We start from the raw sequence: 56,238 nt of genomic DNA, 5'->3' as shown, positions 1-56,238 counted from the left end.
TGAGCAGGAAGCTGTAGATCTGCCACCGGTTGCCGGTGACCACCTCGACCGACCGCCCGTGCTCCCGCACCACCTCGCCGACCACCTCGGTCAGCGGCAGCACCAGCAACGTCAACGCGATCGCGACCACCGCGTCGGTGAAGAACACCAACCGCTCCGGAGACTTCCCGTCGGCACCCATCCGCGCCCCCTCCGCACTCGGCGGGAGGTTACCAACGCCGCCCGCCGAGACCACCGCGCCGGGTCAGCGCAGGTCGAGTGAGAGGTCCACGCAGGCCGCGTGGTGCTCGTCGGCGTTGTCGACCCGGATCCGGATCCGGAAGACCTGCTTCGGCAGGCTGCCCGGGAAGTCGAACGGGATCGTGTAGAAGCCCGGCGTCAGGGGGAGCCGCAGCGAGGGGTCGGTCTGCGCCAACTCCTGGCCGAGGTCGTAGGTGCGGCTGATCACGGTGAGGTCGCCGACGTCGATCGAGACGTGGGCGAGCGCGCCGCTCTCGATCGTCCGCACGACGGTGCCGGCGAGCCGGACGGTGAACCCCTGCCCGGCGGCCGGCGGGTCCGGGGTCAGCCCGACGGTGTGCAGGGCGAAGTCGTGGCCGGCGGTGGCGCAGTCCTCGTAGGACCAGCCGGGAAGGGCGTGCGCGGGCGTCGTCGGGGCGAGCGCCGCGACGGCGGCGGTCAGCGCGGCGAGGGTTCGTCTCATGGCTGGTGCTCCGGTCCGTGGTCGATTGCTCCACGGTGGGTGACGCGTCGTCGGCGCGCAGCGCGGTTCCGCGCCCTTTTCGGGTGATTCGCGGCCCGGACTCACAGCCGGCGCACAGGTTCCTCCCCACCTGCTCTCAGCCGGGCGCGCGAGGCTCGTCCGCACTCGACGGGAGGACCGCTGCGGTGAGCTGTGATGGACGGGTCGGAGTGCGGTGCGGGTCTGACGCGCACGAGGGGGTCCGGTGACCGCGGCGGTCGTCGCCGCCGCCCGGTACGCGGGCGAGGCGATGGGCACGTCGATCACCCTCGACCTGCGCGGCAGGCACGCCGACGACGACCGCGCGCACGCCGCGTGGGCCGCCGTGACGGCCGTGCTCCGGCACGTCGACCGGGTGTTCGGCGCCCGGCGGAACTCGTTCGTGTCCCGGCTGGGTCGCGGCGAGATCGGCTTGGCCGACTGCCCGCCCGAGGTCGTGGAGGTGCTGCGGCTCGGTGAGCGGGCCGAGCGCGAGTCCGGCGGCGCGTTCGCCGCGACCCGACCCGGCCCGGACGGCACGGCGGTGTTCGACCCGGGCGGCGTGGTCGGGGGTTGGGCCGCGGAACGGGCCGCGAGCCACCTGAGGGCGTTGCCCGCCACCGACTTCCGGCTGTCCGTCGGCGGCGGCCTGGTGTGCCGGACGCTGCACCCGGGCAGCGAGCCGTGGCGGGTCGGCGTGGCGCACCCGCACCAGCCCAAGCGCGTCGTCGCGGTGGTGCCGGTGTTCACCGGCGCGGTCGCCACGTCGGTCGCGCGGCCCGGTGGCGTGGTGGACGCCCGCACCGGGCGCCCGCCGGCCGACGTCGCCTCGGTCACCGTCGTCGCGGATTCCCTGACGTGGGCGGCCATCGACGCCACCGCCGCGCACGCGCAGGGCGCCGCCGCCGTGGACTGGCTCGGCGCGCGCACCGGCCGCACAGGTCTGGTGGTGTGGCGGGACGGCACGACGACCGTCGTCGGCTAATTCGTCCTTTGTGGACTGTGGGCGGCCGCCTCGGCGACGGTGTGGTGCAGGGACAGCGACCGGTCGAGGCCGGTCAGCTCGATCGGCCTGATCACCAGCCGGTTCGCGTCCACCACCAGGCGCAACCGCCGCCGTCGGGTCTCCGCGTGCCACGCCACCTCGACCAGCGCGGTCAAGCCGGCGGAGTTGAGGAACGTGACGCCGCTCAGGTCCACCACGCACGAGGGCGAGTCGTCCCCGTTCACCGCGACGGTGAGCGCGTGCCGCAGCGCGGGCGCCGACTCGTCGTCCACCTCGCCCGTGACGGCCATGACCGACGTGCCGTCGACGAGGTGTCGGGTGGTGCGCAGCGCGCCGTCCCAGGGGCGCGGGCTCACGCGGTGGGCACGACGGCGAGGTGCGCGGCCTTGCGGTCCAGCGCGATCTCGGCCCACACCGTCTTGTGGAACGCGTGGTGCAGCACGCCCCACTGCGCGGTCAGCCGCTCCACCAGCAGCAGTCCGCGACCACCGGTGTGGTCGGGGGTGCGGGCGCGGGGGTGCGCGGACGTGGAGTCCTCCACCTCCACGCGCAGCCGGCGGCCGGGGTGCAGCAGCAACCTGCACCGCCGGGGTGGCGTGCCGTGCCGGCGCGCGTTGCTCACCAGTTCGTCCACCACCAGCACCGCGTCTTCCGCGACGACACCGTGGTCCGCCAGCAGCAGGCCCACCAACCGCCGGATTTCCCGGTTGGACGTGGTGCCGAGGTCCCGCGAGACGTCCGTGGTCTCCCGGTCGGCTCCGGAGCGGTGCTGGGTGGTCATCGGGCGTTCCCCCTCGTGCGGCGGCCAGGTCGGGTCCGTCCAGGGGTACCCCCGTTCGGCGCAGGAAACCGGGAAGGCGGCGGGAAGTCGGCCGAGTGTGGGCGAATTGCCGGAAACCGCGGGGGATACGGTCACGTCGGACTGCACGGGCCCGGGCACGGGTCCGGTCCCACCCACCGAACCGAAATGGCGGCCATGATCCCGGTGCTGATGTTCTCCGTCGTCGTCCTGCTCGTCGTGAACACGGTGCTGCTGATCAAGTACGGGCGCTCCGACGAGCCCTCGTCCAAGCTGCGCAACTCCACGGCGACCTTCGCGGGCCTGCTGTTCGCCGCCGCGCTGTGGCTGATCCTGATCATCGCCGTGTGAGCCGGTGTCGCGGTGGTCACCCGCCGTCGACGCGCCCACCAGCGGGTGACGTGGTTGGCTGAGGTGGTGAGCACACCGGAGAGCAAGCCGTGGGCCAGGGTGGAGACGGCGGCCGAGGGCCGCGTCGTCCACGTCCTCGTGGGCGGTGACATCGACCAGGACTCCCTCTCCGTCCTGGAGGGGGCGCTGGACGAGGGCCTCGCGAAAACCGACGACACCGCCGCGCTGGTGGCGGTGGACCTGAACGCCGTCGACTTCCTGGGTTCGGTCGGCCTGTCCGCCCTGATCCGCGCGCACGGCGAGGCGGTGGAGCGCGGGCGCTCGCTGGCGGTCGTGCTGGCGCCGGAGCACAAGGTGGCCCGGGTGCTCTGGGCGACCGCGCTGACGCGCATCGTCACCGTGGTGGACTCGGTGGACCAGGCGGTGACCGACGAGCCGGAGAAGGCTTGACGGCCACCGGGTCTCAGCTCGTCAGCGGGACGGTGAACCTCGGCGCGGTGCGACCGGCCGTCGCGACCAGCGTCGTCGCCTCGATCGGGGTGCCGGACGAGCTGTGCGTGATCCGGTTGATCACCACCACCGGCGTGTCGGTGGGGATGCCCATGGTGTCCGACTCCGCCTCCTCCGGCAGCCGCGCGCCGACCTGCACGGTCGCCACGATCGGCTCCAGGCCCGCGTGCCGCAGCAACGGGGTGAGGTCCGGCTCGGGGGTGTTCTCGTGGTCGGCGATGTCGTTGCCCATGCGCTGCTCGACCACCGTGGCCACGTGCCGGGGCAGCCAGTGCTGCTCGATGCCCGTCACGCGCGCGCCCGTGTAGTGGTGGCGCACGCGGTGCACGACCAGACCGCCGACCGCGATGCCGAGCTTGCCGGCGACCTCGGGGCTCGCCGTCGCCCACCCGCTGAGGACGACCTTGGGGTAGGTCGCGCCGTGGGGGAGGATGCGCGGCGCCACCTCGGGCGGCGTGCGGGTGCCGGACACGACGGTGCCGTAGCCCTGCCGGGGGATGGCCAGGCCTTCCGCCACGAGCACGGCGACGGCCGCGCGGGCGGTGCCGCGCGCGACCTCGAACATGTCCATGAGCTGCTGCAACGTCGGGAGTGTGCTCCCGACCGGGTGCTCACCGCGGTCGATGCCCGCGATCAGGTGGTCGGCGATCAGCCGGTACTTCAGGTCTTCCACTGCTGTCTCTCTCGTATCGGGGGCCGCGGTACCTCGATGAGCAGGGGATTTGTTACTAACGAATCGTTCGATACTCTGCTATGGTCTGTACCAATTGTCAAGAGGTCCGTTCTGCTACGGTGCGCGTCACCTGATTGCGAGGGACTGCGTGTCAGCCGGAGCCACCGGGCCGCACGTGCTGCGGAAGATGAACGCCACAGCCGTGCTCAACGCCCTGAGGGACGCGGAAGGCCACCTGGCCACCGTGTCCGACATCGTCCTTGCCACCGGACTCTCCCGACCGGCCGTCAGCCGGGCGCTGGCCGCGTTGACCGACGCCGGGATCGCCGAGGTCACCGGCGCGGCCGAGCACCACATCGGCAGACCCGCCTCACGGGCCCGGTTCCGGGCCGAGCTGGGTCACGTGGCCGGCATCGACATCGGGCCGAACAAGGTGCTGGTGATCGTCGCCGACCTGGCGGGCACCGTGCTGGCCGAGCGCCAGGCGCTCACCCCGCCCAACCCCACCGGCGACCAGGTGGTCGACCTGCTGCGGTCCACGCTGGCCGACACCGCCGCCGAGGCGGGGTTGGAGCTGGCCGGGTTGTGGTCGGCCGCGGTCGGCGCGCCGGGCATCGTGGACCAGGCGAGCGGCGAGGTCGTGCTGGCGCCGAGCATCGCGGGCTGGACCGGGTTGCCGGTGATCGCCGCGCTGCGCGAGTGGCTCGGCTGCCCGGTCTACATCGAGAACGACGTCAACCTGGCGGTCATGGCCGAGCGGTGGCGCGGCGAGGCGACCGACAACCTGCTGTTCGTGCAGTGGGGCGAGCGCATCGGCACCGGCATGGTGATCGACGACAAGCCCTACCGCGGCGCGTCCTCGGCGGCGGGGGAGCTGGGGTTCATCGACCTCGTCACCGACCTCGACGCCCGCCCGCCCGCCGCGTCGCACGGGCTGGGCGCGTTCGAACGGCTGGTCGGCGCGGGCGCGATCCTGAGCCTGGCGCTGGAGCGGTGCGAGGACGGGCTGTGCGACGTGCTCCAGCGGACCCGCGACATCGCGCCGCTGTTCGACGCGGCGCGGGCGGGCGACGAGGCCGCGCTGGCCGTGGTGGACACCATCGCCACCCGGTTCGCCCGCGGTCTGGCGGTGCAGCTGTTGTTGATAGACCCCCAGCGCGTGGTGGTCGGCGGTGGCGTGTCCCGGGCGGGCGACGTGCTGTTCGACCTCGTGCGGGAACGCCTGCGCCCGTTGTTGCTCGCGCCGCTGGACCTGCGGGTGTCGACGCTCGGCGCGGCCGGTGTCGCGCTGGGGGCGGTGCGGAGGGCGCTCGACCACGTGGAGGAGCGCCTCACCGCGCTGCTGTAGTTCCCGACTAGACCACTGCCGCCAGTCGTCGCCACTGGTCGACGGCCGGGGTGGTGAAGTCGGCCGGGAGTGCTTGCAGGCACACGTGATCCGCGCCGGCGTCGAAGTGCGCCCGGACCCGCGCGGCGATCTCCTCCTCGCCGACGGCGACCAGCGCGTGGACCAGCCGGTCGCTCGCGCCGTCGGCCACGTCATCGTCGCCGAAGCCGAGCCGCCGCCAGTTGACCCGGTACGGCTCGATCCGCAGGTACTGCGCGACGTGGTCGCGCGGGCGCTCCGTGCCGGGGTCCACGACCACGGCCTGCTCGACGACCAGCGTGCGGTCGGGTCCGAGGAGTTCCCGGGCCCGGGCCGTGTGCTCGGGCGTGACCAGGTAGGTGATCGCGCCGTCGGCGTGGTCGCGGGCCAGGCGCAGCGCCCGGGGGCCGAGCGCGGCGAGCACCCTCGGCGTGTGCGGCTGGTCGGTGGGCAGTCCGACCAGGTCGAGCAGCGGGTCCGGCGCGTCGAGGTCGGCCAGGTACTCGCGCAGCGCGGCGAGCGGCCGCTCGTACCGCAGGTTCAGCACGTTCTCCACGACCAGCGGGTGCGAGACGCCGAGGCCGAGCGCGAACCGGTCGGGGTGCGCGTCGGCGACGGCGCGGGCCAGACCGCGGGTCCGGCGCGGGTGCCGGCCGTGGATCACCGCGACGCCGATGCCGACGGCGAGTCGACGGGTGGCGCCGAGCAGCAGCGCGGACTGCACGAACGGGTCGCGGACCAGACCCTCGCTCAGCCAGAGCGAGCCGAAGCCCAGTTCCTCGGCCTCGGCGGCCAGTTCGGTGGTCCGGGCGACGGGCAGCAGGTCGAGCGCGGACGCCCACAGGCCGACGCGACCCAGTGGTGGCAAAGGCATCGTTCCCCCAATGAACGGTGTCGGAGCAGTGCTCCGGATAATACGGATCACTGCTCCGGTTCGTCTCGGGGCTCCCGGTTGGCGGGACGGCGGGTTCAGTGGGCGGACGCGGGGTGGCGTTTCCTCTGTTTCGTGCCAGTTCGTCCGGAACCCTACCGATGGGGGTGGTGGTTGCTCGCTGTGACTGGTTGCGTGGATGACGAGAGCACCCTGTCGTCTTCGCTCTCGGCTTCCCTGCTCAACGAGGAGATCACCATGCTCGTGCGAAAGGCCTTGCGCGTCGTCGCCGTCGCGGTGGGAGTGCTGCTGCCGCTGGTCGCGGTCGCCGCGCCCGCCGCGTCCGCGGACACCAAGGCGCTGGTGCGGACCCTGTACTACGACACCAGCCAGGCGCAGGAGTTCGCCGCCGACTGGGACAAGGCCGCGGAGAACTGGAACAAGTCCGTGACCGTCGTCAAGCTGGTGAAGAAGACCGCCGGCACGCCGACCAACATCCGGATCTACGCGGACAACGGCTGGCCGCGGGCGATCCCGACGTCGCTCGGCAACGGCACCGTCTACATGGGACGGGAGGCCGTCCAGCTCGGCCACTACCGGCCGCGCATCACCACCCACGAGATCGGGCACATCCTCGGGTTGCCCGACCGGCGCACCGGGTTGTGCACCGACCTGATGTCGGGCTCCAGCGCGCCGGCGACGTGCCGCAACGACCTGCCCAACGCGGCCGAGAAGGCCGAGGTGCAGCGGAACTTCGGTGGCGCCGCGGCGCTTTCCGACGTGCGCGCGGCGGGCTTCGCCGGCACGGAGTGCTTCGTCTACTGACCGGGGATCCCGTGCGGGGCGGTGCGGACAGCGCCGTCCCGCACGGGCGTTCAGGTCGTACTTCCGGCTGATCCGACCGGGCCGGAACCGCTTGTAACATCGGGCAATGCCGCCGCACCTCCTCCGGGACGAGCCACGACCGCCGGGCGCCCCGCCGCCGGGGTGGCGGGACTGGGTGCTCGTCGGCGTGGTGCTCGCGGCGGTGGTGGTCGAGGGTGTGCTGCGGGACCTGCCGTCGGGTACCGCGTGGACGGTCGTGCTGGCGGTGCTGGCGCCGGGGTTGGCGTGGCGGCGCACCCACCCGCTGGCCGTGTTCCTCGTGACGTTCGGGGTGACGGACCTCGCGCCGCTGGTGCTCGAGCCGGTCGGCGCGTTCTCCGCGGCCTTCGTGCTGGTGGTGCCGTACTCGTTGGTCCGCTGGGGTTCCGCGCGGGAGGTCGAGGTCGGGCTGGTCGCGGTGGTCCTGCACCTGGCGACGCACTGGGGTCACCTGTTCGACGGTGTGGCGGTGCTGGTCGTGTCCGGTGGGGTGGGCGCGGTCGTCCGGTTCCGGGAGCGGGAGCGGCTGCGGTTGCTGGACCAGGTCAAGCTGCGCGAGCGGGAACGGCTCGCGCGCGACCTGCACGACGTGGTGGCGCACCACGTGTCGGCGGTGGTGATCAGGGCGCAGGCGGGTCGTGCGCTCGCGCGGCTGCGGCCGGAGGCGGCGGTCGAGGCGCTGGAGGTGATCGAGGCCGAGGCGTCGCGGGCGCTCGCCGACATGCGCGGGCTGGTCCGGGTGCTGCGGCTCGACCCCGGCCGCGCGCCCAGTCCCGGTCTGTCCGATGTGGAGGGTCTCGCGTCCGGTGACGCCGTTCCGGCGGTGGACGTGGAGGTGGCCGCGGGCGAGGTGCCGGCGGCGGTGGGCGCGGCGCTCTACCGGATGGCCCAGGAGTCGGTGACCAACGCCCGGCGGCACGCGCGCAACGCGACCCTGATCGAGGTGCGGGTGGGGTTCGAGGGCGGGTCCGTGGTGCTGCGCGTGCACGACGACGGCGAGGGCGGCCCGGTCCGGGCGACCGGCTACGGTCTGGCGGGCATGGCCGAACGGGCCGCCCTGCTGGGCGGCACGTGCTCGGCGGGTCCGGACCCGGTGTGCGGGTGGACGGTGACCGCGGTGCTGCCGTTGAGGGGTGACGCAGGGTGACGGTGCGGGTGGTCGTGGCCGACGACCAGGAGATCGTGCGGACCGGGTTGGCGATGATCCTCGACGCGCAGCCGGGCATCGAGGTCGTGGGGCAGGCGGGTGATGGCCAGGAGGCCGTGGCGCTGGCCCGGCGGTTGCGGCCCGACGTGTGCCTGTTCGACGTGCGGATGCCGCGGCTGGACGGGATCGAGGCGACCAGGGCGGTGGCCGGCCCCGGGGTGGCCTCGCCGCTGGCGGTGGTCGTGATCACCACGTTCGACTTGGACGAGTACGTGCACGAAGCGTTGCGGGCGGGTGCGCGGGGGTTCCTGCTCAAGGACGCCGGGCCCGCGTTGCTGACCCAGGCGGTGCACGCGGCGGCGAACGGCGACGCGCTGATCGCGCCGAGCGTGACCGCCCGGTTGCTGGCGACCTTCGCGGGGCGGGCGACGCCCGTGCAGCCGGTCGACCCGTTGACCGAGCGCGAGGAGCAGGTGCTGGGTGCGGTGGCCCGGGGGCGGACGAACGCCGAGGTCGCGGCCGAGCTGTACATCACGTTGAGCACGGTGAAGACGCACGTGGCGAGCCTGATGGCGAAGCTGGGCGCGCGAAACCGGGTGGAGATCGCGATGTGGGCGTACGAGACAGGCCGGGCGGGCTCTCCCTAGCCGGCAGGCGGCCGCCCGAGGCACCGAACAGCAAGCTGGGCAACCGTTCCCACCCAACGCCGACCCGGTTCCGGGTGTGCCTGCGGTACGCCGGTCAGGACGTCCTCAACCCACGCCACGATCTTGGAGCACCGTGAACTACGGGCGAAGCCGGCACACGAATGCACCTCGATTCCCCGCTACTTCGGCCAACGGCTTGCCGCGACCGCGCAGGCGCTGCTGCTCCTCAACCGCCGGCAGAGTGACCGCCGGCAGCATGACGACTGGCAAGGCGACCACCACCAGGGCGATCACCGGCCGGATGGCCATCGGCAGCACGCGCATCAGCAGGGTCGACCATCTGCTGGGCGATCACCGGCTAAGCGATCACCGGCAGGGTGGTTGCAGCAGGGTGGCTACCGGCAGCGCGACCACTGGCGGTGGTCACTGACAGGGTGGTCACGGGCAGGCTGGCCGCGGGAGGCAACGCCCCGGTGGAGCTCGCCGGCCAACGCAGCCGCGACGCGGCCGGCACGCAGGTCACGCCACCAAGTGCTCAGGCTTGGCGTCGATCGGTTTGCGGCGGCGGACCTTACCGCCGGCTCGCTCCAGCCCTGCCCTCCGCCCGCCAAGGCGGCCGGTCGCCCTCGTCGCTGCCCGCTGCCCGCTGCTCGCCGCCCGTTGCCCGTTGCCCGCTGCTCGCCGCTGGCTGCTGGCTGCTGGCTGCTGGCTGCTCGCCGCTGGCTGCTCGCTGCTCGCCGCTGGCTGCTGGCTGTCCGCTGCTGGCTGTCCGCTGCCCGCTGCTCGCTGCCCGCTGCTCCCTGCCCGCTGCTCCCTGCCCGCTGTCCGCTGCTCGCCGACCGCTGCTCGCTGCTCGCTGTCCGCTGTCCGCTGTCCGCTGTCCGCTGCTCGCTGCTCGCCGCCCGTTGCCCGCCGCTGGCCGCTGGCTGCTCGCTGCTCGCCGCTGGCTGCTGGCTGCTGGCCGCTGCTCCCTGCCCGCTGCTCATCCAGGCCACCGGTCGCCTTCATGGGCGGCGTCCCCTCATGACGCCGCCAGCCCACGGCCGCCAGCCTTCATTGCCAGCGGTGCCAGCGGTGCCAGCGGTGCCAGCGGTGCGGGCGGTGCGGGCGGTGCGGGCGGTGCGGGCGTGAGTGTGGGTGGATGGGTGGGTAGGGCGGCGGTGTAGGGCCCATTCCACTACCAGGAGGTTGAGTACCCAGCCTGCGCCCAGCAGCAGTGCTCGGGTGAGCACGCTGGGTGGCCCCACCAGCAGTACCCACGGGAGGGTTGTCAGGACCTGGGTGCCCGCGCCCTGGCCGATCGCGTAGGCGCGGGCCAGCCACGCCCGGTGTCGTGGCACGTCGCGGCGACTGATGGCGAGCACTCCCAGTACCAGGGCCACCAGCATCGCGGTGCCGAACGTCAGGCGCAGGGACCACAGCAGCACTCCGTCGCCCTCCGCGCGCGGGTAGAGCAGGGTCATCCACAGGCCGCTCAGCGCGGCCACCGCGCCGGCGGGCACCAGCACTCGGCCGGCCACCCGGTGCCACCGTCTTCGGCGCAGCGCCGGCACGAACTGGAACGCGCCCAGCAGGCAGAACAGGGTCGCGCCGACGACGTGCAGCACGATCGGCACCGGCGAGGCCAGGAAGCGGGCGTTCTCGGGCGTCACCGCGCCGGCGGCGACCTGGCCCAGCCTGAGCACCCCGCCGGCCATCGGCACGAGGGTCAGCAGCACCAGTCCGAGGGGGAGGAGCCACGGTCTTGTTGTCATACCGGGAATCCTGGCCGGGGGTGGGGCGGGGGTCATCGGTCTCGAGGCCGGGAGGGGCCTGGCCGGAAGCATGGACCTCGACTCGTACTTTCGGCTGGCTCCTACCTCGGCGGCGATCGGTCGTGCCGGTCGGCTCGACACGCCCGCACGCTCACGACCGGACCACTCAGGACCTGGCGGGCAGCCCGGTGCGCGCGAATGCCCCATCCGGGTGGTGGTGTCGTGGCTCGACCACGGCTACCCGGCGTGCCCCGGGCGTCCAGTCGGTGGAACGGGTGGGGCCGGACGGGTGGTGGCGGGGACAATGGCGGGTGCAGAGGCGGTCGGCTGAGGAGGAACTGTGCCCCGGAGTTCGGAACCGTTGCGGAAGCTCGGCTTCCTGACCATCGGGTTGTTCGACGCGGGGGATCCGCGGCCCGGGCACGAGTCGACGTTGGAGGTCATCCGGTTCGGCGAGGAGTTGGGGTTCGACAGTGCGTGGGTCCGGCACCGGCACCTCCAGCACGGGGTGTCCTCGCCGGTCGCGTTGCTGGCCGCCGCGACTCAGCGGACCAGTCGGATCCACCTCGGCACCGCGGTGATCCCGCTCGGGTGGGAGAACCCGTTGCGGTTGGCCGAGGACCTGGCCACGGTGGACGTGCTGTCCGGTGGTCGGCTCAACCCGGGGGTCAGCGTCGGGCCGCCGTTCCACTTCGACCACGTGAAGGGCGCGCTCTACCCGGACACGGCCGACCAGGAGGACTTCGGCTACGGGCGGGTGAAGCGGCTGCTGGACCTGGTGCGGGGTGAGCCCGCGTCGGACTTCAGCGGGACCAGGGGGTTCGAGGTGTTCTCCGACCGCGTGCAGCCGCACTCGCCCGGCCTGGGGCGGCGGCTGTGGTACGGGGGCGGGAGTCTCGCGTCGGCCCGGTGGGCCGGGCAGAACGGGATGAACTTCCTGACCAGCAGCGTGGTGAAGGCGGAGGAGTCCGAGGACTTCGAGCAGGTGCAGCTGTCGCACGTGCGCGAGTTCCGCGCCCACCACCCGGACGGCGACAAGGCCAGGGTGTCCCAGGGCCTGGTGGTGATCCCGACCGACGGCGCGACCGCCGCGCAGCGCGAGAAGTACCTGGCGTACGCGGAAAGCCGCACCCCGCGCACCGCCACCCCGCAGGGCCCGGCCCGGATGATGTTCGCCCGCGACCTGGTCGGCACGTCGGACGAGATCGCCGCCGCACTGCACGCCCACGCGGCGTTCCAGGAGATCGACGAGGTCGCCTTCGCCCTGCCGTTCACCTTCGAGCACGAGGACTACCTGCAAATCCTCACCGACATCGCGACGAGGCTCGGCCCGGCACTCGGCTGGAGCCCCGCGTCCACCGGCTGACCGACGCCGGCACGGGCCCCGCGGGGTCGTGGCCGACTTCACCGCCGGCCGGGCGGCACCACCGGGTCCACAGTGGACTGGTGCCCGCCCGGCCGGAACTGCTTGGTGGATCAGGGTTTCAGCGAGTCGCGGCCAGGTCGTCCAGCACCGCGACGCCCATCGTGGTCGGGTCCTCCTCGGCCCGGTGGACCGCGTCGACCACCGCGCGGACGTGCGGGACGGGGATGTCGTGGCGGTCGGCCAGGTCCAGGACCGGACCGAGGATGTGGTCCACCTCGGTGGGGCGGTGGTGGATCGCCAGGTCTCGCCACACGCCGGTGCGGGTTTGCTGGTGGGACACCCAATAGGTGATCTGGGCCTGCCACGCGGCCTCGACCGCGGCGTCGGTTCCGGCGGCGGTCGCGGGTCCGTTGGCGGTGGTGGAAGTGGTGGTGGCGAAGAGGGTCGGGTCGAAGCCGTCCACCACCTCGCAGTGCACGCCGGCGGCCTCCGCGACGCGTTCCACCTCGCCGACCAGTCGGCCGAACAGCGGGCGGTGTTCGGGGCGGGCCAGCAGGACCGGGACGTCCTCGTCGGCCACCGCGGTGGCGAAGTAGACCGCGGCGATGGCCGTCTTCGACCACAGGTGGCCGAAGATGTTGGCGGTGACCTCCGTCGGGTGGAACTCGCCGAGCACCCGGGCCAGGTCGCGGACCCGGTCGGTGGGGCGGCCGTCGAGTTCGCCGACGCGGAAGGTGCCCGGGCCGCCGTAGGTGATGTGGCCCGGCTCCTGGTAGAAGCCGCCGAAGGTGACCAGGGCACCGACCGTCCGCTGTGGACCGACGGCCGCCGCGATCGGGTACTCCTCCAACCCGTTCTGCAACGACACCACGAACCCGTCGTCGGCCAGCAGCGGCTCGACCACCCGCAGCGCGTCCGCCGTGTGCCGGGACTTCACGCCCAGCAGCACGGTGCGCAGCGGCTCGGCGAGCTGGTCCGGGCGCAGCGCGCGGGGGTGGGCGACGAAGTCCGCCTCGCCCGAGACGCGCAGGCCGTCGGCGGCGATCGCGGCCACGTGGTCGGCGTTGGCGTCGACGAGGACCACGTCGTGCCCGGCCCGGTGCAGGTGGGCGCCGATCAGGCCGCCGATGGCGCCCGCGCCCACGATGTGGATGGTCATGTCAGGTCCCTCGTCAACGGTAGGTGCGGACGGCCGGTGTGCGAGCCCCCGCTGACGTCGATGATCGCCCCGGTGGTCCACGAGGAGCGGTCCGACAGCAGGAACGCGCAGGTTTCGGCGATGTCGGCCGGGTCGCCGGTGCGGCGCAACGGGGTCGCGGCCAGCGTTTGCGCGAAGTAGTCGGGCACGTCCGGGGTGTCCGGTTCGATCACCCGGTCGAGGACCAGACCCGGCGCGACGGCGTTCACCCGGATCCCGTGCGGGCCGCCCTCGATCGCGGCGACGTGGGTGAACATCTCGACGGCGGCCTTGGACGAGCAGTAGTGGCCGCCGCCCGCCCGTCCGGAGCGGGCCGCGCCCGAGGAGATCACCACGATCGAACCCGGCGTGCCGCGGTCGACCCACCGCCGGAACAGCGCGCGGGTGATCAGCATGACCGACCGGACGTTCACCGCGAACACCGCGTCCCACTCGGCCACCGTCATCTCCGCGATCGGGAGGTTCGGGTAGATCCCGTGCGCCAGCACGACGCCGTCCAGCGGTCCCGCCGACTCCGCCTCGGCCACCAGGGCGTCGAGGTCGGCGTCGGCGAGGTCGGCGTGGACGTCCGCACCGGGCTCCCGGTCCTGGGTCACCACCTGCGCGCCGCGCGCGGCCAGCAGGTGCGCGGTGGCCCGGCCGATCCGGCCGGACGCGCCGGTGACCAGGTAGCGGTGTCCGCTCGGCTCGGTCACTCCAGGACCCCTTCCAGGAACGACACGACGTCCCGCAGGTTCACCGTGATGCGGTTGCGCTCCCGCTGCAACCGGGAGTGCAGGAACCGGAACTCGGCGCTCTCGGGGTCGAGACCGGCGAGCCGCGGCGCGTCGGAGAGCCCGGGCAGCCCGCCGACGAACAGCGCCGGGTCGTGCCGGAACCGGTCGCCGCGGGTGTAGTCGAGCGGCACCAGCAGGCGGGACAGGCGGTGCACGACGGAGTTGAACCAGCTCGGGTCGGCGTCGCGCTCGGCCCACAGCACCCCGGTCAGCTCGGCCGCCCGCAGTCCGCGCGCGATCGCGACCGACAGGTCGAGCCGGTCGGCCGAGGCCGCCTGCAACTCGCGCAGCCGGTCCACCAGCGCCTCGCAGGCCCGGGTGAAGTCCAGCGGCAGCGCGGCGTCGGTCAGCAGGCGCCACACCGCGTGCAGGTAGATCCGGGTGTCGCGGGCCAGCAGCTCCGGGTCGATCTTGTCCAGGGTGTCCTCGGGCGTGTGCCACCACCAGCCGGTGCCGTTGCCCTTGCGCGGCCCGCCGCCGAACACGGCCGCCTGCGCGTTGGTCAGCGCCGGGTCGATCGGCTGCTCGCTCAGGTTCGCGAAGATCGCGGGCACCCCGATGCCCCAGAACGACTGGTCGCCCGCGCGGTGCATGCGGCGACCGGCCCAGTCCTGGCCGGCCTGGGTGCGGAGCGCCTCCTGGGCCAGCTCGCCGAGTTCGGCGGCCGACGTGGCGTCGGCGACGACGGTGTTGCCGTTGCCGCCGGTCGAGTCGATGTTGACGTGGACGAGCGCCCTGGCCTCCAGCTCCTCCCAGTGGTGGTCGGCGTACCAGGCCGAACCGGAGTAGCGGCCCTGGGAGTGGCCGGACCAGAAGGCCAGCCGCAGACCCCGCTGCCACCGGTCGCGGTGCGCGGAGGCGATCCGGGCGATCTCGATCATGGTGGCGTTCGCGGTGCCGTTGTCCATCAGGCCGTAGTGCCACGTGTCGTGGTGGCCGGTGAAGAACACGAACGGCTCCTCGTCGCCACCGCGTCCGCTCGGCAGGTCCGCGACGAGGATCGGCGTCGGCCGCCACCCGGTGTCGATCTCGGTGTGCACGGTGATCCCACCACCCGCCGCGGCCACCTCCCGCAGCCTGCGGCCGTCGGTCGCGCTGACCGAGCACACCGCGGTGGCGGGCAACCGGTCCACGGTGTCGTCGCCCGGACTGCCCCACACCGGGGACACGCACATCTCGTGCAGCTTGTCGTGCGGGCTGACGTGCACCTGGGCGATCGCGCCCCGGCTTCCCGCGCCGATGGTCTGGTCCGGCCCCGGCACGCCGTCGATCAGCACCACGCACCCGGTGACGTCCAGGCCCTCGTAGTCGGCGGCCGTGCCGCGGCCCACCGCGACCAGCCGTCCGGTGAGGCCGGCCGCCGGCGTGGACCGGGAGAACGACACGGCGAGCGCGGTGAGCGAGTCGTCGTCGACCTCGACCCGGGCCGACACCGGCAGGCTGATGTAGGCGTCGTGGCTGATCAGCTCGGTGTGGAAACCCAGCTCGTCCAGGGTGTCGCGGACGTACGCGAGGCTGTCCAGCTCCTCGGGCGTGCCCGCGTGCTTGGTCCACCGCGCCATCGGCGACAGCACGTCCATCAGCCGCCGCGCGGAGACCTCGTCGGTCACCCGGAGCACGTCCGCGAGCGCGTGGTCGGCCACCGGGGCGTCCGCTGTTCCTACGTTGTCCACTGTGGATGGTCCTTTCGTGGTCACAGGGCCGCGGCGCTGCCCGCGCGGCGCGGTCCGGCACTGCCGAACAGCCGGCCGTCCTCGCCGCGCCAGCTCATCTGGAACGAGCCCAGGTGCCAGTCGTAGGCGGGCAGCGGCGACATCAGCAGGCCGAGCGAGGTCACCCCGCGGGTCACCTCGTCGGGCACGCGGCTCTCCATCGAGAACTGGTAGTCGGCGCGCAGCGGGTAGAGCCGGGGCGCGTCCTCGGCGGCGTACGGGTCCATGCCGTAGTCCAGGATGTTCGACAGCACCTGGGGAACCGTGCAGTACACGCTGCCCGGCGAGCCCAGGCCCAGCACGGGCCGGCCGTCCTTGAACACCAGGGTGTTGCCGATCGCGCACCGCATCCGGCCGCCGCCGGTGAACCAGCCGCCGATCCACATGTCCATGCTGTTGACGCCGTTGCTGCCGATCATCGGGACGCCGCCGATCACCTCGCCCGGGATTCCCGAGCCCTGCAAGGTGTTCATCGACTGCACCCAGTTGCCGTGCTTGTCCACGATGGACAGTTCGCAGCTGCCGGCGGACTGGGCGGGCTTGGGGGAGGGCAGCTGCCCGATCGCGGCCAACCGGGCCGCGCCGCCGGTCACCTCGACGTGCTTGGCGAGGTCGATCGTGGGTCGGCTCCGCCGGATCAGCTCGGCCGCCATCGCGTGGAACTCCCGCGACATCAACACCTCGGCCGGGTTCTCGAAGATCCGCGGGTCGTTGATCAGGTTGGCCTCGTTGTCGGCCCGGCGCAGCGCGTGGGTCAGGTAGTACAGCGCCTCGGCGGACTCGGTGTAGTGGCCCACCGAGGTGATGTCCAGCTCGTCCAGGATGCCCAGCACCATCGAGCAGAACACGGCCTGCCGCTCGGGCGGCGAGAGCTGCACGATCTCGTGCCCGCGGTGCTCGTAGCGCAGCCCGCTGCCCCACTCGGCGCGCGACACCGCCATGTCCGCCAGGGTGATCGGCCAACCCAGCTCGTTGGCCCGGCGCACGAAGTCCTGTGCCCAGCCGCCGGTGATGAAGTAGTCCGGACCCTCTTCCGCCAGCCGCACCATGGTGCGGTGCAGCTCCGGCTTGGGCCACCGGTCGCCGACCTGCGGCAGGTGCCCGCCGGGCGCGAAGTGCGCGCGGCCGGACGGGGTGTAGAGGAAGAAGTCGTAGGACTGGGCCATCACCAGGTGCTCGAACGAGTCCACCACGTGGCCGACCTCGGCCCAGTGCACCGCCGGCGCGCACAGCTCGGCCCACGGCCGGGTGGCGAACCGCTCGTAGAGCGCCTTCATGCCCGGCATGAAGCCCGGGATCACCGCGTACGGACCGGCGCCGCTCGCCGAGTACTGGCTGCGCGGCGGCGGCACCCGGTGGAAGGGCGGCAGGTCGGGCACGATCGTGCCGTGGCTGTTCAGCTCGTGCACGGTGCCGGTTTCGGCTTCCCAGAACAGCATGGTGAACATGCCGGCGTGGTTGGTCAGGTCCTGCTGCACGACGGCCTGCACGAGCGACCCGGCGATCAGGGCGTCCACCGCCGTGCCACCGCCCGCGAGCACGTCGCGCATCGTGTCCGTGACGATCGGGTGCTGGCTGGAGCACACCGCCTGTTCGCCGGACACCGGGGTCTTGGGTCCCACCCTGCCCTCGTTGGTCACCTGACGACTCCTTCCTGGTCGAGCCCGAGCACCGAGCCCACGAGCCGGGCGGTGTAGGCGTGCCCGGGGTGGTCGAGGACTTCGGCCGTGCGGCCGTGTTCGACGACCTCGCCGTGGTGGAGCACCAGGACGCGGTCGGTCATCTGCCGTACGACGGACAGTTCGTGGGTGATGAACAACATGCTCATCCCGTACCGCTGCCGCAGTTCCCGCAGCAGGGACAGGATTTCCGCGCGCACCGAGACGTCCAGCGCGGCCACCGGCTCGTCGCAGATCAGCAGCCGGGGCCGCAGCGCGACGGCCCGCGCGATCGCGATCCGCTGGCGCTCGCCGCCGGAGAGCTGGGCGGGCCTGCGCAACCCGTGCCGCTCGGTGAGCCCGACCTGGGTGAGCAGTTCGGCGATCTCGCCGCGGTGGTCGGCGTCCCGGTCGCGGGTGAGGATCGCCTCGCGGAGGGTGGCGCCGATGGTGCGCGCCGGGTTCAGCGAGGAGTACGGGTCCTGGAAGACCACCTGCACGAGGTTCGCGACCTCGCGGGACTGGGCCCGGGTGAGCTTGCGGTAGTCCGCCAGGTCCAGGCCGCCCAGCTCGATGCTCCCGGAGTCCGGGTGCACCAGGCCGAGCAGCGCCCGCGCGATGGTGGTCTTGCCCGAGCCGGACTCGCCGACCAGGCCGACCGACTCGTGCACGCCGACGTCGAAGGACACGCCCTTCAACGCCTGGGTGCGCTGCTTGCCCGAGACCAGGTCCCGGTAGGACTTGCGCAGGTCGCGGACGGTGAGCAGGACACCGGGGTCGGCGACGCTGACGTCCCCGGTGTCCTGCCCGCCCTCCTCGTCCGTGCCGAGGAGTTCCGGCGCGATCTCGTCCACGCGCAGGCAGGCGGTCGTGTGACCGGGTGCGACCAGACGCAGTTCCGGCCGCTCGGACCGGCAGTCGGCCACCGCCCAGGCGCAGCGCGACGCGAAGCCGCACTGGCCGCCGACGGACTCCGCGGGCGGCACCCGGCCGGGGATCGACCGCAGGTGCTCGACGCGGCGGTCGATCGGCAGGTGCGAGCGCAGCAGTCCGGCGGTGTACGGGTGCCTAGGGTCGTGCCGCAGCACGGCGGCGGGCGCCTGCTCGACCAGACCACCGGCGTACATGACCATGATCCGGTCGCACACCGAGAACGCGACGCCGAGGTCGTGGGTCACCAGCACCAGGGCCATGCCCCGCTGCCGGCGCAGGCTGTCGAGCATGGCCAGGACCTGGGCCTGCGTGGTGGCGTCCAACGCGGTGGTGGGCTCGTCGGCGATGAGCAACTCGGGGTCGCCCGCCAGAGCCGCGGCCATCGCGACCCGCTGCCGCATGCCGCCGGAGAGCTGGAACGGGTAGCGGTGCGCGGCGCGCGCCGGGTCGAGGCCGACCTCCTCCAGCCGCCCGTAGACCTCCGCGCGCACCTTGGCGCGGTTGCCCCGGAGCCGGGCCGGCAGCCCTTCCGCCACGTGCGCGAACGCGGTCTGCACGGGGTTGAGCATGGAGAACGGGTCCTGCATCAGCAGGCTGATCCGGGTGCCGCGCACGGCGCGCAGGTCGCGTTCGGACCGCCCGAGCAGCTCCTGCCCGTCGAAGGTGACCGACCCGGTCGCGACCACCTCGCGGGGCAGCAGGCCGACCAGCGAGCGGACGGTGAGCGACTTGCCGCTGCCCGACTCGCCGACGATGCCGACCGACGTGCCCGCCTCGACGGCGAACGTCACGTCCCGCACCAGCGGGCGATCCCGGTGGCTGATGTCCACGCCGTGCGCGGTGAGCAGACTCATCGTGCCTCCCGCCGTGCCGTGAGCCGGTCGTAGACGCTGTCCCCCAGCACGGTCGCGCAGACCGCGGTGAGGATGATCATCACGGCCGGCGCCAGCGCCAGCCACGGTTCGAAGAGGATCTGCTCGCGCCCGTCCGCGATCATCACGCCCCACTCGGCGCTGCCCGGCTGACCGCCGATGCCCAGGAACGCCAGCGCGGAGAAGGCGATCAGGGCCACCACGAAGTCCAGCAGGAACGTGGCGACGACCGTGGGCACGATGTTCGGCAGCACGTGCCGGAACATCACGGTGCGGGCGGGCAGTCGCAGGCTCTGCGCGGCCTCCACGTACGGGAGTCCGCTCTGGACGCTCGCGGCGCTGCGGATCATCCGGATCGCGGTCGGCACGGACAGCAGCGACAGCACCAGCACGGTGACCGCGTAGCCGCCGGAGGAGATGCCGACCACGACGATCGCCACCAGCAGCGCGGGCAGCGCATACATCACGTCCACCAGCCTGCTGATCACCGCGTCGACCCGGCCCCGGTAGTAGGCCGCGGCCAGACCGAGGCAGATGCCGACCGCCACCGCGACCAGTGCCACCAGCAGCGGACCGATCACCGCGACCCGGGCGCCGGAGATCACCCGGGACAGCACGTCCCGACCGAGGTCGTCGGTGCCGAGCCAGTGCTCGCCGGTCGGTCCGCCGGAGCTGAGCAGGAGGTTCTGCTCGTTGGGCGGGAACGGCGCGAGCAGGTCGCCGGTGACGACGAAGACCAGGATCACCGCGAGCGGGACGGCCGCCACGATCGCGGGCCACCCGAGGCGCCTCACGACGCCACCTGCCGGGCCCGGACGCGCGGGTCCAACAACCCGGTCAGCACGTCGACCGCCAGGTTCACCAGGATCACGAAGGCCGCGGCGACCATCGCGATGCCCTGCACCACCGGGATGTCCTTGGTGTTGACCGAGACCACCAGCAGCGACCCGACGCCGGGCAGCGAGAACACCGTCTCCACCAGCACGGCGCCGGACAGCGCGGCGATCAGCACCACGCCCGACGAGGTCACGATCGGCACCGCCGCGTTGCGCAGCGCGTACCTCACCAGCACCCGCGTCGGCGCCACGCCCCGCGCCCGGGCGAAGGTGATGTAGTCCTGGTCCATCACGTCGAGCATCGCCGCCCTCGTCTGCCGCAGCACGATCGCCATCAGCGCGGTGGCGAGCGACACCGCGGGGAGGACGAGGTGCCACAGCCGATCGCCGAAGCCCTCGCCCGAGCCGAACACCGGGAACCAGTCGAGCAGCACGCCGAACACGTAGACCAGCAGCAGGCCGACGGCGAACGGCGGCGCGCTCATCCCGAACGCGGCGACGGTGGACACGACGCGGTCGGTCGCGGCGCCGCGCCGCAGCCCGGCCGCGGCGCCGAGCGGGATGCCCACCAGCACCACCAGCAGCAGCGCGAACAGCGCCAGCTGGAAGGACATGGGCAGGGTCTGGCCCAGCGCGTCGAGCACGTCCTCGCCGGACCGCACGGAGGTGCCGAGGTCGAACCGGAGCGCCGAGCCGAGCCACCGCCCGTACTGCACGAGGAACGGGTCGTCGAGGTGGTACTTCGCGGTGGTCGCCTCGATGAGCTCCGGTGTGGACGGCGCGGTGCCCATCAACGTCGCCAGCAGCGATCCGGGCGCCAGCGCGAGCAGGCTGAACACCAGGAACGACACCAACAACAGCATCGCGACCATCGCGGCGAGGCGCCGGGCCAGAAACCTGATCATGCTGTCACGCCGTCGCCCGCACCCGGTGGATCCAGGTGCCGTCGAGGATGTCGGACTGGCTCACCGGCTCGGAGAAGGTGAACCCCTTGCCCAGCGCCACCACGAAGTTCGGCGCGTAGAGCGGCAGGTAGGGCAGCTCGTCGGCGACCTGCTTGAGCACAGACCGGGTCGCCGCCCAGCGCGCGCCCTTGTCGACCGAACCGGTCAGCGCCTTGACGTCGTCCTCGATCTTCGGGGTGGTCCAGTTGGCCAGGTTCAGCCCCGGCGCGGTGATGTTGGCCTGACCCACGACCCGCGGCAGCACCGCGTTCGGGTCGGGGATGGTCGCGATCAGCTGCATCGACTGGATGCCGGGGGTTTCGTGCGCGAACACCCGCTTCGCCCACACCTCCGGCGACTCCGGCTTCGGCGTGATCGTCACGCCCAGCTCCTTCATGTTCTCCTGGAGGTTCAGGATCGTCGGCTCCGCCCACGGCGAGCTGGTGGTGTAGGGGATCTCGACGCTGAACCCGCCGGGCGTCGCGGACTGCGCCAGTTCGGCCTTCGCCTTGGCCTTGTCCAGGTCGTACTGCGGGAGGGTGTCGAGGAAGCTCTTGGCCGTGTCGGCGGAGCCCGCGACGCCCTCGAGCAGCGTCTGCGGCACCAAACCCTTGAGCACCACGCCGTTCGCGCCGTAGACCGCGCGGGACACGCCCTGCCGGTCGATCGAGTAGGCGACCGCCTTGCGCACGTGGATGTCGTCGAACGGCGCCTTCGACGTGTCCAGCGTGAGGTAGCTGGTCACGTTCGCGGGCAGCTGCACGGTCTGCGCGCCGGAGATGCCGTTCCACTGGCCGATCTGCTTGACGTTGGTGACCTGCGCGCCGTTGATCGAGTTGGAGCGCATCGCCAGCTGCCCGGTGTTGTCGTCCTTGATCGGGACGAACGAGACGGCCTTGGCCTTGGGCGGCGCGGTGGTGTACTTGGGGTTGCGCTCCAGCGCGATCTTGTCCGGGCCGCTGGACTTGAACACGTACGGCCCGGTGCCCACCGGCAGCCCGGTCGAGGTGCCCAGCGCCGCGCCGGCCGCCTCGGCGACCTTCTTCGACTGCACGTAGGAGATCACCGAGAGGTTGTCGCGCGCGGTCGGGTCGGCGAACTTCAACTTCACCGTGACGGTCGTCGGCCCGGTCGCGGTGACCGACTCGACGCTCTTGACCCGGCCCGCGGTCTGCGCGCCCGCCTTCGCGTCGGTCACGTGCTGGAGGCTCCACACGACGTCATCCGCGGTCATCTTGGTGCCGTCGGAGAACTGCGCGTCGGGCGCGAGTTCGTACACGATGGACGCCGGGTCGGGCTGCGTCACCGTCTTGGCCAGCACGGGGCGGAAGCTGCCGTCGTTGGCCACCCGCTCCAGCGGCTCGGTCACCAGGCTGATCACCTGCTGGGTGTTGACCGTCGCGTCCTTCGCCAGGTCCAGCGACACCGGGAGCTGTTGCAGCGCCCAGACGAAGGTGTCGAACTCGGTCTCCACGCCCGCCTTGGTGCTGGTGTCCGGCTTGGCCGCACCATCACCGCCGCCACCACACGCGGTCACGAGCAGGCCGGCCACCGCGGTCGCGGCGACCATCTTCCGTCTGCTGCTGTCGAGAATCGTCATTGGTTCTCCTTCTGCGGCATTACTCGCTGTCCGGGCCGGGCGTTTCGAGGGGGAGGAACGCCCGTTTGAGGGTCCGGATGTTGATCGACAGCCGGGTGCCGCGCACACCGGGCAGGGTGCCGAGCACCTCGGTCCGGAACCGGAACAGGTCGGCCTGGGTGGGCACGATCAGCTCCACCAGCAGGTCGCTGTCCCCGGCGGTGGCCGCCACGTACCGCACTTCCTGTCGGGCGGCCAGGGTGCGCACCGCGTCCGGCAGGGTCGACGGGGCGAGGTCGACCCAGACGAACGACTGGATGTGGAAGCCGAGTAACCGGGCGTCCACCAGGGCCATCGGGTGCACCCGGCCGGTGGTGAAGAGCGCGTCGGTGCGGCGGCGCACCGCGGATTCGCTCAGGTCGGTCGCCAGCGCCAGGTCGGCGAAGCTCATCCGGCCGTCGACCCGGAGCAGTTCGGCGATCGCCTCCTCCACCGGGTCCAGCGCCAGCGGCTCCTCGTCCGGCGCCAGGTCCAGCAGCGGCAGGCGCACGCCGGGGATGTCGGCGACCAGCGAGTGGCTCCAGTCCACAGTGGACTTGAACTCGCGGAGCACCGGCTCCGACATCGACTCGAACGTGGCGTCCACGCCGCCGAGCGTGTCCAGCAGGATCGTGGCCAGGTCCTGGGTGGACGGCGTGATGAACTCGGCGAGCAGGCCGTAACGGCCGGTGAGCACGGCGACCATCCGCACGTCCGGCCGGGCCACCAGGTGGTCGGCCAGGGTCCGCAGCGACTTGTTGGTGACCGCGAAGTACACGGTGACCGGGAAGCCGCGGCCGGTGCGGATCGAGTCCACCACGACGGTGGTGCGCAGGGCGCCCGAGACGGTCAGCGCCCGGACCCGGCGGGCCACGGTGGACTCGGAGCTGCCGACGGCCTTGGCCAGGTCGCGCCAGCTGACCCGGGGGTTGGCCTGGAGGGCGGCGGCCAGCCGCGCATCCAGGGAGGCCCGCTCCCACCACCCGGTCGGAACCGGTGCGTCTGGTGAACTCATGCGAGCACCGTACGCGGCGTGACGGTATCCGTCTACGGTCAAGGTAAACGTGATGAGATCCGCACCCACTGTGGCGTTCGGGTGATGATTTTCGGGGGTCCGGGAGAATCCGCGGGCACGGGCTCGCGGCGAGAACCCGCCGGGGGGTGGCGGACGGGTGGCGGAGCGGGCCGGACCGTGGCGCGGTGGTCCGCGGCGGCCGACGCTGGACGGGACACCTCCGGCCGCACAAGGGGTTCGCGCATGACGACGGGCAACGAGTCCCTCGCGCACTGGTTCCGGCGCGGCGGGTGGACGCAGCGGGAACTCGCCCGCGCGGTCACCCGGCTGGGGCGGGAACGGGGCCACAACGTCGCGCCGGACGCCTCCCGGGTTCGCCGGTGGCTGGACGGCGAGCAGCCCCGGCGCCCGGTCCCGGACCTGCTGGCCGCGCTGTTCGGCGAGCGGATGGGACTGCCCCTCGCGCCCGCCGACCTCGGGCTCGTCGCCCGGACGCCTGCCCGCGACGAGGTCGGGTGGGACGGTGGCGGCCTGGTGTCGACCCTTCAGGACTTCACCAGGAGCGACCTCATGATGAAACGCAGGGACGTCCTCGGTACGACCGCCGCGCTCGTCACCGGTGCGGTGCTGGAACGGCGGCTCGGCGGCTGGCTGCGGCCGCTGGACCGGCGGGCACCCGCCGGTGTCGCGGCCGGTCGGATCGGGCTCGCCGAGATCGCCGAGATCGAGTCCGCGACGGCCACCTTCTGGAGCTGGGACGCCCGGCGCGGCGGCGGGTTGTACCGGGAGGCCGTGGTGGGTCAGCTGAAGGCGATGACCGATCTGCTCGACTTCCGCTACCCGGCCGAGATCGCCCGCCGGCTGTACCGCTCGACCGCCGACCTCGCCCGGCTGGCGGGCTGGATGTCGCACGACGTCGGTCTCCAGGAGACCGGGCAGCAGTACTTCACGTTGGCGCTGCACTGCGCGAAGCAGGCCGACGACTCCCGGCTGGGCGTCGAGGTGCTGTCCCGGATGGCCAGGCAGATGGTGCACGTCGGCCGGCCGCGGGACGCGCTGTCGCTGGTCGGGTTGGCCAGGCGCGGCGGCGGCGCGCGGATCGGGGAGCGGGAGTCGGCGATGCTCACCACGTGCGAGTCGTGGGCGCACGCGACGCTCGGCGACGTGGCCGCGGTGGACCGCGCGGTCGGGCTCGCGGGGGAGCGGTTCGAGCGCGCCGCCGACGCGCCGCCGTGGCTCGGCTACTTCGACCGGGCCGGGTTGGAGGGGATGGCCGGGTTGTCCTACCGCACGCTGGCCGAGCGGCGGCCGGAGTTCGCGGTGCGGGCGGAGGCGCACCTGGACACCGCGCTGCGGTTGCGCCGCCGGGACGCCTACGTGCGGTCGAGCCTGTTCGACCGGATCTCGCTGGCCGGGGTGCGGGTGGCGCAGGGCGAGCACGCCGAGGCCGAGCGCGTGGCGCGGGAGGTGGTGGAGGCGGCGGGCGGTGTCGGGTCGACCCGCACGTTCGACCGGATCGACGCGCTGCGCGAGCGGGCCCGGGTGGACGGCCGGCGGTCGGGCGAGGCGGCGGGGTTGGCGGACACGCTGACGGAGCTGGTCGCGGCGCACTCGGCGAGCCGTCCGGGGCGCGCTCGTCGGACGGGCGACTGACGCGGTCCCCGGCCGACGGCGTGATCCGGTGGTGGCACGGGGAAATCGGCACGGGACACGGCTGCGCCGAGGTGGTTCGCGGGTGCGGAGGTGGTCGGATCGGTGGCGCGGTCGGTCCGACGACGGTGTCGATCTTTCGGTGTCGATCTTGCGACGGGTGCGGTCCGGTCGGTGACGCGACCCGATCGGGTCGGTCGGCGGCCTCTATCATCCGGCGGGTGACCGCCTACGACACCGACGCGTTCGAGCACCTGGACACCTCGGCCCTGCCGCCGCGCCAACAGCGCATCCTCCTCGCGATCCGCGACTGGGTGGTCCGGCACGGCTACTCGCCGAGCACCCGGGAGATCGGCGACGCGGTCGGGTTGCGGTCGTCCTCCTCGGTGTCGAAGCACCTGGCGAGCCTGGAGGAGAAGGGTTTCCTGCGCCGCGGTGCCACCGTGTCCCGGCCGATCGACGTGCGGGCGTTCCTCGGCGAGCCGCGGCCGGGCGAGGTCGAGGACTCGGTGAGCGTTCCGGTGGTCGGCCACATCGCCGCCGGCACGCCGATCACGGCCGAGGAGCACGTGGACGACGTGCTGACCCTGCCGCGCGGGCTCACCGGCCGCGGCACGGTGTTCGGGCTGCGGGTGCGCGGCGACTCGATGGTGGACGCGGCGATCTGCGACGGCGACATCGTGGTGGTCAAGCAGCAGTCCGAGGCGCACTCGGGTCAGATCGTCGCCGCCATGATCGACGGCGAGGCGACCGTGAAGGTGTACCGGCGGCGCAACGGCCACGTGTTCCTGGAACCGCGCAACGCGGGCTACGAGGTGCTCGACGGCGACCACGCGGTGGTGCTGGGCGCGGTCGTCTCGGTGTTGCGCAGCGTCTGACCGGTCGGGTCGCCGCTAGCCTCGGCGCATGCGAAAAGGGTTGTCGGTCGGGCTCGGGGTCCTGCTCGTGCTGATCGGCGGGGTGTGGACCGCGCAGGGGTTGGGCTACCTCGAGGGCAGCTTCATGACCGGTCAGAAGCTGTGGACCGCGATCGGCCTGCTGTGCCTGGTCGGCGGGGTCGCGCTGCTGGTCACGAGCCTGCGGAGGCGATGACGCCCGAGGTGTTATGGGCGGTTGGGAGGGGGTTCGCGGGCCCGGGCGGCGGTACCGTCCGCGATGCCCGCCCCTGCCGCCTGGGCACCCCTGCGAATCGAGGTCCCTGTGAGTCGACCACGCGTGACCGCCGTGCTGCTCGCCCTCGCGCTGGGCGCGACGACCGCGGTCGCCGTCCCCGCCGCCGCGTCGGCGAGTCCGGCCGAACCCTACTGCTACGAGGAGACGTCGCAGCCCACCGCCGACATCAGCGACCTGAGGGCGGCGTTCACGTCGGCGAACTGGATGCAGACGCTCCAGGCCATGTACAAGCGGCGCTGGCCGAGCGGGTCGGCGCTGGCCGTCGCGCAGGCCAAGGACCAGTACTGGAACCAGTTCGTCAGCAAGACGAGCTTCGACTCGTTCGCCGAGTCGATGATGGTCGCCATCCACGAGGAGACCCACATGTGGGACCTCGACCCGGCGCGCACCAAGTGGAACACCTCCACCGCCGCGTGGATCAACGCCGACCGGCAGGCGACGACCGTCCCGCTGTACGACGGCTTCCCGCGCAAGGAGATCATCCCGCTGATCAAGGACAAGTACAGCGACTCCATGGACGGGATCTACCTGCGCGACTCGACGCAGGGCAACTACCACCTCCAGGGCGTGACGGCCGAGCTGAACGCCGGGTTGACCGGGCTGCCGGCGGTGACCGTGGTGCAGGAGTTCATCAAGGGCGTCGGCGCGAGCAACGCGCGGGACATCGCGGCGACCAACCTGCGCTACCTGCTGCTGTACCTGCGGGTCGCGAAGTCGAGCCACCCGGACTACTGGGCGAAGATCAAGAACGAGCCGAAGCTGCGCGACCTGGTGCTGACCCAGTTCCTGCGCACGGCCTACTGGCTGGAGAAGTCCGCGCCGTACACCGGGAAGCTGGGCAGCGCGAACGCGGACAAGATCACGGCGGCGAACTACGCGCCGGAGAACATCGCGGTGCTGGAGGAGTTCACCGGGCGCAAGGTCACCGGCGCCACCCGGAAGAACTGCACGGCGAGCTGAAGACCCCCGAGGCCCGGCCGTGTGCTCCGGGCCTCGGGCTCTTCGCCGGTCACTCCGCGCCGAGGCGGTGCAGCACGTCGAGGACCTTCGCGCCGGAGCGGCCGAGGAGTTCGGCCTCCACGTCGTCCACCTTCGTCGCGAGGCGCTTGTGCAGCGCCCGGCCGCGCGGGCTGAGGTACACCCGGACCCGGCGGCGGTCCTCGGGGTCGACCTCGCGGTACACCACCGCGGTGGCGACCAGTCGGTCCACCACCCTGGTCAGGGTCGGGCCGCTGGCGGTGGTCCGCGCGGTCAGGTCGGACATGGTCAACCCGCGTTCACCGGCCAGCGCGACCAGCACGAGCCACTGGTCGAGGGTCAGGCCCTCGGGGCTCAGCACCTGCTCGACGCGGGCGGTCACGGCACGGGCCGCCCTGGTGAGCGCACTGGTCAGCGGCTCGCGCACCGGTCCTCCTCTTGCGGAACTAGGCCCCGATTGTAAGACTTCCGGCTGAAAGTAAAAGCCGAGGGTCGAGAGTGTCGCCGATGGCAGCAGTCGTCCACGCCGACTGGCGGGTCGCCATGGTGATCCCTCTCCAGGGTCCGGCCGGGCTGTTCGGGCCGTCCTGCGAGGCGATCGCCGAACTCGCCGCGCGCGAACTCAACGCCGAGGGCGGCATCCTGGGTCGCGAGGTGTCGTTCGAGGTGGTGGACGGCGGCGCGGACCCGGCGGCCGTGGCGGCCGAACTCTCGTCCCTGGTCGGCTCCGGGCGGGTGGACGCGGTCACCGGCTGGCACATCTCCTCGGTGCGCAACGCCGTCGCGCCCGCGCTGGCAGGCCGGGTGCCCTACCTGTACCCCTCGCTGTACGAGGGCGGCGAACGGCGGCCGGGCGTGTACTGCTGCGGCGAGACGCCGCGCTCCCAGCTCGCGCCGGCCCTGGAGTGGTTGCGGGACAACGCGGGCGCGCGCCGGTGGTTCGTGGTCGGTGACGACTACGTGTGGCCGCACACCTCCCTGGTCGCGGTCCGCGAGTACGCCCGCGAGCTGGACCTGCGGATCGTCGGCGAGTCGTTCGCGCGGCTGGGCGGCGACATGACCGGGTTGATCCGGCAGGTCGAGCGGTCGGACTGCGACGGCGTGCTGATGCTGCTGGTCGGCCAGGACGCGGTCGAGTTCAACCGGCGGTTCGCCCGGCGCGGCCTGCACGAGCGGCTGCTGCGGTTCAGCCCGCTGATGGAGGAGAACATGCTGCTGGCCAGCGGCGTGGGCGCGACCCGCAACCTGTTCGTCGCGGCGTCGTACTTCCGGTCGCTGGTCAACGCCGACGCGATGGACCTGCTCGGCCGGTACGTCGGTCTGCACGGCGCGGGCGCGCCGGCACTGAACAACGCCGCGGAGTCCTGCTACGAGGGGTTCCGCGCGCTGGCGAGCCTGGTCCGGCGGGCGGGCACCGCGCGGCTGCCCGAGCTGAACGCGGCCATCGACGGCGTCGCCTACCACGGTCCACGCGGGACGGTCGAGTTCCGCGGCGCCCAAGCCGCGCCCGCCGTGCACCTCGCGGTGGCCGACGGCTTCGACTTCGACGTGATCACCCGGCTCTAGGCCGCACCCGGCCCCCTTGACGGGACCCGAACCCCCAATTACTTTCTGATGAAAATATTCGGGCTGGTGCTAATGGGAGGGCGCGATGGGCGACGTCGGCCTGCTCTACGTCGGTGCCGTGCTGCTGCTGAACGGCCTGGTGCTGCTGGGCCGGGTGCCCGCGCGGTCGGCCGCCGTGTTCAACCTGTTCGTCGGCGGGCTCCAGTGCGTGACGCCGACCGTGCTGATCGTCCAGGCGCACGGTGACGCGGACGCGGTGCTCGCGGCGTCCGGGCTGTACCTGTTCGGCTTCACCTACCTCTACGTCGGCGTGGTGAACCTGGCCGGCCTGGAGGCCGAGGGGATCGGCTGGTTCTCGCTGTTCGTCGCGTGCGCCGCCGTCGTGTACTCGGGCATCGCGTTCTTCCGCACCGGCGACCCGGTGTTCGGCGTCATCTGGCTGGCGTGGGCGCTGCTCTGGGCGCTGTTCTTCCTGATCTTCGGCCTCGGCGAGGAGAGGGTGACCCGGTTCGCCGGGTGGGCGGTCGTGCTGCTGAGCCAGCCGACGGCCACCGTGCCCGCGTTCCTCGCGCTGACCGGCTCGCCGCGTTCCGACGCCGCCGCCGGGCTGCTCGCCGCCGCGCTCGCGGTGGTCCTGGTCGCGCTGGCCGCCGTGCTGGCGCGCAGGTTCGCACCTCAACCCAAGGAGAGCTGATGCGACACGGAGACATCGCTTCCAGTCCCGACACGGTCGGCGTCGCGGTGGTGAACTACAAGATGCCCCGGCTGCACACCAAGGCCGAGGTGCTCGACAACGCGCGGAAGATCGCCGAGATGGTCGTGGGCATGAAGACCGGGCTGCCCGGCATGGACCTGGTGGTGTTCCCCGAGTACTCGACCCAGGGGATCATGTACGACCCGGGCGAGATGTACGACACCGCGGCGACGATCCCCGGCGAGGAGACGGAGATCTTCGCCGCCGCGTGCCGCGAGGCCGACACCTGGGGCGTCTTCTCGATCACCGGCGAACGGCACGAGGAGCACCCGCACAAGCCGCCGTACAACACGCTGGTGCTGATCAACAACGCCGGCGAGATCGTGCAGAAGTACCGCAAGATCCTGCCGTGGTGCCCGATCGAGGGCTGGTACCCGGGCGACACCACGTACGTGACGGACGGCCCGAAGGGCCTCAAGGTCTCGCTGATCATCTGCGACGACGGCAACTACCCGGAGATCTGGCGGGACTGCGCGATGAAGGGCGCGGAGCTGATCGTCCGCTGCCAGGGCTACATGTACCCGGCCAAGGACCAGCAGGTGCTGATGGCGAAAGCCATGGCGTGGGCCAACAACTGCTACGTGGCGGTGGCCAACGCGGCCGGTTTCGACGGCGTGTACTCGTACTTCGGCCACTCGGCGGTGATCGGCTTCGACGGCCGCACGCTGGGGGAGACGGGGGAGGAGGAGTACGGGATCCAGTACGCCCAGCTGTCCGTTTCCGCCATCCGCGATGCCCGGCACTACGACCAGTCGCAGAACCACTTGTTCAAGCTGCTGCACCGGGGCTACACGGGGGTTCACGCGGGAGGCGAGGGGGACAAGGGCGTGGCCGACTGCCCGTTCGACTTCTACAAGAACTGGGTCACCGACGCGCTGAAGGCGCAGGAGTCGGTCGAGGCGCTGACCCGGGACACGGTGGGCGTGAAGGACTGCCCGGTGGGCGACCTCCCGGTCCGACCGAAACCCTGACCCCGCCCGCGATCGCGGCGGCGCCCCTGTCGCCGCCGCGATCCGCGGTCGACCTCGCGGGTGCGGCAGGATGGCGAGGTGCTGCCCCACGTCCACCGCGTCACCGGGTTCGACCCCGCCGATCGGGATGAGCACGGCCGCCACACCGGCGCCGAGGACGCGGCCGGCGATCACGGCCCGGTCGAGGCGGCCTACCTGCGGGCGGTCGAGGCGTTCGCGGCGGAGGTGGGCGTCGACCGGCTGTGCGTGCGCGAGCCGCGACTCCTGGACGTCGCCGGGCTCGACGGGGTCCTCCCGACCGGGTCGGCCGGATTCCACGACGGCGCGGAGGTGTCGCTGGACGTCGCGGTGGCACTGGTGCGGGTGATGCTGCGCGACGGTGGCGTGTGGTGCCGGCTCGAGGTGGACGGCGTGTTCGCGGTGCACGTCGGCCGGGACCTCTACGTCGGCGCGGACCGGCCGTGTACGGAGGCGGTGGCCAGGACGCGCGCGCTCGGGCTGTTCCCGGAACGGGTGGCCCGCTCGCCGTACGAGGTGGAGATCGGCGAGGACGTGCAGCGGCCCGCCGACGACGAGTTCTGGGCCGGGGTGCGGTGGGCGGTCGCCATGACCCGGGCCGGGACCCTGGAGGAGGTCTACGCCGAGGGGGCCTCCCGGTGGCACGAGTTGCGTCGCGACACGGTCGACGCGGTGCGCGCCGGACTCGCTCCCCGCGCCCGGCTCGCGGTGTGGCCCCCCGATCCGGGTTTCGTCGACGGGCCGCTGTCCACCGCCGTGCTGCCCGACGCCGACGGGGTGGTCCGCGCGCGGTGGCGGACCGTGCCGACGCGGGGCGACCGGGACTGGGCGTTCCTGAAGACGTTGCGGCGCGGGCAGGTCGTCACCGGCACGGTGACCCTGATCGCGCCCTTCCACGTGACCTTCGTGGACATCGGCGGGTTCGAGGCGATGATCAACATCTCCGAGCTGTCGTGGCGTCCGTTCGACCGGCCGTCGGACGTCGTCGCCGAGGGCGAGGAGGTCACCGCGGTGATCCTCGACGTCGATCCGGTCCGCGCGCACGTGCCGCTGTCCCTCAAGAGGCTTCAGGAAGACCCGTTCCCACGCCTGGTCGAGCGGATCGGGCACCCGTTCGCCGGCCGGGTGGTGAAGGTCGTGCCGATCGGGGTGTTCGTGCGCGTCGAGGACCGGGAGGACGCGTTCGTGGGCCTGGTGCCCGAGTCCGAGCGGGTGGACGTGCGGGTCGGCGACCCCCTCCTCGTCACGGTCGTGGCCGTCGACGTGACTCGTCGCCGGATCCTGCTCTCGCGCCGGCGGGCGGTCGCCGAGGGCTGATTCCTACGCTCGGTGACCTGCGGGAACACCGGCGTGATGGAAACCCGTTCCAAGATTCCGGCGGCTGTGGAGCGTTCTTCCGTCGTTGGGTTCGGCGTTCTCGGGTGTTCACGAACGGCCCATAGCGTCCCCGTCGTGGTCGACAGCCCGTCCAACGCGGACACCCTCGAACAGATCCGGTCCCTGCTCCCGTCCCTGTCACCCGCCGAGCGGCGGGTGGGGCAGGTCGTGCTCGGCGCGCCGCTCGACGTGCTGGAGCAGTCCGTCACGCAGCTCGCCGAGCGCTCCAAGAGCTCGGTCGGGTCGGTGGTCCGGTTCTGCCAATCCCTGGGGCTGCGCGGGTTCCAGGACCTGAAGCTGCGGCTCGCCCGGCAGTCCATCCCGGCCGAACGGCAGCTGCTGGACGAGATCGCGCCGGAGGACGGCGCGGCGGAGGTCACCCGCAAGGTGTTCTCCGGCATGGCGGGCGCGTTGACCGACACCGCCCGCGTAGTCGACACCGACGTGCTCGACGAGGTCGCGGCACGACTGGTCGGCGCCCGGCGCGTCCTGTTCGTCGCCGTCGGCACGTCCGCGCCGCTCGCGGCCGACGTCGCCTACCGGCTCACCACCATCGGACTGCCCGCGACGTGCCCGGCCGACGTGCACGTGCAGCACGTCACCGCGCGCATGCTCGGTCCCGAGGACGTGTGCTTCGCGATCAGCCACACCGGGTCCACCACCGAAACCCTCGCCGCGGTGCGCACGGCCGCGCAGACGGGCGCCACCACGGTGGCGCTGACCAGCTTCACCACCTCGCCGCTGACCGGGCTGGTCGACCTCGCGCTGGTCGCGGGCAGTCGGGAGACCTCCTACCGGATCGAGACGATGACCAGCCGGATCGTGCACCTCGCCGTGCTGGACGCGATCTTCGTGCTGATCGCCCTGCGCCACCAGGCCGCGCGGGACGCGCTCGCCGCCACCGGTGACGTGCTCACCGAGCACCGCATCTGACACCACCGAAAGGTCTTGCCGCCATGCAAGGACGTGTCCTCACCTCCGACGGCCGGGCGCGCCCCGGCGTGCTGGTCAGCGACGGCCGCACGGTCACCGCCACCGCGCACGACGGGACGTTCTCGCTGCGTCCCGAGGGACGGTTCGTGTTCGTCACCCGACCCGCGGGCTTCCGCGCCGACCGCTGGTTCGTCCCGGCCGACGCCGACGACGTGACCTTCGTGCTGACCCCCGAGCCCGACCCGTTCCCCTACCGCTTCGTGCACGTCTCCGACCTGCACGTGAGCGACCCCGAGCTGAACCGCGCGGTGTACCCGCAGCCGGTGGAGATGGGCTCCGCCGAGGCGCTGACCGAGTTCCTGTCCGCCGTGCCGCACCGCGCGGGCGACGTGTCGTCGGTCATCGCGACCGGCGACCTGACCGACTTCGGCAGCGACGGCGAGTTCGACGCGCTGCGCAAGGCCGTCGACTCCAGTCCGCTGCCGGTGCACCTGTTGCCGGGCAACCACGACCACCTGGCCGGCAGCACCGCGTTCGAGATGTCCGTGACCCGCACCGGTTACGTGATGCACGGCGCCGACCCGACCGGCTACGAGCGCAACCTCGGGCCGCGCTGGTACTCGTTCGACCTCGCGGGCGGCCTGCACGTGGTGGCGCTGGACTGGCACACCCACGAGCTCGGCATCGACCACGAGGAGCAGAACGCCTGGCTGCGCGCCGACCTGGAGTCGGTGCCCGCCGGCACGCCGTGGATCCTGCTGTCCCACGACCAACCCTGGCACTCCATCCTGGACGGTCTGCCGCGGCGGCCGCTGGCCACGTTCTCCGGGCACCGGCACACCTCGCGGGTGGTCGAGGTCGACGGCACGCTGCACGTGAACACGCCGACGCCGCTGTTCGCCTCGCTGGACTACGCGCCGCCGTCGTTCCGGGTCGTGACCTGGGACGGCGACCGGATCGGGTTGCAGACCAGGGCGGTCGCGCCCACCGGGCTGGAGCGGGCGACGTTCGAGGTTCCCGGCATCCCGCGCCCGCTGCCCGCCGCCGCGCGGTGGCGGCACCAGCTCAGCGGCGCCGGGCACCGCGCGCCGGCCCGGGTCGACGGCGACGAGGTGTTCCTGGGCGTCAAGCACGAGGACACCGCGTCCGGCGCGGTCGAGGCACTGTCCCTTGTGGACGGAACGCGGCGCTGGCTGGCCGAGCTGGGCTCGTCGGTCAAGGGTACGCCCGCCGTGACGGCCGACGCGGTCTACGCGGTCGAGGTCGTCGGCGACGTGGTGTGCCTGGACCGGGCGACCGGCGCGCAGCGGTGGCGGGTCGCGTCGCCGGACCCGTTGCGGCTGTTCGCCTACACCGACCCGGTGGTCGCGCAGGGCCTGGTGATCGTGGGCGACCTGTCGCACCTGCGGGCGTTGGACGCCGAGACCGGCGCACTGCGTTGGGACCGGCTCGACCTCGCGCCGTACCAGACCCTGGTCGGCCACGCGACGCCGCTGGTGGTCGGCGACACGCTCGTCGTCGGCAGCTGCCCGGTGCCGCTCTCGCTGATGGGGCTCGACCTGCACACCGGCGAAACCCGGTGGCCCACCGCGGAAGCGACCGGCAGGCCGGTGCTCCAGGGCGACACGCCGGTCGGCACCGCGCTGCACGACGAGGTGGGCGACGCGTTCTACCTGCCGACGCCCGGTCGCACGGTCAAGGTGGACCCGACCGGTCGCACGGTCTGGTCCGCGCCCACCTCGCTGCCGTTCAACCCGGCCACGCCGGTCGCGACCCCGCACGGCGTCGCGGTCGCCGACGCCGGGCACGCGATCGTGCTGCTGGACCGCGAGGACGGCCACGAGCTGTGGCGCACCCCGATCACCACCGCGTCGCCGTTCCCGATGGCGAGCTACACCCGCACGCCGCACCCGGTGTTCGCGCCGCCGACGCTGTCCGACGACCTGCTGCTGGTGCCCGGGCTGGACGGCGCGCTGCACGTGCTCGACGCCCGCACCGGCGAGCACCTCCGCGAGGTGCCGCTGGGCGTGCCGGTGGCCGCCTCGCTGACCCTGGCGGGCGACGTGGCGATCGCGGTCGACGTCGACGGCGGCGTGACCGCGATCGACCTCGGCGCGGTGCGGTGAGCCGCCCCGACGGTCGGGCCGCGCTCGCGCTGACCACGCCCGCGATGGCCCTGATCGGGCTGTTCGTGCTGCTGCCGGGCGTGCTCGCGGTGGTGGGCAGCCTGTTCCGGATCGACCTCGGCAAGGGCACCCGGTGGACGTGGGTCGGCTTGGCCAACTTCGCCGACCTGGTCGCGGACCCGGACGTGGCGCGGGCGCTGCTGAACACGGTGCTGTACTGCGCGCTCACCATCGTGCCCAGCGTGGTGATCGGGCTCGCGCTGGCGCTGCTCGCCGAGTCGGCGCGGCGCGGCAAGGGGTTGCTGCGCACGCTGCTGTTCCTGCCGTTCACCGCGAACCTGGTCGCGATGGCCGTGGTGTTCCGGTGGATCTTCGAGCTGCGCGGCGGTTTCGCCAACCAGGCGCTGGCCGTGCTGGGCGTCGGGCCGGTGAACTACCTCGGCGACGAGCGGTACGCGCTCGTCACGGTGGCCGCGGTCGGGGTGTGGCGCGGCGCGGCGTTGGCCATGGTGCTGTTCGCCTCCGGCCTCGCGAGCATCCCGTCCGCGGTGCACGAGGCGGCGGCGGCCGACGGCGTCACCGGGCTCGCGAAGGTGCGGCTGGTGACCGTGCCGCTGCTCAAGCCGATCGTGCTGTTCGCGACCGTGATGACGACGCTCCAGGCGGTCCAGGTGTTCGACACGATCAACGTGATGACCGGCGGCGGACCGCTCGGCGCCACCGAGACCGCGTTGACCATGACCTGGCGGCTCGGCTTCACCTACTTCGAACTCGGCAAGGCGGCCGCGCTCTCGGTGCTGCTGCTGGCCGTGCTGATCACCGTCGGCGTGCTGCGCCGCCGGTCGATGCTGGGAGGCGCGCGGTGAACCGCCTGCTGTGGCGTGCTTTCCGGATCGGTCTGGTCCTCACCGCGGTGAGCATCGCGGTGTTCCCGTTCTACTGGACGCTGCGGACCGCCGTGGCCGCGCCGGACTCGGTGTTCTTCAAGGGCATCTCGCTGCTGCCCGACGAGCTGGCGCTGGACAACTTCACCAAGGCGTGGCGGCAGGCCGACCTCGGCGAGGCGATGCTCAACGGCGCGCTGATGACCGTGACGATCCTGGTGTGCCAGCTGCTCACCTGCGTGCCGGCCGCGTACGCGTTCGCCAAGCTGCGGTTCCGCGGCCGGAACGTCCTTTATGGACTCGTACTGGCCTGCCTGCTGGTGCCGACCCAGGCCACCGCGATCCCGCTGTACCTCGGCATCGGCTCGGTGGGGCTCGGCAACACCTGGCTCGCGCTGGTGCTGCCGTTCACCACGAGCGCGTTCGGGATCTTCCTGCTGCGCCAGTACATGGTGACGATCCCGGACACCCTGCTCGAAGCCGCCCGCACGGACGGCCTCGGCACGTTCTCGACCCTGCGGCGGGTGGTGGTGCCGATGAGCGCGCCGGCCATCGCCACGTTCTCCGTCTTCTCGATCTTCGTGCACTGGAACGACTACCTCTGGCCACTGCTGGTCGCCAGGGACGAGTCGCTGCGCACGCCGCCGCTCGCGCTCGCCACGTTCCAGCAGGCCGACACCGGCCTGGACTACGGCGCGCTGTCCGCCGGCGCGGTGATCATCACCGCTCCCATCGTCGTCCTCTTCCTGATCGCCCAACGCCGCTTCGTCGCCGGTATCGCCGGTGGCGAGATCCCCGGCTGAGAACCCAGGAGTCCCCGCCATGCGCAGATCCCGTCACCTCACCGCCGTCCTCGGCGTCGCGCTGCTGGCGTCCGCCTGCGGCAGCGCCGAGCAGGCCGCCGCGCCCGTCGCGACCGCCGCCAAGGTCAGCGAGTGCAAGACCGAGGGCGTCACCATCACCGCCACGTTCGCCCAGCAGGGCGAGGAGGCCGCCACCGCGGCGAAGAAGGCCGTCGAGGCCGAGTTCCCCGGGTTGACCGTGCGGCTGGACAAGTCCGCGGCGCAGGGTTACGACCAGCTGACCCAGCAGGTCGTCGCCGACCTCGCGGCGGGCAAGACGACCGACGTGGTCATGGTCGGCCTCGGTCAGGTCCGGTTCTGGGTGGACCGCTACCACCCGTCCCCGATCGACCCGGCCGCCCTGAAGCCCAGCTACGACCAGCGCTTCCTCAAGATCGGCGAGGTGGACGGCAAGCCGTACGTCGCGCCGTTCCAGGTGTCGGTGCCGGTGCTGTTCACCAACACCGGCCTGACCGGGAAGGCCGGTGTCACCAAGGCGCCCGCCACGTCGGGCGAACTGCTCTCGGCGGCCGAGCAGGTCAAGAAGTCCGGTGGGATCGCGCCGGTCGCGCTGCCCCGGGACAGCGTCGCGGACTGGGTCGCCCAGGCCTACGTGCAGAGCGCGGGCGCGACGTTCGTCAACCCCGACGGCACCGCCGGGTTCGACAACGAGGCCGGTCGCCGCGGCCTGTCCGTCTACAGCGACCTCGGCACCCGCGGTCTGATGGACCCGATCGGCTTCCAGGACGCGACGGCGCGGTTCACCAAGGGCGAGCTGGCCTACCTCGTCACGTCGCCGGCGCAGGCCGCGAACGTGCAGAAGACCGTGGGGGACAAGTTCACCTGGACGGTGTCGGACTTCCCGGTGCCCGACGGCGGCAAGGCCTCGCTCCCGGCCGGCGGCAACGGCTGGCTGGTGCTGTCCCAGGACTCCTGCCGGGCCGCGTTCGCCAACGAGATGGTCGGCGCGATGCTCGACCCGAAGGTGATCGCCTCCAGCGCCAAGACCTTCAGCTACGTGCCGGTGGACAAGGACGCGGCCAGGGAGCTGGCGGCCGACCCCGCCGCGTCGACCCAGGTCGGCTACGCCTGGAAGTACGCCGGCACGCCCACCCCGTGGGGCGGCTGGCACGGCGACGCGACGCCGAAGGTCAACAAGATCCTCACCGACCTGGTGCAGCAGCTGACCAACGGCCGCGCGGTCGCCGATGTGCTGCCGGGTGTCGTGAAGCAGGTCGACGGGGTGGCCAGGGGATGAGCGCGGTCGAGATCTCGGGACTGCGCAAGAACTTCGGGTCGGTCCGCGCGCTCGACGGCGTCGACCTGACCGTGCACGCGGGCGAGAGCCTAGTGGTGCTCGGCCCGTCCGGCTCCGGCAAGTCCACGCTGCTGCGGGTGCTCGCCGGGTTGGAGGAGGCCGACGGCGGTCGGGTGCTGGTCGACGGCGTCGACCAGTCCGGGCTGCCGCCGCACCGGCGCGACGTGGCGATCGTGTTCCAGCACTTCGCGCTCTACCCGCACCTGCCGGCGCTGACCAACATCACGCTCGGCCTGCGGCACGGGCTCAAGCTGCCCGCGAAGGAGGCCGAGGCACGGGCCCGCGCCGTCGCGGAGCGGTTGGAGATCACCGGGTTGCTCGACCGGTTGCCGCGCCAGATGTCCGGTGGTCAGCGGCAGCGGGTCGCGCTGGCGCGGGCACTGGCCCGGCAGGCGGGCGTGGTGCTGCTGGACGAGCCGCTGTCCGGTTTGGACGCCCAGCTGCGGCAGGTGCTGCGGGTGGAGATCGGCGCCGCGCTGCGCGCGTCGGGTTCGACCACGGTGCACGTCACGCACGACCAGCTCGACGCGATGGCGATGGCCGACCGGATCGCGGTGGTCCGGGCGGGTCGGATCGAGCAGCTCGGCACGCCCGACGAGCTGTACCACCGGCCCACCACCGAGTTCGTCGCCCGGTTCCTCGGCTCGCCGCCGATGAACCTGCTGCCGGTGACCCGCGGCGCGGACGGCTACGACACGCCGTTCGGCCGGTACGAGGCGGGCGCGCACGAGCGGCTCACGCTGGGCATCCGCCCGGAGAGCCTGCGGGTCACGGCCGAGGGCCTCACCGCCGACGCCGTCGTGTCCGTGGTCGAGTCCACCGGGCCGGCCCGGATCGTGCACGCCGACCTCGGCGGGCACCGGGTGGCGTTGAGCTGCGCCAACGACATCACCGTCCAGAGTGGACAGACGATCCCGGTCGGCTGCCGGCCGGGCGACGTCCACGTGTTCGCCGAGGACGGCCGGAACCTCGGCGCCCTCGACGCCGTCCTCACACCGAACAGGGTGATCGCGCACCAGTGAGCCGAACCCTCGTCCTCCTCGACTGGAACGGCACCGTGATGTCCGACACCGAGCGTGCTCGCGACGCCACCAACGCCGTCCTGCGCGGAAGGGGCCTGCCGGACCTGACCACGGACCAGTTCCGGCACGCCTTCCGCCTGCCCATGACCGCCTTCCTGACCGGCCTCGGCGTCCACGACGTCGACCGGGCGGAACACGAGTGGAACACCCACCTCGCGGGCACACCCGCCCGCCCGCGTCCCGAGGCGAAGGCCGTGCTCGCCGAACTGGTGGCCGGGGGCGCGACCGTCGGCGTCATCTCCGCGGCCGCGACGCACGCGGTCCGGGCCGACGCCCGGGCGGCCGGGCTCGAACCCCTGCTGACCGTCGTGGACGGCGGCGTGGCCGACAAGCTCGGCCGGTTGCGCGAACATCGGGGCGACTACGGCCGCGCGGTGTACGTGGGCGACACCGAGTACGACGTCCGGTGCGCCCGGTCGGCGGACTACCGGCCGGTCGCGATCACCGGCGGCTACCGGCCGGCGGACGCCCTGCGCGCCGCCGGACCCGACCACCTGGTGGACACGCTCGCCGCGCTGCCCGGGATCCTCGCCGAACCGGCCCGCGTCCGGATCGCGGGGTGGTGACGGCCGAAACCCCGGCACAGCGCGAAGTTCCCTTCAGAGAGGGCCGCCCGTCCGACCGACGGGCGGCCCGCTAGGCCTGGCGCGGAAGCCGGTACACCGACACGTGCGAGGTGGAGTCGGCGGTGAACGGCGCACCCGTCCAGTCCGCGTGCCTGCTCTCCAGCTCGAACCCGGCCAGCTGCCCCATCAGGTCCAACTCCGAGGGCCACACGTAGCGGTGCGGGCTGCGGGCCACGGTGGCCTTGCCGGAGTCGTCGTAGCGGACGTGGTGGGACACCGCGAGCTGGTTGAGCACGTCGTAGGTGTCCACGCCGAGGTAGCCCGCCTCGTTGGCCCACACCGTGGCCTCCTTGCCCGGCGGGAGGCTGCGCAGTTCCGGCACCCACAGCTCGATGACGAACCGGCCGCCGGGGCCCAGGTGCCGTGCCGCGTTGCGGAAGCACTCCACCTGGTCGGCTTGGGTCCGGAGGTTGGAAATCGTGTTGTACACCAGGTAGACGAGCGAGAAGTCGCCCGGCACCACTGTGGTGGACATGTCGCCGACGACCACCGGCAGGGTGTCCTGGTCGATCTTCGCGCGCAACCGGTCGGTCATCGCGGTGGACAGCTCGACACCGGTCACCGGAACGCCGTGCCGGGCCAGCGGGACGGCGATCCGGCCGGTGCCCGAGGCGAACTCCAGCGCCCGCCCGCCGTCCGCCAGCGCGGCGAGGCGCTCGACCGTCGGTCCGACGACCTCGGGCGCGAACATCCCGGCGTCCTGGGCGTCGTACTTCTCGGCGACGTGCTCGCCCCACAGCTCGTCCTGTTCCATGGCGCGGATCCTCGCGAGCGCCGCGCGCGGTCGTCCACCGATTAACCGTCGTCGTCCACCTGCTGGACCAGGTCGAGCGTGCGCAGGAACTCCTCCGGCGGTTGGCCGTTGTCGCGCTGCCGCACCCGCAGGTAGTCCGCTGACCGCAGCACGGCGTCCGCGGCGAGCGCGACCTCCCGCGCGCCCGCGCGGTCGCCCGAGTTCCACCGCGCGGCCAGGAGTTCGCCCGAGCACTTGCCGTACTCCACCGCGTACCCGGGCACGTCGGGGTGCATGGCGACCAGGTCCGCCAGGTCGGCGACGGCGCCCGCCGCGGCGGCCAGGTCGCCGGTGTCCACGAAGAGCATCAGGACGTTCCAGGCGAGCGCGGCGCGCGCGGGCGCGGTCGGCTCGGGGTGCGCGTGGGCGAACCCGAGGAACGACCGGTACGCCTCGCCGGTGCGCGGGTCGCCGGTGCGCGCCAGTTCGCTGACGCGGGCGAACGCGAGGTCGGCGAGCTTCCCGGTCGACCGGTCGGACAGCGCCGGCGCGCGGTCGAGCAGCCGGGTGACCGCCGTGCCCACGTCCTCGGCGAACGCGGGCCGGCCGTCGTGCGCGGTGAGCACCGCGTAGTCGAACACCAGCTCCACCAGGGTGTCCGGATCGGTGTCGGCCAGGGGGAGGAACGCGGCGATCGCGCGGTGGTGCGCGCGCACGGCGGCCGCGCGGTCGCCGGATCTGGCGAGAGCGCGGGCGTGCACGTGGTGGACGGCGGCGGTGGTCGCCGGGTCCGACGCGTGGTCGAGCAGCGCGGCGGCCTGGTCCGCGACAGCCACCGCGCCGGCGCTGTCCTCCAGGCGCAGCAACGTGTTCGCGAGCGCGACCGACGAGTGGAGCGCGGGCCGTCGCGCCGCGTCGACGGGCAGCACGGCCGACGCGTCGATCACCAGCTCGTGCAGCGCGACGGCGTCGGCGAGCCGGTCGGCGGCGCGCAGGCCGATCGCGGCCAGGTGCACCTCGTTCAGCAGGTCGCCGAGCAGCGCGCCGCCGTCGACCGGCGCGTGCGCCACGCCGAGGTCGAGCAGCCGGACGAGGTAGCCGGTCCGGCCGGGCGCGTCCGGGCCGACGCACGAGCACGCCTCCTCGGCGAGGGTGCGGCCGGGCGTCTCGTCCCCCTTGTCCCGCACCAGGTCCAGCGCGCGGGTGACGGTCGCCGCGGTGTCCCGGCCCAGCCACCGCTCGCACACCGCCAGCGCGAACAGCAGGTGCGCCTGCCGGAGATCCGTCTGTCCACTGTGGACCAGTTCGCGGTGCACGGCCGCGGCGGCGGTCAGGTCGGCCAGCGCGCCCACCGGGTCGTCGTCGGCCAACGCGGCCACGCCGCGCAGGTACCGGTCGAACGCGATCGACCGCAGCGCGGCGGGCACCGGCCACCGGCGGACGCCCACGTAGGCCTCGCCGTCGTCGGCCATGACCGCGTTGAGCCGGTAGGTGCCGAACCTCGGTCCCTCGTACAGGTCGGGCGACGGGTGCCCGACCGCGATGTGCAGCGACTCGGCGACACCGGGCGCGGCGTCGGCGAGCCGGGACACCACCAGGTCCAGGTCGAGATCCGGGTTGCCCAGCACCTGTTCCCACATGGCCAGGGCCCGGTCGCAGGCGGCGCGGGTGCCCGCCGGGTCGCCCGCCGCGAGCAGGTGGCTCGCGTGCACGCCCAGCAGGTTCGCGACGAGCGGGTCGGGTTCGCCGGCGAGCCGTCGGCCGGCCAGTTCCACCGCTTCGGCCACGAGTGCCCGCGCGGTGGTGTCGTCGCCGAGGATCCGGTAGGCGTGGGACACCACGCCCAGCACGCGTGGCGCGACCGGGTCGCGGTGGTCGGTGGGCAGCTCCCGCGCCCGTGCCACCGCGCGCGGTGCGACCTCCCGTGCCTGCGCGGCCCGACCCGCCCTGGCCAGCAGCACGGCGTGGTCGGCGAGCAGGTCGGCGGGGAGGTCCTTTGTGGAGGGTTGGGCGTCGGCCACCGCCAGTCGCAGGTCTTCGAGGCCGGAGGCGGTGCGCCATAAGGAGATCAGCACCTCCGTCGACAGCGGGTGGTCGCGCAGGACGGCGGCGAGCACCCGGTCGAGCGGCGGACCGGTTTCGGTCGCGACCTCGGCGGCGAGGACCGCGAGACCCTCGGGGTCGCCCGCGAGGAACGTCGCCAGGTGGTGCTCGGCGGCGGGGGAGCGCTGGGCGAGCCTGGTCAGGACGGTGAGCGCGTGCCGGGTTTGCGCGGGGTCGAGCGGCCCGGCCGGGGACGCCGGGCGGTGGTCGGGTGCGGTGGGGTCAGGCACGCAGCGCCGCCAGGAGCGAGGGTTCCTCGGTCAGCACCAGGTCCAGCAGGTGCTCGCCGAGCAGGTCGGGTTGCACGCCGGCCAGCCAGACCTCCGCCGGGTAGGTCCGGTGCAGCAGCTCGGCGACCTTGGCCACGGACGCGACCGGCTGGTCGGCCAGCAGCGGCGCGCGGCGCAGGAGGGCGGTCGCGTCGTCGGCACTCGCGGCGAACCCCGCGAGCGTGGCCAACGCGGCGGCCTGGCGCACCGGCCGCCCGGCGAGGTCCGGCAGTCCCGCGGCCCGCACCCCGTCGTCCCAGAACCGCTGCTCCCGCCGCACCGCGAAGTCGAGCAGCTCCCCTGGCCCACCGAGGGCCGCACCCTCGACCGCGGCCAGCGCGCGCAGGTGCAGGAACAACACCCGGTCGTAGGTCGCACCGGCCAACGCACCCGACACCGAGGCGAGGCTCGGTGTTCCCGCGCCGGGCGCGGAGTTCCGGACCGCTGCGCCTGAGCTTGGCGCGGTGGTCGGTTCTGGGGTGCCGGCGTTGGCCGCGGAGTCGGGGTCTGGTGTCGCGGCGTCCGACGGAGTGTTCGGGCTTGGTGTTCCTGTGCCTGGCGCGGAGTTCTGGCCCGGTGTGTCCGCGCTGGGCGCGGTAGTCAGGTCTCGGGTGCCGGCGTTGGGCGCGGAGTCGGGGTCTGGTGTCGCGGCGTCCGACGGAGTGTCCGGGCCTGGCGTTCCTGTGCCTGGCGCCGAGGGCCGGCCCGGTGTACCCGCGCTCGGTGCGGTGGTCAGGTCTCGGGCGCCGGCGCCGGGCACCGTGTCCCAGCCTGGTGTCGCCGCGCCCGGCCCAGGTGTTCCCGCGCCGCGCGCGGTGTTCCGGTTCGGTGGCGCCGAACCCGGCGCGGTGTCGCGGCGCAGGGCTTGGGTGTAGGCCTCCACCGCGCTCTCGAACACGGCCGCGCGGTCGGTGGCTTCGGTGGCCAGGGGTGGGACCGCGTGCGTGGTGACGGCCGGACCCGCGAGGAAGTCGCCGACCGCGTCCGGGAGTTGGCGGAGTTGGTACCACCAGTCCGCGGCGGCCCTGGCGAGCAGCACCACCCGGACCCGGCTGCCGGCCGCGAGCGCCGCGTCCACCAGGCGGCCGACCTCGCGTTGGCGGGTTTCCGCGTAGTCCACCACGATCAGCGCGCCCTCGACGTCCCGCGCCAGGTGCTCCACCACCTCGCCGGTCACCGGAACCGCGTCGGGGCGCAGGAAACCGGCGCGCCAACCGCCCGCGCGCAGTCGTCGGCACAGCTCGATCAGCAGCCGGGTTTTGCCCATGCCACCGCCGGCCGTGTACAGCCGGGCCGCGACGTCACCGCCGTCGACCGCCCACCCGGTCAGGTCGTCCAGCAGCGCGGCCCGACCCCAGAACGGCACGACCGCGTACTCCGCCCGCAACAGCGCGCTGACCGGGAAGCGGTCCGCCCGCCACCGCCGCCCGGGGTCGGAGATCAGGGCGTGCGCGGCGGAGCGGAGCAGCACCCGGCGGGTGTCCTCGGGTGCGGAACCCAAGCGGGCCAGCACCTCGCGCTGGTACTCGCGGACGAGTTCCGGCAGGTCCGCCGACACCGCGACGACCGCGCCGTACGCCTCCCGCACCAGCCGCCGAGTCACCGCCTCGTCGGGTTCGCCGAGCCCGGCGAGCACCCGGTCCGCCCGCCGCAGCACGAGCGCCACCGCGCGGTCCGGGTCGAGGTCGACGGCGACCAGCTCGGCGGCCGTCAACCCGTGCGCGGCCACGACTTCCGAGCCGTGCCGCACCGCCCTGGACACCACGTCGGCCGGCACGCCCTCGGCGCGCGCCACCTCCTCGACCGCCGCGCCGACGACCCGCAGGGCCTTCGCCACCGTCGGCCGCCCGGCGACCCGGTCCTTCCAGAACCGGTCCACCACCTGGTTGCCCAACTCCTGCGCCGCGCCGACCGGCCCGGCGAGCGCCACCGCGATCGCGACCTTGGCGAGCCCCGCACCCACACCCGGCATCCAGGCACCTCCCCGGTTCCCACCGTAGCCGGGACGGACGGGCTACACCTCGCGCATCCCGGCGACGATCGAGGTCCGCGCGGACCGCAACGACGGCGCGGCGGCGGCCACGAGCGCGGCGGCCACCGCGATCGCCACCAGCACGCCCAACCGACCCGCCGGCACGGTGAGGTCCAGCGGCGCGGCCTCGGTCGACAGGGCGTCGACGAGCAGCCACGCCGACACCAGGCCGTGCGCCACGCCGATCGCCGCGCCCATCAGGGCCATCAGCGTCGACTCGATCACCAGCGCGGCCCGCAGCCGGCCCCGGCTCAACCCGAGCGCCCGGGCCAGCGCGGACTCCCGGGTCCGCTCCAGCACCGACAGGGACAGCGTGTTCGCGATGCCGAACAACGCGATCAGCGTCGCCAACCCGATCAGCGCCCGGACGAACCCCAGCGTCCGATCGGCGTTCCCGCTCACCCGCTCCCGCCGCGCCGCCGCGCTCTCCACCTCCGCCAACGGCGAGGTCGCCGTCACGCGCTCCACCGCGGCCACCCCGTCGGCCGCCGGCACCCCGGGTCGGAACCCGACCAGAACCCGGCCCGACAGCGTTTCGGCCGGCTTCAGCAGCGCCATGGTGTCCAGGGTGGTCAACCCCGAGGACATCGCGAAGCTCCGGCTCGAGAACACCGCGACCACCTTCAGGTCCACCGGCACCCGGTCGCCGCCGTACGCGCTGGTCGACACCGTGTCGCCGAGCGCCAACCCGGTCCACCCGACCATCTCGTCGCTGATGGCGATCTCGCCGGGCGCGAGCCCCTCGAGCCGACCGGCGACCAGCGCCGGCCGCACCAGCGTGCCGATCGCGTCACCGCGCACCGCGTCGAACTGCGCGCCCTGACCGCCCACGCTCGCGGTGAACGTGGCCTGCGCCGCGGCCATCCGCACCTCGGGCAACGCGCCGAGCCGGTCGGCCAGGTCCGCGGGCAGCGGCCGGTCGAAGATCGCGCTGGACACCGCGCAGTCGTACGGGAACTGCCGGTCGATCGCCCGCTGCGTGCTCGACTCCGCGCCCGCCGCCACGACCGTCACCAGGGTCACCGCGGTCAACCCGATCATCAGCGCGGCACTGGTCGCCGCCGTGCGCTTCGGGTTGCGCCGCGCGTTCGCGGTGGCCAACCTCGCCGGCACGCCGAACACCGGCCGGGCCACCGCGCCGAGCACCGCGGTGACCGGACCGACCAGGATCGGACCCGCCGCGAGCGCCGCGCACAGCAGCACCGCCGACGCGAGACCGGCCACTGCCACCCGGTCGTCCGCGCCGACCGCGAAGCTCAGCGCGGCCGCGCCGGCGCCGAGCCCGAGCAGCGCCACCGACACCACCACGCGCGCCCGCCCGATCCGGGTGCCGATCGCGCCGCTCTCGAACGGCGACCGCAGCGCGGCGACCGGTGGCACGCGGGTGGCCCGGCGCGCGGGCGGCACCGCCGCGCACACCGTCACGAGCACGCCGACCGCGAAGGCGGCGAGCACGGTCCGCGCGCCGACGGGCGTGTACACCGGGATCTCCCCGCCGCGCCCGAACGACCCGATGACCTCCTGCAACAGCGCCGCGAGGCCCAGTCCGCCGGCCAACCCCAGCACCGAGCCGACCAGCCCGACCACCACGGCCTCCGCGAGCACCCCGGCGAAGATCTGCCCACGACCCGCTCCGACGCACCGCAGCAGCGCGAGTTCGCGGGTGCGGTGGGACACCAGGATGGTGAAGGTGTTGGTGATGACCATCGCCGCCACCAGCAACGCCACGACCGCGAACGCGCCGAGGAACCCGGTGTACGCGGCGGCGTCCGGCGCGGTCTGCCGCACCAGGTCGTCGATCGACTCCTCGCCGGTGCGCACGGTCAGCCCGGCGCGGTCCAGCGCGCCCCGCACGGCGTCCGCCACCCGCCGCTGACCGACACCGGGTTCGGCCCGCGCCACGATCTCGCGGTAACCCCGATCCCGGTCCAGCGCGTGCAGCGCGCTCGGCAGCACCACGAGCTGGCTGCCGTCGGACAGCTCGCCGCCCGCCACCACCGGTCGGACGACGCCCACCAGGGTCAGCTCCCGGGTCCGGTCGCCCTGCCCCAGCACGGTCACGTGCTGCCCGAGCGCGTACTTCCGCGCCGTGTCGGCGTCCAGCGCCACCTCGTCGTCGGTCGCCGGGTACCGGCCCTGCACCAGGTCGAACGGGCGCAGCGGGTCGTCGCCGGGCAGTGCCACGCCCAGCGCGTCCTTCGCCTTGCCCGCCGGGTCGACCAGCGGCAGCGTGCTCGTCTCGCGGCCCTCGGCGGCGGCCACGCCCGGCACCCGGCGCACCGCGTCCAGCACCGCGCGATCCAGCGGGTTGTCGGACCGGCCGGGCGCGGCGGTGATCGACACGTCGACGTTGCGGGCCTTGCGGGCGTAGCCGTCGCGCAGCCCGGCCTGGGTCGCGTCGCCGAGCACGAGGGTGCCGGTGACGAAGGCGACGCCCAGCACGATGGCGGCCGACGAGCGGACCAGGCGCCCGCTTCGGGCCCTGATGCCGGTGAGGGTGGTGCGCAGCATCAGATGTCCCCGAGGTGCTTGAGCGCGGCCAGGACGGTGTCGGCGGTGGGGCGGACGAGTTCGCCCGCGACCCGGCCGTCGGCCAGCAGCACGACGCGGTCGGCGTGGGACGCGGCGACCGGGTCGTGCGTCACCATGATCACCGTCTGCCCGAGGTCGCGCACCGACGTGCGCAGGAAGTCGAGCACCTCCGCGCCGGACCGGGAGTCCAGGTTGCCGGTCGGCTCGTCGGCGAACACCACGTCGGGCCTGCCGACCAGCGCCCGCGCGCACGCCACCCGCTGCTGCTGCCCGCCGGACAGCTCGCTCGGCTTGTGCCGCAACCGGTCCCGCAGACCGAGCCGGTCCACCACGGCGTCGAACCAGGCCCGGTCGGGCGCACGGCCGGCCAGCTCCAGGCCCAGCAGCACGTTCTGCTCGGCGGTCAGCGCCGGCAGCAGGTTGAACGACTGGAACACGAAGCCGATCCGGTCGCGGCGCACCCGGGTCAGCTCGCGGTCGGACAGCGCGGTCAGCTCGGTCCGTCCGATGTGGACCTCGCCGGCGTCGGCCGAGTCCAGCCCCGCCAGGCAGTGCATCAGGGTCGACTTGCCCGAGCCCGACGGGCCCATGATCGCGGTGAACCGTCCGGCCGCGAAGTCCACGTCCACCTCGTCCAGTGCGCGCACCGCCGCGTCGCCCCTGCCGTACACCTTGACCAGGCCCCGGGCGGCGACCGCGGTGCGGACGTCGGTTCCGGTGGTGGGCGCCGGTTGAACCATGTGCTTCTCCACGTCGCGAAGGGGAACGTTCCGGGGCGAACGTTCCCGGTCGGCGGCTGAACGCTCCCTGAAGCAGCCTGAAGATCGCTTCAGGTTCGCGGTCGGTCCTTCTGGGAGGATGGGCGCATGCGGGTGCTGGTGGTGGAGGACGAGCGGCGGCTCGCCGAGTCCCTTCAGTGGGGGCTGGAGGCGGACGGGTACGCCGTCGACCTGGCGCGCGACGGCGGCGAGGGGTTGCGGCTGGCGCTGGAGCACCCGTACCGGGCGATCGTGCTCGACATCATGCTGCCGGTGCTGAACGGCTACCGGGTGTGCGCCGAGTTGCGGCGGGCCGGTGTGACGACGCCCATCCTGATGCTCACCGCGAAGGACGGCGAGCACGACGAGGCCGAGGCGCTGGACACCGGCGCCGACGACTTCCTCCGCAAACCCTTCTCCTACCTGGTGCTCACCGCGCGGCTGCGCGCCCTGATGCGACGCGGCGGCCCGGCGGGCGCGGCGGTGATCCAGGTCGGCGACCTCGTCGTGGACCCGGGTCGGCGGACCTGCCGGCGTGGTGGGCAGGACATCGCGCTCACCGCCAAGGAGTTCGCGGTGCTGGAGTGCCTCGCCCGGCACGCCGGGCAGGTGGTGTCCAAAATGGACATCCTGGACCAGGTGTGGGACATGGCCTACGAGGGTCCGCCGAACATCGTGGAGGTGTACGTGAGCGCGTTGCGGCGCAAGGTGGACGCGCCGTTCGGTCGCCGCTCGATCGGCACCGTGCGCGGCGTGGGGTACCGGCTGGTCGAGGATGCCTAGGTGGTGGCCGGTGTCGCTGCGGTGGAGCGCGGCGCTGGCGGCCGGGTCGGCCTGCGCGGTCGTGTTCGGGCTCGGCGGGCTGGGGATGCGGGAGATGGTCCACGCCGGCGAGCTGCGCGCCGCCGAACGGGCCACCGCCTCCGAGCTGACCCGCTTCGCCGAGGCCTACCGGCTCGGCGGCCGGGCGCGGGACGGCGCGAAGCTCGCGGACGTCGGCCTCGGCACGGACGCGATGTTCGAGGTCGTCACCGACTCCGGCGAGGTCGTGGTGCGCAGCCCGAACCTCACCCGGCTGGACCCGTCGTGGGTCCCGCTGCCGCCCGCGCCGCCGGGTACGCCCGTCGACGCGCCGACGACGGGCACCGCCGTGCTGCGGCCGGGGGAGCACCCCGACTGGCGCGAGTACCGCTCGTACACGGTGCTGGGCGCGGTGGTCGAGGACGTGCCGGCCGACCTGGTGGAACCGTTGGGGCGCGAGGGTAATTCGCTTCGGGACGGGCTGTCGGACGCGACCGCCGTCAGCGATCGCCACTACCGGCTAACGCTGCACCTGTTCGTGCCGCCGTGGTCGGCCCAGTCCGCCGCGCGCGCGGTCACCCGGGTGCTGCTCGACGCGATCCCGTTGGCGGTGCTGTTCGTGGCGCTGATCGCGTGGGTCGTCACGGGGCGCGCGCTGCGGCCGGTGGAGGCGATCCGGCGGGAGCTGGCCGGCATCGGCGAGCACGAGCTGGACCGCCGGGTGCCGGTGCCGCCGTCGGACGACGAGGTCGCCCGGCTGGCCCGCACCACCAACGCGACGCTGGACCGGCTGGCGGACTCGCTGGTCCGGCAACGGCGGTTCGTCGCCGACGCCAGCCACGAGCTGCGCAGCCCGCTGGCGAGCCTGCGCACCGGGCTGGAGGTCGCGCTCGTGCACGCGGACCGCGCGGACTGGCCGACCACCGCCGGTCGGGCGCTGGCCGACGTGCAACGGCTTCAGGACCTCGCCGCCGACCTGCTGCTGTTGGCGGGCAACGGTTCCGCCGACCCGCCGCCGGTCGAGGTGGACCTCGCCGACCTCGTCCGCACCCAGGTCGCCGAGCACACCGGGCCGCCCGCGATCCGCTGCCTGGCGGACGGTCCCGCGCCGGTCCTCGGCCATCCCGAACGGCTCGATCGCCTGCTGCGCAACCTGCTGGACAACGCCCGCCGGCACGCCACGTCCGCGATCACCGCGACCGTGCGCGTGTCGGGCGGGTGGGTGCTGCTGGAGGTCGCCGACGACGGTCCGGGCATCCCCGCCGCGGACCGCGAGCGCGTCTTCGAGCGCTTCACCCGGCTGGACGACGCCCGCACCCGCGACGCCGGCGGCTCCGGGCTCGGCCTCGCCATCGCCCGCGACCTCGCGGCGCGGCACGGTGGTTCGCTGCGGGTGGCCGACACCGAGGGCGGCGCGCACCTGGTCGCCCGGCTGCCCCGCGCGGTGCCGGAGTAGGTCAATTCGGTCGCGTGGAGGGCGGTCCGCGCCTTAACTTCTGCGGTGAGCAGAGGAGAATCGTGGAGCAGATCGGCAAGCGACTGATGAACTGGGCGTCCATCATGGACCCCGTGACGCGCGCGCAGGCGGAGCAGACCTCGCGCATGCCCTTCATCTACCCGCACCTGGCGCTGATGCCCGACGCACACCTCGGCAAGGGCGCCACGGTCGGCAGCGTCATCCCCACCCTCGGCGCGATCATCCCCGCCGCGGTCGGCGTCGACATCGGCTGCGGCATGATCGCGGTGCGCACCCAGTTCACCGGCGAGCAGTTCCGCGGCCGGTCGCTGGCGCCGTTGCGCGAGGCGGTCGAGCGGGCCGTTCCGCTGTCCGCGGGCAAGCAGAACAGCGCGCTGACCGACACCGCCCGCGAGCGCGTGGCGGTGCTGGAGCGCGCCGCGCAGGACGCGGGCTTCGACCCGGGCTCGTACCTGGGCGCGTGGCGGTTGCAGCTCGGCACCCTGGGCAGTGGCAACCACTTCATCGAGGTGACGGTGGACGAGGCCGACCAGGTGTGGCTGTTCCTGCACTCGGGGTCGCGCGGCGTCGGCAACAAGATCGCGCAGAAGCACATCCGGGTCGCCCACGAGCAGTGCGAGCGCCGCTGGATCGACCTGCCGGACCCGGACCTCGCCTACCTGGTCGAGGGCGAGGACGAGTTCTGGTGCTACATCAGGGAAATGCGCTGGGCGCAGGAGTTCGCGTGGCTCAACCGCGAGGAGATGATGGACCGCCTGGCGGGGTGCGTCGCCGAGTGGACCGGCGTCGAGGTCGAACGCCGGGAAACCGTGAACTGCCACCACAACTACACCGAGCGGGAGAAGCACTTCGGCAAGGAGGTGTGGTTGTCCCGCAAGGGCGCCATCAACGCGGAGGAGGGTCGGCCGGGCCTGATCCCGGGCTCGATGGGTACCGCGTCCTACGTCGTGGTGGGCAAGGGGAACCACCTGTCCCTGAACTCCTCGCCGCACGGCGCGGGCCGCGAGTACTCGCGCACCGCGGCGCGCAAGACGTTCAGCCGGGACGACCTGCGCAAGGCGATGGTCGGCATCGAGTACCGCGACACGGGCGCGTTCATCGACGAGATCCCGGCCGCGTACAAGGACATCGACACCGTGATGCACGACGCGCGGGACCTGGTGGAGATCCGCCACACGCTCCGCCAGATCGTGAACGTCAAGGGCACCTGACCGGGTGGGGACGGCACCGTCCCCACCCGGGCTCGGCGGTGGTCAGTCCCACCAGAAGACCCACGAGTGGTCGTCCACGAGGCGGTCGGCGTACGCGGCCAGGGTGTGGGGTTCCTCCGCCTGCCACACGTTGTCCGGGCACAGGGCGAAGTGCTCGGCGGCGACCGCCAGGGCCTCCTCCCTGGTCGCCGGCGGCGAGGCGACGCTCAGCACCAGCGTGGCGAAGCCGACGCCGACGACGCGCGCGCCGAAGCGGACCTCCCAGTCGCGCAGCACCGCCGAGAGCTCGGCCGTGTCGTCGATGTAGTTCATCGGGCCGGTCCAGCCGACCGCCGTCACCGCGTCGGCGCCGCGGTCCGCCGCCACCAGGCCCAGGCGCATCGAGGCGTGGCCGGCCAGCAGCTGCTCGGCGAGGCCGTCGGCGGCGTGCTCGGGGTCGGTGCGCACCGGGCGCGCGGGCGCGAGGCCCGGCCAGGTCTCGCCGTACGGCGCGGTGACGGCGCGGCGCTCTTCCGGGTTCAGGCCGTCCTCGGGGTCCTCGGCGGTGTGCTGGGTCCACCAGTCGGCGAGCAGCGCCGCCGCGTCGTGGCCGTCCGGCGCGGTCATCTCACCGGGCGCGACCTCGCCGTTCGCCCACGGTCGGTAGTCCTCCTCGTCGTCGTCCAGCGCGTCGAGCAGCAGCGGCCACAGGCCGGTGCGGGCGTGCTCGGCGCGCAGCCGCGCCCACAGGCCGGCGGGCGCGGGCCGGTCGCTGAGCCAGAGCGCCGGCCGGTCGCCCGCCTCCGCGTCCTCGGCGAACACCGGACGGCCGGGTGGCAGCGCGACCGGGAGCGAGCGGTTCGCGCCACCGTCGGCGAACAGGTCCCGCAGTTCCGCGGGCAGCGGTGCTTCGGAGTTCATGGCCCGGATCGTAGGCGGAGGGTCCGACATCGCCGACCGCCGCCGACCAGGGTCACACTCCGTCGCCGCCGGCGGGCTGCGGGAAGGTCCCGGGGTTCGGCCAAGGCGACCCTCCGTCGTCCGCGGCGGGGTGCGAGGAGGCACCGAGGTTCGACCACACCGACCAGGGGCGCACCCCGTCGTCCGGCGGCGGGTGCGAGGAGGCACCGAGGCTCCGCCACGGCGACCGGGTTCGCCGCCGCCGGCGCGAGGTGCGTTCGGACCTGCCCGGTTGAGTCCTTTGTGGACTGTCACGGTCCCAGGACTGCCGTCACCACCACCGTCGTGCAGCGCACGGTGAACTCGCCGCCCAGCGCGTCGATCGCGGCGCCCGTGGCGGCCAGCAGGTCCGCCATCTCCGCCGGCGGGACGCGGGCGGCGAGCCCGCTGGTCGGCACCTGGTCCAGCCACTGCTCCCGGGTGCTCCGGTAGTCCCACTCGAACCGCCACTCCTCGGGCGGCCCGAACGCGCCCGACCCCCGGATCCCGGCCGCGGTCCGGGGGAAGAACGCCTCGTAGCCGGCCCGCGGCGACCCGTCCCCGGCGCCCGGCACCAGTCGGCGGAACAGCGCGGTGGACGGGGCGAGCACCTCGGCCGGCGGCTCGAGCGCGTTCCAGAACACCGCGAGCCGACCACCCGGGCGCAGCACCCGCGCCGCCTTCGCCGGTCCGAGCACCGGGTCGATCCAGTGCCACGTCTGCCCCGCCACCACCGCGTCGAACGTCCGACCCGCCGGGTCCCAGGTCTCGAACGGCGCGACCTCCACGTCGATCCCGCCGCTGCGGGCGAACTCGGCCATCCGCGCGTCGACGTCCACGCCGAGCACCCGGCACCCGACCGCCCGGAACGCCCGGGAGGCGATGCCGGTGCCGCAGCCGACGTCCAGCACGTCCCGCACCTCGGGTCCGGGCACGATCGCGCGCACCATCGCGTCCGGGTAGCGGGGGCGGGCGCGGTCGTAGCGGGCCGGGTCGACGCCGAACGACTCCGCGAGGTCCCGGTGCCGGTGCGGGTCGTCCCCCTGTTGAGTGGGCATGCGCCCACTCTAGCGGGCACGTGCCCACTCGCGGCGCCCGTCCCGTTCGCCCCACGCGTTACCCGGTGCCGGGCCGGGGTTCTCCCCGCCCGGCGTGTCGGTGATCAGGGCTAAAGTGGTCCCGACGACGACGAGACGCGAGGTGGACATGCCGACCGGCGTGGCGATCCGCGACCCGCGCACGCAGTTGTTCGAAGCCGCCGAACGCGTGTTGCTGCGCGACGGTCCGAGCGGGTTGACCAGTCGCGCGGTCACCACCGAGGCCGGGTGCGCGAAGGGCGTGCTGCACCGGCACTTCGCGGACTTCGAGGACTTCCTCGCCGACCTGGTGCTGGACCGCGCCGCGCTGATCAGGGCGCAGGGCGCCGACCTGCGCGCCGCGGCGGGTACCGGCACCGTGGTCGACCACGTCACCGACGCGCTCACCGCGTTGTTCGGCGGCATGGCGACGGCCGTGCTCGGCCTCGTCGTGTTCCGTGAGGGTCTGCGCGCCCGGCTGCGCGCGGCCGGCGTGGTCGGCATCCCGCTGATGTCGGAGGGCACGACGGCGATCGCCGACTACCTCGCCGCCGAACGCGACCTGGGCCGCGTCGCCCGGGACGCGGACGTGGGCGTCCTCGCCGTGCTGCTGATCGGGGCGGCCCACCTGATCGCCGCCGGCGACCCGCCGGAACCCGGAGCCGTGCGCAAGGTCGTGACCACGACTCTGACGGGTGTCCTCCGGGCGCCGGCGGGCTGACCGAACCGGGTTCAGCCCAGCTCGGCCAGGTCCTCGAACTCCACCACCTGGCGCACCTCGACCTCGATCTCCTCGAACAGGCCCGCGTACCGGGTGGCGAACGCGACGGCTTCGGCCCGGTCCGCCGCGTTGATCAGCGCGAACCCGCCGATGACCTCCTTGGCCTCGGTGAACGGGCCGTCGGTCGCCGCGATGCCCGCCCCCTTGGTCTTGCGGACCCGCGCGCCCTTGACGGACGGGTGCACGCCCTCGGCGGTGATCAGGATGCCCTTGTCGATCGAGTCCTGGATGAACGCGCCCATGGTCTCGATGAACTCCTTGCTGGGGTTCCAGGCCTCCGGAGCGCTCTCGTCGAGTCGGTGCATCAGCAGAAACCGCATGGTCACTCCCTGTGTGTGTCCGGGGTCGGCCGTCCGGTCGGAACCGGGCGTGTCGAACCGACCTTCATACCCACGTCGAAGGAGGTCGGGCGGATTCGACATCGTTCACCGAGAATTTCTCCGCGAATTTTTCCCCGGATCGCCGGCGGTGGCACGTCGGGGCACCCGGCCTGCTCGTCCTCACCGGACTCACGCCGGTAACCGCTGGTGGCGGGGCATCCACGCGGCGTCCCTTGTGGACGGCGCGGCCGGCCGCCGTCGGGGGGTGCGGCTAACCTGCACGTCAAGATCGCAGGTGAGCCACGCACCCAGGGGAGCAGACGAATGACCGACCCAGCACACGCCACCACGGCGGTCACCGGCGTGACCGGTCGCCTCGGCGGGCGCGTCGCCCGCCGGCTGGCCGCGGCGGGCGTGCCGCAGCGGCTCCTCGCGCGCGACCCGAGCCGCGCGCCGAGCCTGCCCGGGTGCACCGCGGTGCCCGGCGACTTCGCCGACCCGGCCGCCCTGCGCGCCGCCCTGACGGGGGTGGAGCGGGTGCTGATGGTGTCGGCGTCCGAGTCCGCGGACCGGGTCGAGCAGCACCGCTCGTTCATCGACGCCGCCGCCGAGGCCGGCGTGCGCCACCTCGTCTACATCTCGTTCTTCGGTGCCTCGCCGAACGCCACGTTCACCCTGGCGCGCGACCACTACGCGACCGAGGCGCACATCCGCGCGAGCGGGCTGACGCACACGTTCCTGCGCGACAACATGTACGCCGACCTCATGCCGGGCCTCGCGGGCGAGGACGGCGTGATCCGCGGCCCGGCGGGCGACGGCCGGGTGTCCGCGGTGGGCCTGGACGACATCGCCGACTCGGCCACCGCCGTGCTGCTGGACCCGGAGCCGCACGCGGGCGAGGTCTACGAGCTGACCGGACCCGAGGCGGTCACCCTGGACGAGGCGGCGGCGCTCTTCACCGAGGTGACCGGCCGCCCCGTCACCTACCACCGGGAAACGGTGGAGGAGGCCTACCTGTCGCGCGCCTCGTACAACGCGCCGGACTGGCTCCTCGACGCCTGGGTGTCCACCTACACCGCGATCGCGGCCGACGAGCTGTCCCGGGTGACCGACCACGTCGAACGCCTCTCCGGGCACCCGGCGACCCCGTTGGCGGAGGTCGTGCGCACCGCCGCCGGCTGACCCGGGGTCGGGCTGGAGACCCTTGCCGCGTCAAGGGTTTGGCTCCATCGGCGGGGCCTGTGTCGGTAGGGCACCGCTCGCGCCCGGTCGGTGAACGGGGCGCGAGCGGG

General features: G+C 73.2%; 54 protein-coding genes (1 of these 54 only partly in view). 28 read left to right on the top strand and 26 right to left on the bottom strand.

Annotation, left to right across the window (positions count from 1 at the left end; all coding sequences use genetic code 11):
- Both AB0G50_RS29095 and AB0G50_RS29090 read right to left on the bottom strand, forming a co-directional pair.
- Nucleotides 1-181, bottom strand: partial view of a TMEM175 family protein gene (locus AB0G50_RS29095; RefSeq protein ID WP_360114629.1) — the start only. 416 nt of this gene lie to the left of the window's left edge; the window shows 181 of its 597 coding nt (coding positions 1-181); it begins with the start codon at nt 179-181; its stop codon lies beyond the left edge, outside the window.
- Between the two features lie 63 nt (nt 182-244).
- Nucleotides 245-703: an ML domain-containing protein gene (locus tag AB0G50_RS29090; RefSeq protein WP_360114626.1), complete on the bottom strand. Its 459-nt coding sequence runs from the start codon at nt 701-703 to the stop codon at nt 245-247.
- A 244-nt stretch (nt 704-947) separates the two neighbouring features.
- On the opposite strand from AB0G50_RS29090, the gene AB0G50_RS29085 reads away from it, so the two are divergent.
- Nucleotides 948-1,706 (top strand): FAD:protein FMN transferase, encoded by a 759-nt coding sequence (locus tag AB0G50_RS29085; RefSeq protein ID WP_360114623.1) that lies wholly within the window; start codon nt 948-950, stop codon nt 1,704-1,706.
- On the opposite strand, the gene AB0G50_RS29080 is transcribed toward AB0G50_RS29085, so the two are convergent.
- Together AB0G50_RS29080 and AB0G50_RS29075 are read right to left on the bottom strand one after the other, a co-directional pair.
- The gene (locus tag AB0G50_RS29080; protein WP_360114620.1) at nt 1,703-2,083 is read right to left on the bottom strand and encodes an STAS domain-containing protein; all 381 of its coding nucleotides are present in this window, start codon (nt 2,081-2,083) and stop codon (nt 1,703-1,705) included. The genes AB0G50_RS29085 and AB0G50_RS29080 overlap by 4 nt on opposite strands.
- Nucleotides 2,080-2,508, bottom strand: coding sequence for an ATP-binding protein (locus AB0G50_RS29075; RefSeq protein WP_360114617.1), 429 nt, complete (start codon nt 2,506-2,508; stop codon nt 2,080-2,082). Before AB0G50_RS29075 ends, AB0G50_RS29080 begins: the two co-directional genes overlap by 4 nt.
- A gap of 186 nt (nt 2,509-2,694) precedes the next feature.
- Here AB0G50_RS29075 and AB0G50_RS29070 point away from each other — a divergent pair, with 186 nt between their 5' ends.
- Both AB0G50_RS29070 and AB0G50_RS29065 read left to right on the top strand, forming a co-directional pair.
- A complete protein-coding gene (locus tag AB0G50_RS29070) occupies nt 2,695-2,877 on the top strand; it encodes a hypothetical protein (protein WP_360114614.1) in 183 nt (60 codons plus the stop codon).
- Nucleotides 2,878-2,940: 63 nt separating this feature from the next.
- Nucleotides 2,941-3,327, top strand: coding sequence for an STAS domain-containing protein (locus AB0G50_RS29065; RefSeq protein ID WP_360114643.1), 387 nt, complete (start codon nt 2,941-2,943; stop codon nt 3,325-3,327).
- A gap of 13 nt (nt 3,328-3,340) precedes the next feature.
- Here AB0G50_RS29065 and AB0G50_RS29060 read toward each other — a convergent pair whose 3' ends face one another.
- Nucleotides 3,341-4,060 (bottom strand): GntR family transcriptional regulator, encoded by a 720-nt coding sequence (locus AB0G50_RS29060; RefSeq protein WP_360114611.1) that lies wholly within the window; start codon nt 4,058-4,060, stop codon nt 3,341-3,343.
- 187 nt (nt 4,061-4,247) lie between these two features.
- Here AB0G50_RS29060 and AB0G50_RS29055 point away from each other — a divergent pair, with 187 nt between their 5' ends.
- Nucleotides 4,248-5,408, top strand: a complete 1,161-nt coding sequence (locus tag AB0G50_RS29055) for an ROK family transcriptional regulator (RefSeq protein ID WP_360114608.1) — start codon at nt 4,248-4,250, stop codon at nt 5,406-5,408.
- A gap of 7 nt (nt 5,409-5,415) precedes the next feature.
- On the opposite strand, the gene AB0G50_RS29050 is transcribed toward AB0G50_RS29055, so the two are convergent.
- Nucleotides 5,416-6,300, bottom strand: a complete 885-nt coding sequence (locus tag AB0G50_RS29050) for a TIGR03620 family F420-dependent LLM class oxidoreductase (protein WP_360114605.1) — start codon at nt 6,298-6,300, stop codon at nt 5,416-5,418.
- A gap of 192 nt (nt 6,301-6,492) precedes the next feature.
- Here AB0G50_RS29050 and AB0G50_RS29045 point away from each other — a divergent pair, with 192 nt between their 5' ends.
- The 3 genes from AB0G50_RS29045 to AB0G50_RS29035 all read left to right on the top strand — a co-directional run bounded on the left by AB0G50_RS29045 (nt 6,493) and on the right by AB0G50_RS29035 (nt 8,955).
- Nucleotides 6,493-7,122 carry a snapalysin family zinc-dependent metalloprotease gene (locus AB0G50_RS29045; protein WP_360114602.1) on the top strand — a complete coding sequence of 210 codons (630 nt, stop codon included), beginning with the start codon at nt 6,493-6,495 and terminating at the stop codon, nt 7,120-7,122.
- Between the two features lie 106 nt (nt 7,123-7,228).
- Nucleotides 7,229-8,308, top strand: a complete 1,080-nt coding sequence (locus AB0G50_RS29040) for a histidine kinase (RefSeq protein ID WP_360114599.1) — start codon at nt 7,229-7,231, stop codon at nt 8,306-8,308.
- Entirely contained in the window at nt 8,305-8,955 is a 651-nt protein-coding gene (locus tag AB0G50_RS29035; protein ID WP_360114596.1) for a response regulator transcription factor, read from the top strand. Before AB0G50_RS29040 ends, AB0G50_RS29035 begins: the two co-directional genes overlap by 4 nt.
- A 138-nt stretch (nt 8,956-9,093) precedes the next feature.
- Here AB0G50_RS29035 and AB0G50_RS29030 read toward each other — a convergent pair whose 3' ends face one another.
- Nucleotides 9,094-9,279 (bottom strand): hypothetical protein, encoded by a 186-nt coding sequence (locus tag AB0G50_RS29030; protein WP_360114593.1) that lies wholly within the window; start codon nt 9,277-9,279, stop codon nt 9,094-9,096.
- 680 nt (nt 9,280-9,959) lie between these two features.
- A complete protein-coding gene (locus AB0G50_RS29025) occupies nt 9,960-10,709 on the bottom strand; it encodes a DUF2306 domain-containing protein (RefSeq protein WP_360114590.1) in 750 nt (249 codons plus the stop codon).
- 340 nt (nt 10,710-11,049) lie between these two features.
- On the opposite strand from AB0G50_RS29025, the gene AB0G50_RS29020 reads away from it, so the two are divergent.
- Nucleotides 11,050-12,075 carry an LLM class flavin-dependent oxidoreductase gene (locus AB0G50_RS29020; protein ID WP_360114587.1) on the top strand — a complete coding sequence of 342 codons (1,026 nt, stop codon included), beginning with the start codon at nt 11,050-11,052 and terminating at the stop codon, nt 12,073-12,075.
- Between the two features lie 118 nt (nt 12,076-12,193).
- Here the strand turns inward: AB0G50_RS29020 and AB0G50_RS29015 are convergent, their stop codons facing one another.
- Genes AB0G50_RS29015 through AB0G50_RS28975 form a run of 9 tightly spaced genes read right to left on the bottom strand, consistent with a single transcriptional unit; the run spans nt 12,194 to nt 23,637 of the window.
- A complete protein-coding gene (locus AB0G50_RS29015) occupies nt 12,194-13,234 on the bottom strand; it encodes a 2-dehydropantoate 2-reductase (RefSeq protein WP_360114584.1) in 1,041 nt (346 codons plus the stop codon).
- Nucleotides 13,231-13,968 (bottom strand): SDR family oxidoreductase, encoded by a 738-nt coding sequence (locus AB0G50_RS29010; protein WP_360114581.1) that lies wholly within the window; start codon nt 13,966-13,968, stop codon nt 13,231-13,233. The genes AB0G50_RS29015 and AB0G50_RS29010 overlap by 4 nt, the downstream gene beginning before the upstream one ends.
- Nucleotides 13,965-15,722, bottom strand: a complete 1,758-nt coding sequence (locus AB0G50_RS29005; protein WP_360114578.1) for a M28 family peptidase — start codon at nt 15,720-15,722, stop codon at nt 13,965-13,967. Before AB0G50_RS29005 ends, AB0G50_RS29010 begins: the two co-directional genes overlap by 4 nt.
- Before the next feature lie 20 nt (nt 15,723-15,742).
- Nucleotides 15,743-17,401 (bottom strand): gamma-glutamyltransferase, encoded by a 1,659-nt coding sequence (locus tag AB0G50_RS29000; RefSeq protein WP_360114575.1) that lies wholly within the window; start codon nt 17,399-17,401, stop codon nt 15,743-15,745.
- Complete coding sequence (locus AB0G50_RS28995) at nt 17,398-19,206, bottom strand: ABC transporter ATP-binding protein (RefSeq protein ID WP_360114573.1); 1,809 nt, start codon at nt 19,204-19,206, stop codon at nt 17,398-17,400. Before AB0G50_RS28995 ends, AB0G50_RS29000 begins: the two co-directional genes overlap by 4 nt.
- On the bottom strand, nt 19,203-20,018 hold the full coding sequence (locus AB0G50_RS28990; protein ID WP_360114570.1) for an ABC transporter permease: 816 nt from the start codon (nt 20,016-20,018) through the stop codon (nt 19,203-19,205). The genes AB0G50_RS28995 and AB0G50_RS28990 overlap by 4 nt, the downstream gene beginning before the upstream one ends.
- The gene (locus AB0G50_RS28985; RefSeq protein WP_360114567.1) at nt 20,015-20,965 is read right to left on the bottom strand and encodes an ABC transporter permease; all 951 of its coding nucleotides are present in this window, start codon (nt 20,963-20,965) and stop codon (nt 20,015-20,017) included. Before AB0G50_RS28985 ends, AB0G50_RS28990 begins: the two co-directional genes overlap by 4 nt.
- Nucleotides 20,966-20,969: 4 nt before the next feature.
- Nucleotides 20,970-22,604 (bottom strand): ABC transporter substrate-binding protein, encoded by a 1,635-nt coding sequence (locus AB0G50_RS28980; protein ID WP_360114564.1) that lies wholly within the window; start codon nt 22,602-22,604, stop codon nt 20,970-20,972.
- A 19-nt stretch (nt 22,605-22,623) separates the two neighbouring features.
- Complete coding sequence (locus AB0G50_RS28975; RefSeq protein ID WP_360114561.1) at nt 22,624-23,637, bottom strand: Lrp/AsnC family transcriptional regulator; 1,014 nt, start codon at nt 23,635-23,637, stop codon at nt 22,624-22,626.
- A gap of 243 nt (nt 23,638-23,880) precedes the next feature.
- Here AB0G50_RS28975 and AB0G50_RS28970 point away from each other — a divergent pair, with 243 nt between their 5' ends.
- From AB0G50_RS28970 to AB0G50_RS28955, 4 genes are all read left to right on the top strand, one after another.
- Entirely contained in the window at nt 23,881-25,290 is a 1,410-nt protein-coding gene (locus AB0G50_RS28970) for a hypothetical protein (RefSeq protein WP_360114558.1), read from the top strand.
- A 218-nt stretch (nt 25,291-25,508) separates the two neighbouring features.
- Nucleotides 25,509-26,165, top strand: coding sequence for a transcriptional repressor LexA (gene lexA / locus AB0G50_RS28965; protein WP_360114555.1), 657 nt, complete (start codon nt 25,509-25,511; stop codon nt 26,163-26,165).
- A 28-nt stretch (nt 26,166-26,193) separates the two neighbouring features.
- Nucleotides 26,194-26,379, top strand: a complete 186-nt coding sequence (locus AB0G50_RS28960) for a hypothetical protein (protein WP_360114552.1) — start codon at nt 26,194-26,196, stop codon at nt 26,377-26,379.
- 108 nt (nt 26,380-26,487) lie between these two features.
- Entirely contained in the window at nt 26,488-27,420 is a 933-nt protein-coding gene (locus tag AB0G50_RS28955) for a hypothetical protein (RefSeq protein ID WP_360114549.1), read from the top strand.
- Nucleotides 27,421-27,469: 49 nt separating this feature from the next.
- Here AB0G50_RS28955 and AB0G50_RS28950 read toward each other — a convergent pair whose 3' ends face one another.
- Nucleotides 27,470-27,865, bottom strand: a complete 396-nt coding sequence (locus AB0G50_RS28950) for a MarR family transcriptional regulator (RefSeq protein ID WP_360114546.1) — start codon at nt 27,863-27,865, stop codon at nt 27,470-27,472.
- 80 nt (nt 27,866-27,945) lie between these two features.
- Between AB0G50_RS28950 and AB0G50_RS28945 the strand changes: the two genes are divergently transcribed.
- The 11 genes from AB0G50_RS28945 to AB0G50_RS28895 all read left to right on the top strand — a co-directional run bounded on the left by AB0G50_RS28945 (nt 27,946) and on the right by AB0G50_RS28895 (nt 39,875).
- Nucleotides 27,946-29,004 (top strand): substrate-binding domain-containing protein, encoded by a 1,059-nt coding sequence (locus tag AB0G50_RS28945; protein ID WP_360114543.1) that lies wholly within the window; start codon nt 27,946-27,948, stop codon nt 29,002-29,004.
- An 85-nt stretch (nt 29,005-29,089) separates the two neighbouring features.
- Entirely contained in the window at nt 29,090-29,698 is a 609-nt protein-coding gene (locus AB0G50_RS28940) for an AmiS/UreI family transporter (RefSeq protein WP_360114540.1), read from the top strand.
- Nucleotides 29,698-30,729, top strand: coding sequence for an aliphatic amidase (locus tag AB0G50_RS28935; protein ID WP_360114537.1), 1,032 nt, complete (start codon nt 29,698-29,700; stop codon nt 30,727-30,729). Before AB0G50_RS28940 ends, AB0G50_RS28935 begins: the two co-directional genes overlap by 1 nt.
- 78 nt (nt 30,730-30,807) lie before the next feature.
- Nucleotides 30,808-32,064 (top strand): S1 RNA-binding domain-containing protein, encoded by a 1,257-nt coding sequence (locus tag AB0G50_RS28930; RefSeq protein WP_360114534.1) that lies wholly within the window; start codon nt 30,808-30,810, stop codon nt 32,062-32,064.
- A gap of 135 nt (nt 32,065-32,199) precedes the next feature.
- Nucleotides 32,200-33,057 (top strand): MurR/RpiR family transcriptional regulator, encoded by an 858-nt coding sequence (locus AB0G50_RS28925; protein ID WP_360114531.1) that lies wholly within the window; start codon nt 32,200-32,202, stop codon nt 33,055-33,057.
- A 23-nt stretch (nt 33,058-33,080) separates the two neighbouring features.
- Nucleotides 33,081-35,183, top strand: coding sequence for a PQQ-binding-like beta-propeller repeat protein (locus AB0G50_RS28920; protein ID WP_360114528.1), 2,103 nt, complete (start codon nt 33,081-33,083; stop codon nt 35,181-35,183).
- On the top strand, nt 35,180-36,049 hold the full coding sequence (locus AB0G50_RS28915) for a sugar ABC transporter permease (protein WP_360114525.1): 870 nt from the start codon (nt 35,180-35,182) through the stop codon (nt 36,047-36,049). The genes AB0G50_RS28920 and AB0G50_RS28915 overlap by 4 nt, the downstream gene beginning before the upstream one ends.
- The gene (locus AB0G50_RS28910) at nt 36,046-36,870 is read left to right on the top strand and encodes a carbohydrate ABC transporter permease (RefSeq protein ID WP_360114522.1); all 825 of its coding nucleotides are present in this window, start codon (nt 36,046-36,048) and stop codon (nt 36,868-36,870) included. The genes AB0G50_RS28915 and AB0G50_RS28910 overlap by 4 nt, the downstream gene beginning before the upstream one ends.
- Before the next feature lie 19 nt (nt 36,871-36,889).
- Entirely contained in the window at nt 36,890-38,167 is a 1,278-nt protein-coding gene (locus AB0G50_RS28905) for an extracellular solute-binding protein (protein WP_360114520.1), read from the top strand.
- The gene (locus tag AB0G50_RS28900) at nt 38,164-39,249 is read left to right on the top strand and encodes an ABC transporter ATP-binding protein (RefSeq protein WP_360114517.1); all 1,086 of its coding nucleotides are present in this window, start codon (nt 38,164-38,166) and stop codon (nt 39,247-39,249) included. The genes AB0G50_RS28905 and AB0G50_RS28900 overlap by 4 nt, the downstream gene beginning before the upstream one ends.
- Complete coding sequence (locus AB0G50_RS28895; RefSeq protein WP_360114515.1) at nt 39,246-39,875, top strand: HAD hydrolase-like protein; 630 nt, start codon at nt 39,246-39,248, stop codon at nt 39,873-39,875. The genes AB0G50_RS28900 and AB0G50_RS28895 overlap by 4 nt, the downstream gene beginning before the upstream one ends.
- A 70-nt stretch (nt 39,876-39,945) precedes the next feature.
- On the opposite strand, the gene AB0G50_RS28890 is transcribed toward AB0G50_RS28895, so the two are convergent.
- The 5 genes from AB0G50_RS28890 to AB0G50_RS28870 are packed head-to-tail and all read right to left on the bottom strand — an operon-like array spanning nt 39,946 to nt 48,344.
- Nucleotides 39,946-40,689 carry a class I SAM-dependent methyltransferase gene (locus tag AB0G50_RS28890; protein WP_360114512.1) on the bottom strand — a complete coding sequence of 248 codons (744 nt, stop codon included), beginning with the start codon at nt 40,687-40,689 and terminating at the stop codon, nt 39,946-39,948.
- Nucleotides 40,690-40,730: 41 nt separating this feature from the next.
- Nucleotides 40,731-43,001 carry a hypothetical protein gene (locus tag AB0G50_RS28885; protein ID WP_360114509.1) on the bottom strand — a complete coding sequence of 757 codons (2,271 nt, stop codon included), beginning with the start codon at nt 42,999-43,001 and terminating at the stop codon, nt 40,731-40,733.
- Nucleotides 42,994-45,012 carry a hypothetical protein gene (locus AB0G50_RS28880; RefSeq protein WP_360114506.1) on the bottom strand — a complete coding sequence of 673 codons (2,019 nt, stop codon included), beginning with the start codon at nt 45,010-45,012 and terminating at the stop codon, nt 42,994-42,996. The genes AB0G50_RS28885 and AB0G50_RS28880 overlap by 8 nt, the downstream gene beginning before the upstream one ends.
- Before the next feature lie 42 nt (nt 45,013-45,054).
- Nucleotides 45,055-47,583, bottom strand: a complete 2,529-nt coding sequence (locus tag AB0G50_RS28875; RefSeq protein ID WP_360114503.1) for an FtsX-like permease family protein — start codon at nt 47,581-47,583, stop codon at nt 45,055-45,057.
- Entirely contained in the window at nt 47,583-48,344 is a 762-nt protein-coding gene (locus AB0G50_RS28870; RefSeq protein ID WP_360114500.1) for an ABC transporter ATP-binding protein, read from the bottom strand. The genes AB0G50_RS28875 and AB0G50_RS28870 overlap by 1 nt, the downstream gene beginning before the upstream one ends.
- A 126-nt stretch (nt 48,345-48,470) precedes the next feature.
- On the opposite strand from AB0G50_RS28870, the gene AB0G50_RS28865 reads away from it, so the two are divergent.
- From AB0G50_RS28865 to AB0G50_RS28855, 3 genes are all read left to right on the top strand, one after another.
- A complete protein-coding gene (locus tag AB0G50_RS28865) occupies nt 48,471-49,145 on the top strand; it encodes a response regulator transcription factor (RefSeq protein ID WP_360114497.1) in 675 nt (224 codons plus the stop codon).
- Nucleotides 49,146-49,155: 10 nt separating this feature from the next.
- Entirely contained in the window at nt 49,156-50,619 is a 1,464-nt protein-coding gene (locus AB0G50_RS28860) for a HAMP domain-containing sensor histidine kinase (protein WP_360114494.1), read from the top strand.
- Between the two features lie 62 nt (nt 50,620-50,681).
- Entirely contained in the window at nt 50,682-51,851 is a 1,170-nt protein-coding gene (locus tag AB0G50_RS28855) for an RtcB family protein (RefSeq protein ID WP_360114491.1), read from the top strand.
- 42 nt (nt 51,852-51,893) lie between these two features.
- Here the strand turns inward: AB0G50_RS28855 and AB0G50_RS28850 are convergent, their stop codons facing one another.
- Nucleotides 51,894-52,751, bottom strand: a complete 858-nt coding sequence (locus AB0G50_RS28850) for a DUF4253 domain-containing protein (protein ID WP_360114488.1) — start codon at nt 52,749-52,751, stop codon at nt 51,894-51,896.
- Nucleotides 52,752-53,041: 290 nt separating this feature from the next.
- On the bottom strand, nt 53,042-53,827 hold the full coding sequence (locus AB0G50_RS28845; protein ID WP_360114485.1) for a methyltransferase domain-containing protein: 786 nt from the start codon (nt 53,825-53,827) through the stop codon (nt 53,042-53,044).
- A gap of 148 nt (nt 53,828-53,975) precedes the next feature.
- Between AB0G50_RS28845 and AB0G50_RS28840 the strand changes: the two genes are divergently transcribed.
- Complete coding sequence (locus AB0G50_RS28840) at nt 53,976-54,566, top strand: TetR/AcrR family transcriptional regulator (protein WP_360114482.1); 591 nt, start codon at nt 53,976-53,978, stop codon at nt 54,564-54,566.
- Between the two features lie 11 nt (nt 54,567-54,577).
- Here AB0G50_RS28840 and AB0G50_RS28835 read toward each other — a convergent pair whose 3' ends face one another.
- Complete coding sequence (locus AB0G50_RS28835) at nt 54,578-54,946, bottom strand: YciI family protein (RefSeq protein WP_360114479.1); 369 nt, start codon at nt 54,944-54,946, stop codon at nt 54,578-54,580.
- 324 nt (nt 54,947-55,270) lie between these two features.
- Between AB0G50_RS28835 and AB0G50_RS28830 the strand changes: the two genes are divergently transcribed.
- Nucleotides 55,271-56,128, top strand: coding sequence for an SDR family oxidoreductase (locus AB0G50_RS28830; protein ID WP_360114476.1), 858 nt, complete (start codon nt 55,271-55,273; stop codon nt 56,126-56,128).
- The last annotated feature ends 110 nt before the right edge of the window (nt 56,129-56,238 follow it).

The organism is Actinosynnema sp. NPDC020468, from assembly GCF_040642015.1.
GTDB lineage: Bacteria > Actinomycetota > Actinomycetes > Mycobacteriales > Pseudonocardiaceae > Actinosynnema.
Note: the sequence above shows the minus strand (reverse complement) of the source record. Positions and strands in the feature narration are given on the sequence as shown.

Bases quoted from the DNA above. Each gene is read 5' to 3' on its own strand.
- AB0G50_RS29090 (WP_360114626.1), bottom strand. From the start codon at position 703: ATGAGACGAACCCTCGCCGCGCTGACCGCCGCCGTCGCGGCGCTCGCC.
- AB0G50_RS29075 (WP_360114617.1), bottom strand. From the start codon at position 2,508: ATGACCACCCAGCACCGCTCCGGAGCCGACCGGGAGACCACGGACGTC.
- AB0G50_RS29070 (WP_360114614.1), top strand. From the start codon at position 2,695: ATGGCGGCCATGATCCCGGTGCTGATGTTCTCCGTCGTCGTCCTGCTC.
- AB0G50_RS29055 (WP_360114608.1), top strand. From the start codon at position 4,248: ATGAACGCCACAGCCGTGCTCAACGCCCTGAGGGACGCGGAAGGCCAC.
- AB0G50_RS29050 (WP_360114605.1), bottom strand. From the start codon at position 6,300: ATGCCTTTGCCACCACTGGGTCGCGTCGGCCTGTGGGCGTCCGCGCTC.
- AB0G50_RS29040 (WP_360114599.1), top strand. From the start codon at position 7,229: ATGCCGCCGCACCTCCTCCGGGACGAGCCACGACCGCCGGGCGCCCCG.
- AB0G50_RS29030 (WP_360114593.1), bottom strand. From the start codon at position 9,279: ATGCGCGTGCTGCCGATGGCCATCCGGCCGGTGATCGCCCTGGTGGTG.
- AB0G50_RS29025 (WP_360114590.1), bottom strand. From the start codon at position 10,709: ATGACAACAAGACCGTGGCTCCTCCCCCTCGGACTGGTGCTGCTGACC.
- AB0G50_RS29015 (WP_360114584.1), bottom strand. From the start codon at position 13,234: ATGACCATCCACATCGTGGGCGCGGGCGCCATCGGCGGCCTGATCGGC.
- AB0G50_RS28995 (WP_360114573.1), bottom strand. From the start codon at position 19,206: ATGAGTCTGCTCACCGCGCACGGCGTGGACATCAGCCACCGGGATCGC.
- AB0G50_RS28985 (WP_360114567.1), bottom strand. From the start codon at position 20,965: ATGATCAGGTTTCTGGCCCGGCGCCTCGCCGCGATGGTCGCGATGCTG.
- AB0G50_RS28980 (WP_360114564.1), bottom strand. From the start codon at position 22,604: ATGACGATTCTCGACAGCAGCAGACGGAAGATGGTCGCCGCGACCGCG.
- AB0G50_RS28975 (WP_360114561.1), bottom strand. From the start codon at position 23,637: ATGAGTTCACCAGACGCACCGGTTCCGACCGGGTGGTGGGAGCGGGCC.
- AB0G50_RS28970 (WP_360114558.1), top strand. From the start codon at position 23,881: ATGACGACGGGCAACGAGTCCCTCGCGCACTGGTTCCGGCGCGGCGGG.
- AB0G50_RS28960 (WP_360114552.1), top strand. From the start codon at position 26,194: ATGCGAAAAGGGTTGTCGGTCGGGCTCGGGGTCCTGCTCGTGCTGATC.
- AB0G50_RS28945 (WP_360114543.1), top strand. From the start codon at position 27,946: ATGGCAGCAGTCGTCCACGCCGACTGGCGGGTCGCCATGGTGATCCCT.
- AB0G50_RS28940 (WP_360114540.1), top strand. From the start codon at position 29,090: ATGGGCGACGTCGGCCTGCTCTACGTCGGTGCCGTGCTGCTGCTGAAC.
- AB0G50_RS28935 (WP_360114537.1), top strand. From the start codon at position 29,698: ATGCGACACGGAGACATCGCTTCCAGTCCCGACACGGTCGGCGTCGCG.
- AB0G50_RS28920 (WP_360114528.1), top strand. From the start codon at position 33,081: ATGCAAGGACGTGTCCTCACCTCCGACGGCCGGGCGCGCCCCGGCGTG.
- AB0G50_RS28905 (WP_360114520.1), top strand. From the start codon at position 36,890: ATGCGCAGATCCCGTCACCTCACCGCCGTCCTCGGCGTCGCGCTGCTG.
- AB0G50_RS28900 (WP_360114517.1), top strand. From the start codon at position 38,164: ATGAGCGCGGTCGAGATCTCGGGACTGCGCAAGAACTTCGGGTCGGTC.
- AB0G50_RS28890 (WP_360114512.1), bottom strand. From the start codon at position 40,689: ATGGAACAGGACGAGCTGTGGGGCGAGCACGTCGCCGAGAAGTACGAC.
- AB0G50_RS28880 (WP_360114506.1), bottom strand. From the start codon at position 45,012: ATGCCGGGTGTGGGTGCGGGGCTCGCCAAGGTCGCGATCGCGGTGGCG.
- AB0G50_RS28875 (WP_360114503.1), bottom strand. From the start codon at position 47,583: ATGCTGCGCACCACCCTCACCGGCATCAGGGCCCGAAGCGGGCGCCTG.
- AB0G50_RS28870 (WP_360114500.1), bottom strand. From the start codon at position 48,344: ATGGTTCAACCGGCGCCCACCACCGGAACCGACGTCCGCACCGCGGTC.
- AB0G50_RS28865 (WP_360114497.1), top strand. From the start codon at position 48,471: ATGCGGGTGCTGGTGGTGGAGGACGAGCGGCGGCTCGCCGAGTCCCTT.
- AB0G50_RS28850 (WP_360114488.1), bottom strand. From the start codon at position 52,751: ATGAACTCCGAAGCACCGCTGCCCGCGGAACTGCGGGACCTGTTCGCC.
- AB0G50_RS28845 (WP_360114485.1), bottom strand. From the start codon at position 53,827: ATGCCCACTCAACAGGGGGACGACCCGCACCGGCACCGGGACCTCGCG.
- AB0G50_RS28840 (WP_360114482.1), top strand. From the start codon at position 53,976: ATGCCGACCGGCGTGGCGATCCGCGACCCGCGCACGCAGTTGTTCGAA.
- AB0G50_RS28835 (WP_360114479.1), bottom strand. From the start codon at position 54,946: ATGCGGTTTCTGCTGATGCACCGACTCGACGAGAGCGCTCCGGAGGCC.
- AB0G50_RS28830 (WP_360114476.1), top strand. From the start codon at position 55,271: ATGACCGACCCAGCACACGCCACCACGGCGGTCACCGGCGTGACCGGT.